The organism is Planktothrix rubescens CCAP 1459/22, from assembly GCA_904830895.1.
Taxonomy (GTDB): domain Bacteria; phylum Cyanobacteriota; class Cyanobacteriia; order Cyanobacteriales; family Microcoleaceae; genus Planktothrix; species Planktothrix agardhii.
Window position 1 is genome coordinate 57,672 of sequence record LR882958.1, and the last position, 57,671, is coordinate 115,342.

At 39.7% G+C, this 57,671-nt stretch carries 57 protein-coding genes, 1 tRNA gene and 4 pseudogenes (1 of these 62 only partly in view); 37 read left to right on the top strand and 25 right to left on the bottom strand.

Annotated elements, in window-relative coordinates; genetic code table 11:
- The first annotated feature begins 121 nt into the window (after positions 1-121).
- The 18 genes from crcB (NMG86_RS00270) (at position 122) to NMG86_RS00355 (ending at position 18,623) form a co-directional block, all read left to right on the top strand.
- On the top strand, positions 122-520 hold the full coding sequence (gene crcB, locus NMG86_RS00270; protein ID WP_026788171.1) for a fluoride efflux transporter CrcB: 399 nt from the start codon (positions 122-124) through the stop codon (positions 518-520).
- Between the two features lie 61 nt (positions 521-581).
- The gene (crcB, locus tag NMG86_RS00275) at positions 582-989 is read left to right on the top strand and encodes a fluoride efflux transporter CrcB (RefSeq protein ID WP_026788172.1); all 408 of its coding nucleotides are present in this window, start codon (positions 582-584) and stop codon (positions 987-989) included.
- A 186-nt stretch (positions 990-1,175) separates the two neighbouring features.
- Entirely contained in the window at positions 1,176-2,123 is a 948-nt protein-coding gene (locus NMG86_RS00280) for a ligand-gated ion channel (RefSeq protein ID WP_026796748.1), read from the top strand.
- Between the two features lie 6 nt (positions 2,124-2,129).
- Positions 2,130-2,588, top strand: coding sequence for a chemotaxis protein CheW (locus NMG86_RS00285; protein ID WP_026788174.1), 459 nt, complete (start codon positions 2,130-2,132; stop codon positions 2,586-2,588).
- 102 nt (positions 2,589-2,690) lie between these two features.
- Positions 2,691-4,289: a methyl-accepting chemotaxis protein gene (locus NMG86_RS00290; protein ID WP_026796749.1), complete on the top strand. Its 1,599-nt coding sequence runs from the start codon at positions 2,691-2,693 to the stop codon at positions 4,287-4,289.
- A gap of 8 nt (positions 4,290-4,297) precedes the next feature.
- Positions 4,298-5,089 carry a CheR family methyltransferase gene (locus NMG86_RS00295; protein ID WP_199918595.1) on the top strand — a complete coding sequence of 264 codons (792 nt, stop codon included), beginning with the start codon at positions 4,298-4,300 and terminating at the stop codon, positions 5,087-5,089.
- 120 nt (positions 5,090-5,209) lie between these two features.
- The gene (locus NMG86_RS00300; protein ID WP_026795392.1) at positions 5,210-6,919 is read left to right on the top strand and encodes a HAMP domain-containing methyl-accepting chemotaxis protein; all 1,710 of its coding nucleotides are present in this window, start codon (positions 5,210-5,212) and stop codon (positions 6,917-6,919) included.
- A 17-nt stretch (positions 6,920-6,936) separates the two neighbouring features.
- The gene (locus NMG86_RS00305; protein ID WP_026788177.1) at positions 6,937-7,677 is read left to right on the top strand and encodes a chemotaxis protein CheW; all 741 of its coding nucleotides are present in this window, start codon (positions 6,937-6,939) and stop codon (positions 7,675-7,677) included.
- Between the two features lie 2 nt (positions 7,678-7,679).
- Positions 7,680-9,926, top strand: coding sequence for a hybrid sensor histidine kinase/response regulator (locus NMG86_RS00310; protein ID WP_026796750.1), 2,247 nt, complete (start codon positions 7,680-7,682; stop codon positions 9,924-9,926).
- Positions 9,927-10,178: 252 nt separating this feature from the next.
- Positions 10,179-11,822 (top strand): IS1634 family transposase, encoded by a 1,644-nt coding sequence (locus NMG86_RS00315; protein ID WP_026796751.1) that lies wholly within the window; start codon positions 10,179-10,181, stop codon positions 11,820-11,822.
- Positions 11,823-12,116: 294 nt separating this feature from the next.
- Positions 12,117-12,491 carry a response regulator gene (locus tag NMG86_RS00320; protein ID WP_337587921.1) on the top strand — a complete coding sequence of 125 codons (375 nt, stop codon included), beginning with the start codon at positions 12,117-12,119 and terminating at the stop codon, positions 12,489-12,491.
- Entirely contained in the window at positions 12,451-12,876 is a 426-nt protein-coding gene (locus tag NMG86_RS00325) for a chemotaxis protein CheB (RefSeq protein WP_337587922.1), read from the top strand. The genes NMG86_RS00320 and NMG86_RS00325 overlap by 41 nt, the downstream gene beginning before the upstream one ends.
- Before the next feature lie 232 nt (positions 12,877-13,108).
- A complete protein-coding gene (locus NMG86_RS00330) occupies positions 13,109-13,453 on the top strand; it encodes a hypothetical protein (protein ID WP_026788180.1) in 345 nt (114 codons plus the stop codon).
- A 126-nt stretch (positions 13,454-13,579) separates the two neighbouring features.
- Positions 13,580-14,938, top strand: a complete 1,359-nt coding sequence (locus NMG86_RS00335) for a hypothetical protein (protein WP_043937848.1) — start codon at positions 13,580-13,582, stop codon at positions 14,936-14,938.
- Positions 14,939-15,005: 67 nt separating this feature from the next.
- Positions 15,006-15,317, top strand: coding sequence for a LysR substrate-binding domain-containing protein (locus NMG86_RS00340; protein WP_026788182.1), 312 nt, complete (start codon positions 15,006-15,008; stop codon positions 15,315-15,317).
- Positions 15,318-15,365: 48 nt separating this feature from the next.
- Entirely contained in the window at positions 15,366-16,295 is a 930-nt protein-coding gene (locus tag NMG86_RS00345) for a bestrophin family protein (protein ID WP_052338592.1), read from the top strand.
- A gap of 102 nt (positions 16,296-16,397) precedes the next feature.
- The gene (locus NMG86_RS00350) at positions 16,398-18,245 is read left to right on the top strand and encodes a pentapeptide repeat-containing protein (RefSeq protein ID WP_026798752.1); all 1,848 of its coding nucleotides are present in this window, start codon (positions 16,398-16,400) and stop codon (positions 18,243-18,245) included.
- A 60-nt stretch (positions 18,246-18,305) separates the two neighbouring features.
- Entirely contained in the window at positions 18,306-18,623 is a 318-nt protein-coding gene (locus NMG86_RS00355; protein WP_026788183.1) for a hypothetical protein, read from the top strand.
- A gap of 285 nt (positions 18,624-18,908) precedes the next feature.
- On the opposite strand, the gene NMG86_RS00360 is transcribed toward NMG86_RS00355, so the two are convergent.
- From NMG86_RS00360 to def, 12 genes and pseudogenes are all read right to left on the bottom strand, one after another.
- Positions 18,909-19,430, bottom strand: a complete 522-nt coding sequence (locus tag NMG86_RS00360) for a phycobiliprotein lyase (RefSeq protein ID WP_026796752.1) — start codon at positions 19,428-19,430, stop codon at positions 18,909-18,911.
- 240 nt (positions 19,431-19,670) lie between these two features.
- Positions 19,671-20,570, bottom strand: coding sequence for a S66 peptidase family protein (locus NMG86_RS00365; protein ID WP_026788185.1), 900 nt, complete (start codon positions 20,568-20,570; stop codon positions 19,671-19,673).
- A gap of 54 nt (positions 20,571-20,624) precedes the next feature.
- Positions 20,625-21,692, bottom strand: coding sequence for a glycosyltransferase family 4 protein (locus NMG86_RS00370; protein WP_026788186.1), 1,068 nt, complete (start codon positions 21,690-21,692; stop codon positions 20,625-20,627).
- A 6-nt stretch (positions 21,693-21,698) separates the two neighbouring features.
- A complete protein-coding gene (locus NMG86_RS00375) occupies positions 21,699-22,346 on the bottom strand; it encodes a glycoside hydrolase family 108 protein (protein ID WP_026796753.1) in 648 nt (215 codons plus the stop codon).
- A gap of 121 nt (positions 22,347-22,467) precedes the next feature.
- The gene (gene hemC, locus NMG86_RS00380; RefSeq protein ID WP_026788188.1) at positions 22,468-23,430 is read right to left on the bottom strand and encodes a hydroxymethylbilane synthase; all 963 of its coding nucleotides are present in this window, start codon (positions 23,428-23,430) and stop codon (positions 22,468-22,470) included.
- Positions 23,431-23,645: 215 nt separating this feature from the next.
- A pseudogene (locus tag NMG86_RS00385) lies at positions 23,646-24,373 on the bottom strand (transposase family protein).
- Between the two features lie 129 nt (positions 24,374-24,502).
- On the bottom strand, positions 24,503-24,640 hold the full coding sequence (locus NMG86_RS00390; RefSeq protein ID WP_158295828.1) for a hypothetical protein: 138 nt from the start codon (positions 24,638-24,640) through the stop codon (positions 24,503-24,505).
- A gap of 57 nt (positions 24,641-24,697) precedes the next feature.
- Positions 24,698-28,585: a WD40 repeat domain-containing protein gene (locus NMG86_RS00395; protein ID WP_026798751.1), complete on the bottom strand. Its 3,888-nt coding sequence runs from the start codon at positions 28,583-28,585 to the stop codon at positions 24,698-24,700.
- 57 nt (positions 28,586-28,642) lie between these two features.
- Positions 28,643-29,647 (bottom strand): CHAT domain-containing protein, encoded by a 1,005-nt coding sequence (locus NMG86_RS00400; RefSeq protein WP_026796754.1) that lies wholly within the window; start codon positions 29,645-29,647, stop codon positions 28,643-28,645.
- Positions 29,648-29,877: 230 nt separating this feature from the next.
- A complete protein-coding gene (locus NMG86_RS00405; protein WP_026796755.1) occupies positions 29,878-30,813 on the bottom strand; it encodes a ribonuclease Z in 936 nt (311 codons plus the stop codon).
- A 98-nt stretch (positions 30,814-30,911) separates the two neighbouring features.
- Positions 30,912-31,115 carry a hypothetical protein gene (locus NMG86_RS00410; protein WP_026788190.1) on the bottom strand — a complete coding sequence of 68 codons (204 nt, stop codon included), beginning with the start codon at positions 31,113-31,115 and terminating at the stop codon, positions 30,912-30,914.
- A gap of 16 nt (positions 31,116-31,131) precedes the next feature.
- Positions 31,132-31,695 carry a peptide deformylase gene (def, locus tag NMG86_RS00415; protein WP_026788191.1) on the bottom strand — a complete coding sequence of 188 codons (564 nt, stop codon included), beginning with the start codon at positions 31,693-31,695 and terminating at the stop codon, positions 31,132-31,134.
- Between the two features lie 303 nt (positions 31,696-31,998).
- Here def and NMG86_RS00420 point away from each other — a divergent pair, with 303 nt between their 5' ends.
- The 3 genes from NMG86_RS00420 to NMG86_RS00430 all read left to right on the top strand — a co-directional run bounded on the left by NMG86_RS00420 (position 31,999) and on the right by NMG86_RS00430 (position 35,599).
- Positions 31,999-32,193, top strand: a complete 195-nt coding sequence (locus NMG86_RS00420) for a heavy-metal-associated domain-containing protein (RefSeq protein ID WP_026788192.1) — start codon at positions 31,999-32,001, stop codon at positions 32,191-32,193.
- Between the two features lie 238 nt (positions 32,194-32,431).
- Positions 32,432-33,583: a restriction endonuclease LlaI gene (locus NMG86_RS00425; protein WP_026788193.1), complete on the top strand. Its 1,152-nt coding sequence runs from the start codon at positions 32,432-32,434 to the stop codon at positions 33,581-33,583.
- A 45-nt stretch (positions 33,584-33,628) separates the two neighbouring features.
- A complete protein-coding gene (locus tag NMG86_RS00430) occupies positions 33,629-35,599 on the top strand; it encodes a hypothetical protein (RefSeq protein WP_026796756.1) in 1,971 nt (656 codons plus the stop codon).
- Between the two features lie 158 nt (positions 35,600-35,757).
- Here NMG86_RS00430 and NMG86_RS00435 read toward each other — a convergent pair.
- Positions 35,758-35,830: transfer RNA gene (locus tag NMG86_RS00435), tRNA-Thr, on the bottom strand.
- A gap of 214 nt (positions 35,831-36,044) precedes the next feature.
- Entirely contained in the window at positions 36,045-36,755 is a 711-nt protein-coding gene (locus NMG86_RS00440; RefSeq protein WP_337587923.1) for a TIGR04283 family arsenosugar biosynthesis glycosyltransferase, read from the bottom strand.
- 166 nt (positions 36,756-36,921) lie between these two features.
- Between NMG86_RS00440 and ilvD the strand changes: the two genes are divergently transcribed.
- Positions 36,922-38,607, top strand: coding sequence for a dihydroxy-acid dehydratase (gene ilvD, locus NMG86_RS00445; RefSeq protein WP_026796758.1), 1,686 nt, complete (start codon positions 36,922-36,924; stop codon positions 38,605-38,607).
- A 98-nt stretch (positions 38,608-38,705) separates the two neighbouring features.
- Here ilvD and NMG86_RS00450 read toward each other — a convergent pair whose 3' ends face one another.
- The 5 genes from NMG86_RS00450 to NMG86_RS00470 form a co-directional block, all read right to left on the bottom strand.
- Complete coding sequence (locus tag NMG86_RS00450) at positions 38,706-39,560, bottom strand: DNA-formamidopyrimidine glycosylase (RefSeq protein WP_026796759.1); 855 nt, start codon at positions 39,558-39,560, stop codon at positions 38,706-38,708.
- 3 nt (positions 39,561-39,563) lie between these two features.
- Positions 39,564-39,797: a photosystem I reaction center subunit IV gene (locus NMG86_RS00455; protein ID WP_026788198.1), complete on the bottom strand. Its 234-nt coding sequence runs from the start codon at positions 39,795-39,797 to the stop codon at positions 39,564-39,566.
- 222 nt (positions 39,798-40,019) lie between these two features.
- Entirely contained in the window at positions 40,020-40,748 is a 729-nt protein-coding gene (locus NMG86_RS00460) for an MORN repeat-containing protein (protein ID WP_026796760.1), read from the bottom strand.
- Between the two features lie 64 nt (positions 40,749-40,812).
- On the bottom strand, positions 40,813-41,919 hold the full coding sequence (locus tag NMG86_RS00465) for a hypothetical protein (protein WP_052338593.1): 1,107 nt from the start codon (positions 41,917-41,919) through the stop codon (positions 40,813-40,815).
- A gap of 103 nt (positions 41,920-42,022) precedes the next feature.
- On the bottom strand, positions 42,023-42,748 hold the full coding sequence (locus NMG86_RS00470) for a C40 family peptidase (protein ID WP_026796761.1): 726 nt from the start codon (positions 42,746-42,748) through the stop codon (positions 42,023-42,025).
- Between the two features lie 89 nt (positions 42,749-42,837).
- Between NMG86_RS00470 and NMG86_RS00475 the strand changes: the two genes are divergently transcribed.
- The 7 genes and pseudogenes from NMG86_RS00475 to NMG86_RS00505 all read left to right on the top strand — a co-directional run bounded on the left by NMG86_RS00475 (position 42,838) and on the right by NMG86_RS00505 (position 46,095).
- A complete protein-coding gene (locus NMG86_RS00475) occupies positions 42,838-43,773 on the top strand; it encodes a serine hydrolase (protein ID WP_026796762.1) in 936 nt (311 codons plus the stop codon).
- A 202-nt stretch (positions 43,774-43,975) separates the two neighbouring features.
- A pseudogene (locus NMG86_RS00480) lies at positions 43,976-44,050 on the top strand (hypothetical protein); the annotation flags it as partial.
- A 13-nt stretch (positions 44,051-44,063) separates the two neighbouring features.
- Positions 44,064-44,312 carry a DUF433 domain-containing protein gene (locus tag NMG86_RS00485; RefSeq protein ID WP_233423087.1) on the top strand — a complete coding sequence of 83 codons (249 nt, stop codon included), beginning with the start codon at positions 44,064-44,066 and terminating at the stop codon, positions 44,310-44,312.
- A gap of 5 nt (positions 44,313-44,317) precedes the next feature.
- The gene (locus tag NMG86_RS00490) at positions 44,318-44,680 is read left to right on the top strand and encodes a DUF5615 family PIN-like protein (protein ID WP_162832336.1); all 363 of its coding nucleotides are present in this window, start codon (positions 44,318-44,320) and stop codon (positions 44,678-44,680) included.
- 96 nt (positions 44,681-44,776) lie between these two features.
- The gene (locus tag NMG86_RS00495; RefSeq protein ID WP_051319707.1) at positions 44,777-45,313 is read left to right on the top strand and encodes an FkbM family methyltransferase; all 537 of its coding nucleotides are present in this window, start codon (positions 44,777-44,779) and stop codon (positions 45,311-45,313) included.
- A 138-nt stretch (positions 45,314-45,451) separates the two neighbouring features.
- A complete protein-coding gene (locus tag NMG86_RS00500; RefSeq protein WP_479687581.1) occupies positions 45,452-45,604 on the top strand; it encodes a helix-turn-helix domain-containing protein in 153 nt (50 codons plus the stop codon).
- 14 nt (positions 45,605-45,618) lie between these two features.
- Positions 45,619-46,095 (top strand): hypothetical protein, encoded by a 477-nt coding sequence (locus NMG86_RS00505; protein WP_026788204.1) that lies wholly within the window; start codon positions 45,619-45,621, stop codon positions 46,093-46,095.
- A 364-nt stretch (positions 46,096-46,459) separates the two neighbouring features.
- Here the strand turns inward: NMG86_RS00505 and NMG86_RS00510 are convergent, their stop codons facing one another.
- The 4 genes and pseudogenes from NMG86_RS00510 to NMG86_RS00525 all read right to left on the bottom strand — a co-directional run bounded on the left by NMG86_RS00510 (position 46,460) and on the right by NMG86_RS00525 (position 49,195).
- On the bottom strand, positions 46,460-47,923 hold the full coding sequence (locus NMG86_RS00510) for an ammonium transporter (protein WP_237747571.1): 1,464 nt from the start codon (positions 47,921-47,923) through the stop codon (positions 46,460-46,462).
- A gap of 87 nt (positions 47,924-48,010) precedes the next feature.
- A pseudogene (locus NMG86_RS00515) lies at positions 48,011-48,085 on the bottom strand (hypothetical protein); the annotation flags it as partial.
- A gap of 199 nt (positions 48,086-48,284) precedes the next feature.
- Positions 48,285-48,806 (bottom strand): HARBI1 family protein, encoded by a 522-nt coding sequence (locus NMG86_RS00520; RefSeq protein WP_499103730.1) that lies wholly within the window; start codon positions 48,804-48,806, stop codon positions 48,285-48,287.
- A gap of 5 nt (positions 48,807-48,811) precedes the next feature.
- Entirely contained in the window at positions 48,812-49,195 is a 384-nt protein-coding gene (locus NMG86_RS00525) for a helix-turn-helix domain-containing protein (protein WP_498600484.1), read from the bottom strand.
- A gap of 69 nt (positions 49,196-49,264) precedes the next feature.
- On the opposite strand from NMG86_RS00525, the pseudogene NMG86_RS00530 reads away from it, so the two are divergent.
- The 3 genes and pseudogenes from NMG86_RS00530 to NMG86_RS00540 all read left to right on the top strand — a co-directional run.
- Positions 49,265-49,606 (top strand): annotated as a pseudogene (locus tag NMG86_RS00530) (HNH endonuclease); the annotation flags it as partial.
- 170 nt (positions 49,607-49,776) lie between these two features.
- Positions 49,777-50,052, top strand: coding sequence for a DUF4351 domain-containing protein (locus NMG86_RS00535; protein ID WP_237157229.1), 276 nt, complete (start codon positions 49,777-49,779; stop codon positions 50,050-50,052).
- A gap of 61 nt (positions 50,053-50,113) precedes the next feature.
- Entirely contained in the window at positions 50,114-50,959 is an 846-nt protein-coding gene (locus NMG86_RS00540; RefSeq protein WP_026796764.1) for a pentapeptide repeat-containing protein, read from the top strand.
- A gap of 109 nt (positions 50,960-51,068) precedes the next feature.
- Here NMG86_RS00540 and NMG86_RS00545 read toward each other — a convergent pair whose 3' ends face one another.
- Positions 51,069-52,091 carry a Gfo/Idh/MocA family protein gene (locus NMG86_RS00545; RefSeq protein ID WP_026796765.1) on the bottom strand — a complete coding sequence of 341 codons (1,023 nt, stop codon included), beginning with the start codon at positions 52,089-52,091 and terminating at the stop codon, positions 51,069-51,071.
- 231 nt (positions 52,092-52,322) lie between these two features.
- Here NMG86_RS00545 and NMG86_RS00550 point away from each other — a divergent pair, with 231 nt between their 5' ends.
- From NMG86_RS00550 to NMG86_RS00570, 5 genes are all read left to right on the top strand, one after another.
- Positions 52,323-52,637 carry a 2Fe-2S iron-sulfur cluster-binding protein gene (locus tag NMG86_RS00550; RefSeq protein ID WP_026796766.1) on the top strand — a complete coding sequence of 105 codons (315 nt, stop codon included), beginning with the start codon at positions 52,323-52,325 and terminating at the stop codon, positions 52,635-52,637.
- 299 nt (positions 52,638-52,936) lie between these two features.
- A complete protein-coding gene (locus NMG86_RS00555; RefSeq protein WP_026796767.1) occupies positions 52,937-53,233 on the top strand; it encodes a ferredoxin in 297 nt (98 codons plus the stop codon).
- Between the two features lie 309 nt (positions 53,234-53,542).
- Positions 53,543-53,776: a hypothetical protein gene (locus NMG86_RS00560; protein ID WP_026788210.1), complete on the top strand. Its 234-nt coding sequence runs from the start codon at positions 53,543-53,545 to the stop codon at positions 53,774-53,776.
- A gap of 57 nt (positions 53,777-53,833) precedes the next feature.
- Positions 53,834-54,244: an Npun_F0494 family protein gene (locus tag NMG86_RS00565; protein WP_026788211.1), complete on the top strand. Its 411-nt coding sequence runs from the start codon at positions 53,834-53,836 to the stop codon at positions 54,242-54,244.
- A 159-nt stretch (positions 54,245-54,403) separates the two neighbouring features.
- Positions 54,404-56,197 carry an N-acetylmuramoyl-L-alanine amidase family protein gene (locus tag NMG86_RS00570; RefSeq protein ID WP_026796768.1) on the top strand — a complete coding sequence of 598 codons (1,794 nt, stop codon included), beginning with the start codon at positions 54,404-54,406 and terminating at the stop codon, positions 56,195-56,197.
- Between the two features lie 100 nt (positions 56,198-56,297).
- Here the strand turns inward: NMG86_RS00570 and NMG86_RS00575 are convergent, their stop codons facing one another.
- A protein-coding gene (locus NMG86_RS00575; RefSeq protein WP_026788213.1) for a RecQ family ATP-dependent DNA helicase crosses the window boundary here: on the bottom strand, positions 56,298-57,671 show its 3' portion. The gene runs 75 nt beyond the window's last position; 1,374 of the gene's 1,449 nt are visible here — the last part of the coding sequence; its start codon lies off the right edge, out of view; it ends in the stop codon at positions 56,298-56,300.

Here is a 57,671-nt window from a genome sequence, read left to right on the forward strand (position 1 = left end):
AAAAATAGAGGATTTTTGGTTCTCTAAAAACAACATTTTGTGCTTTCAGCTACGTTTCTGCCCTAAACCCAAAATATCCCAAAAAACCTAAACTTACTTAGCACAGGGTGAATTTTAACCAATGTCAGATATAACTAATATTTTAGCGATCGCTACCGGGGCAGTCCCTGGTGCATTATCTCGGTATCAAATTACCGAATGGACAAAAGCCAAATTTGGAGCCAAATTTCCCTACGGAACATTTATTATTAATTTAACTGGATGTTTGGCTATGGGTTTCTTCTTCACTATTTCCAAAGGAATTACAGGCTATCCCAAAGAGTTAGATTTACTGATTAGAACTGGATTTTTAGGTTCTTATACCACATTTTCAACATATGGTTTTGATACTCTAACCCTATGGCGGAATAAACAAACCTTTCCCACAGCTTTTTATTGGGCTGGGAGTGCAATTTTAGGACTAGGAGCAGTGATGATAGGCGTGGCGCTCGCCAATGCTGTTGTCCCCCCTTCATCATAAAAAACAGTTGAGATCTAGCTGACAAAAAACCACAAATAATCAATATTTTAGGTAAAACACAATGGAATTTTTGAAAGGACGTTATTCCCTAGCTATAGCAATTGGGGCTATTTTTGGTGCATTGAGTCGTTTCTATTTCACCGAAGCCGCCAAAGCAATTTTTGGCAAAGATTTTGGCTTTTATGGCACATTCTTTATTAACGTGACGGGCTGTTTATTGATTGCTTATATTTTAACTTTAGCGATCGAAAATATTAGACAGATCTCACCTGAATTGCGACTAATGACAACAACCGGTTTCTGCGGAGCCTATACAACCTTTTCTACCTATGGTTTAGAAACCAATGGTTTTTTAGCCAAGGGAGATAACCAAACGATGTTCCTTTATTTTTTCGGAAGTGCCGTAGTCGGTATGATTTGTGTCCAAATCGGTGTTTCCTTGGCAAGAGCAGGTCTTCCAAAAACTTAAATTGTAGCGGTTTGTAGTCAAATGAGGTAGACTTGCAGTGGCTCTAATTCTGATTAGTAAAGGAGTTGATGCTTGAGGGAAAATATTTCTAAACTTCAGCATCTTGCTGTCAGAGCAGTGGTCAATAAATTATATCTAATTAGTTGCATACTGACCGTTAGTTTTAGTTGCTGGATATATCAAATTTTGCCCGTTCGTGCGGAGCCTTTGACCCCTCCAAAAACCTGTCAAATTGGAGTTTATTTGACATCATTGCGAGATTTTAATCCCGCAGAAAACTCATTTTCTGCAAATTTCTGGATCTGGAGCGTCTGTCCTTTTGATAATATGAAACCTTTAGAAACCCTGAAGGTTTTAGATAGCAAGGAAGTTAGCAAAAATTACGACAGGTTTTCCCGCAATGAAAATCTATCAGATCTATTTGGAGCGAGTAAAAATGTCTTCTGGTCTGGACAAGAAATTGGCACAACTCTCTATTACAACTGGGACACCAATAATTATCCCTTTGATCGCCATGTCTTGCAAATCATACTAGAGGAAACCCAGTTAGACGCATCTAGTTTTGTTCATACCCCAGATTTTGCTGGCTCCAGCTATCAGAAAGATATGAATTTGGCGGGTTGGAAAATTACAGATTTTAAGATTTCTCAAGTTAATTTTCCTTATCAAACCAGCTTTGGTAATCCGTCAATCCCAAAAGATAACAATTACCGTTCCCGCATCGTGATTTCAGTTACGATTAATCGCGAGAGCAAAGTTAGCTTTTTTAAACTTTCTTTGGGCGTTTATGCGGCGGTAGCATTGTCAATCATTACATTGCTGCTGGATGAAGATTTTGGGGATCGAATGGGTATTTTTGTCGGGACTTTGTTTGCCGTTTTAGTGAATATGCAAACAGCAACATCCGAGTTAGGAAGTAGCAATTCCGTCACCCTGATTGATTTCATTCATATCATGGCAATTATTTACATTTTCATCACAGCCAGTCTGCTAGTTTATACTCGATTTCTAAGCGAATCAGAACAGGAACAGTTATCACGGGATTTAATGCGGCGCTTTGCTGTTCCGATCCTGTCCGGTTCATTTGTTGTGCTTAATATTGTTGTTATTGCTCACGCAGCAATCGTGGGTTAAATAAAAATGCTAATTCTACTTTTCTACGCTGGAAAAGACCTCTTTGCAATTAGTAGTTCCTATATTGTTGAGGTAATTCCGCGAGTTAGTTTCAGGAAAGTACATCATGTACCCGAATATGTCGCGGGTTTATTTAATTACCGAGGAGTAATTCTCCCCGTCATTGACCTGTGCCAATTAATCCAAGGAACTCCAGGGCGATCGCACCTTAGTACCCGGATTATTATTGTTAAATATCCTAATCAGAAAGGAGATCCACAATATTTAGGTCTGATGGCCGAGCGGGTGACGGAGACTCTAAATATATCAACTACAGACATTAAAGATTCCAGTATTCGGGTTGATGAAGCCCCCTACTTAAGCGGCACAATCATTGATGAAAAACGGATTATTCAATGTCTTCAACTTGAGAAACTTTTCAGTGATGAACAACACGCTTATTTGCTCATGGGTGAAAACACTTAATTAAATGGGCAATAGGCAATAGGCAATAGGCAATAGAAAAAATAACGATTGTCCAGTAAAGCTCAATTTCCAATTCATTCCCAATTCGTAATTCCTAATACCATGTTTAACAATATTACTAGCCGCCTGATCCTGGGTTTTTCCGTTCCGATTCTGTTTCTAATTATCCTAGGCTCGATGCTATTTTCCGGCATCGGAAACTTAGTCCAATTGCAGTTAGACTCAAAGCAAGCAGGTGATCACATCAGCAGTACAGATGCCTATGCTTACGATGTCGCCAGGATTATCGCCAGTATCCGAGGATATGCTCTTTATCCTAAAGATCCTTACTATCGTGGGACTTATGAGAAAGCCCGAGAAAGTATGCTGGCGAACAAAGAGGAATTGGCAAAGATTGCTGATCCGCAGACGCGAGAAGCTATAAATGCCATGATCCAGATTGGTGATGAGTACGATAGCGTTGCAGCAGGTGTTTATACCCTAGTCGATGCCGATAAGATGAATGAAGCCAAACAACAAATTTTAATTCCTCGGATTGCCAAACTCGCTGAAGCCAGCGATCGCGCCCATACAATTCTTGAAGCTAAACTAAATGATAATTTACTCCAAGCCCAGAAAGCCAAGCAGTTTCAGACTTTACTAATCATTTTGGGAACCCTGATCACGATTGTGGCAAGTCTGGCGGCGGCCTTTATGATCACATTGCCCATCCGACGAGATCTACCCAAGGTGGTGAAAGCAGCAGAGCAGATTGCTGAAGGAGATTTACAACAAACCCTTGAAGTCAGCAACGATACTACCGAAATTGGTAAGTTGATGGCCGCGTTTCACTATATGTCCAAAAAACTGAATACACTGATTCTCCAGATGCAAAAGTCAGGAGTGCAGATCAGCACATCCTCAACACAAATTGCCGCCGCCGGGAAAGAATTAGAAGCCACCGTTGTCGAGCAACTCGCTTCCACCAATGAAGTCAGCGCCACCTCCCAGCAGATTGCCGCCACCTCCAAAGAATTGGTCAGAGTCATGGAGCAGGTGACACAGATGGCACAGTCCACAGCCACCTCCGCCGGAGCCAGTCATAATGACCTGAATCGCATGGAAACCGTAATGCGCGAACTTTCGGGAGCCACCACCAGCATTACTAGCAAACTGGGGGTGATGAATGAAAAGGCAAATAACATTAATAGTGTGGTGACTACTATTAATAAAGTTGCTGATCAGACGAACCTGCTTTCGTTGAATGCGGCGATCGAAGCCGAAAAAGCCGGGGAATATGGGGCTGGGTTTGCGGTAGTTGCACGGGAAATTCGCCGACTAGCCGATCAAACCGCCGTCGCCACCTTAGAAATTGCCCAGATGATTAAAGAGATGCAGTCCGCCGTTTCTACGGGTGTGATGGAAATGGATAAATTCAGTAAATCAGTGGTTGATAGCGTTGTCGATGTCAGCAAAATTAGCGAGCGGGTGACTCTGGTAATTGAGCAAGTACAAGGATTGACCCCCCGCTTTGAGCGGGTGAGTCAGAGCATTGAGGAACAATCCCAAGGAGCCCAACAGATTAGTGAAGCCATGGGACAACTCAGTCAAGCATCCCAGCAGACAGTAGACTCTTTACGAGAGACAAACAATGCTGTATATCAGCTTGACGAGGCGGCAAATGGATTACGAAAAGAAATTGCTAAGTTCAAAACCGCATAGGGTTAGATATGGTATTAGATAAAATCGCCAGATTGTTAAGCCAAACTATCGGCTTAGATCCCGATATCGCCAGCCCCAATCAGATTGCCAGATCGGTCGAGACTCGTCGAGTCAAATGTAAATTACCGGATCAGTCGAGCTATTGGGCAAGATTACAAACCTCTGCGACCGAATTAGAGGAATTGATCGAAATTCTGATCGTTCCCGAAACTTGGTTTTTCCGAGATGGTAAACCCTTTGATTACCTCAAAACTTATGTCACCTCAGAATGGCGACCATCGCCAAACCGCAATATTCTGCAAGTGCTAAGTGTGCCATCCTCTACGGGGGAAGAACCTTACTCCATCGCGATCGCCCTATTAGAAGCGGGTCTACATCCCAAACAATTCGAGATTGATGCCATAGATATTAGCCATCGATCGCTTGCCAAAGCAAGGCGGGGAGTCTACACTAAAAATTCCTTTCGGGGCGAGGACTGGAAACCGCGATCGCGCTACTTTCAGCAAACGGATCAGGGTTATGAACTCTCCGAATCTATTCGTAAGTTGGTTAATTTTCAGCAGGGAAATGTCTTAACCGCCCTTGCTCTGACTCAAAAGCAATACAACATTATCTTCTGTCGTAACTTATTAATCTATTTGAAATCCGAAGTTTGCGAACAAGTATTAGCAGCCCTTGATCGCTTGCTGATCCCCGGAGGATTACTGTTTGTTGGAGCATCTGAAACCGGAAAAATTGTCGCAGACCCCTATAAATCCATCCGTCTATCTATCTCGATCCCAATTCCTATCCCGCTTTAGTTCACCTAGCATTGTTGAAAGAAAATCAAGGCGATCCAGTTGGAGCAAATATCATTCAGCAGCGAATTTCAGCCCTGGGATCACGGTTTCAGAACAGAATCTTAGAAGGGGAAACCTAATATGTTCAAAAATCAATCCATGCAGGCTCGCCTGATCGTCGCTTTCATCTTTATGGGGCTTTTGGTGCTGATTGTCGCCTTGGTCGGTCTGAGCGGTAGTTCTCGGTTGAGTAAGCATATCAATACCTTAGCCAAGAATAATGTTCCTAGTATTTCTGGGCTGTGGAAAATTAACGAAGGAAAAACCCAGATTCAATCATCAGAACGGGGTTTGCTGGATATCAATCTCAACAAAGAAGGGCGACAGAATGAAATCGGTCGCATGGATAACGCTTGGAAGCAAATTCAAGAGGGATTTCATCAATACGAAGCGGCTCCTAAGTCGAACGCGGAAGAAGAGAAAGTTTATAAAGACTTTTTGACTCAGTGGGATGTGTGGAAGAAAGCCCATGATCAGTTTTTGAGACTTAATCTGCGGTTCGAGAGTCAGGGAACTGTCAATGTAGTGGACAATTTTACTGGAGGATTTCAGCCCGTAGACTCTGGATTAAAAGCCCTGGAGAACCAAGTTGAGGCAAACCGTCAACCCTCTCAAGCTGTAACGAATCTGCTATTGACATTGTTAAAAATCAATGAGGACTTGGCATCCCAAACCGAAAAAATCTCAGAACAAGATGTTTCTCAAGTCGGATTTTGGGCTTTTGTAGCGATTATTATTGGGCCGGGAACGGCTATTTTATTTGGAATTTTCTTTAGTAATACCATCGCTAAACCCCTTGGGGCAAAGATTGCCGGGGTTGTTGATATTGCTCACCGGATTTCATCGGGAGACTTAACCAGTGAAATTTCTCTAGCGGAACAGGAAGATGAAGTCGGGCAGTTACAGAATGTCTTTTACACCATGAATAAAGATCTGAATGCCCTAGTTAATCGGATTCAACGCTCAGGAAATCAAATCACCAGTTCTACCGACTTAATTACCGCTTCTGGCAAAAACCTAGAAGCAACGGTGGCTGAACAGGTGGCTTCAACTAATGAAGTCTCAGCAACGGCCCATCAAATTGCCGCGACATCCAAGCAGTTGGTGAAAACAATGGAGCAGGTGGCGGTGATGGCTGAACAGACAACCATAGCCGCAGGTAACAGTAAAGACAATCTGCATCACATTGATTCTGTAATGCGCCAGTTGTTAGAAGGGACTCAGGTAATTTCTTCCAAGCTGGAAGTTATGCACCAACGGGCTAACAATATCAGCCAGGTGGTGACAACTATCACGGTTGTAGCCGATCAAACTAACTTACTGTCCCTGAATGCTGCTCTCGAAGCAGAGAGAGCCGGAGAATATGGGGCGGGGTTTGCGGTGGTGGCCAGGGAGATCCGGCGATTAGCAGATCGCACCGCCGTTGCTACTTTAGAAATCGAGCAGATGATTAAGGAGATGCAATTAGCCGTGTCTATTGGTGTCACCGAGATGGATAAGTTTACGAAATCCGTTGTTAACAGCGTCGAAGACGTAGACCGCATTAGTGACCAAGTAGCGGAAGTGATTCAACAAGTTCAGGGATTAACACCCCGCTTTGAGCAGGTGAGTCAGAGCGTTGATGAACAATCTCAGGGAGCGCAGCAAATTAGCGAGGCAATGGAACATCTGAGTCAAGCATCTCAGCAGACGGCCGACTCGTTACGAGAAACCAGTCATGCCTTAGAACAGCTTGACGAAGCAACTCATAGCTTAAAAACAGAGATTTCACGATTTAAAGTAATAGCATAAAAATAAGGAATTAAATCATGGAAAGTTATATTGATACGGTATCTATCATACCAGAAAATTCCGACCCTCCCACTCTCAATGATTGTTGGAATAAAATTGGGGTGATGGGCGATCGCTCCTGTGGCGAACTCAAGACCGTGATCCACTGCCGAAATTGCAAGGTTTACTCGGCGGCGGGACGCAGTTTATTAGAGCGCGAGGCTCCACCCGAATATCTCCAAGAATGGACGGATATTTTATCAGAATCTTCCACACAGCAAACCGAAGTGGGAGAAGGTACGTTAGTGCGGGCAACAGACACCCTTTCGGTGATTATTTTTCGTCTAGGTAACGAGAGACTGGCATTGCCCGTTAACATCCTCCAAGAAGTGACTCCCCTCTACACAATTCATACCGTCCCTCACCGTAGAAACTCGGTGTTTTTGGGATTAATAAATATTCGCGGTGAAACCCTGCTCTGTATTTCGATCAGAGACTTGCTGGGCTTAGAACCCGTCACCGAATCCGTAGATTTATCGAATTCGATCAATCCCCAACGGATGATTGTAGCGGGGAAAAATGAGAACAAGTGGGTTTTTCCTGTGGATGAAGTTCATGGAACCTATCGCTTCCATCTCAATGAATTTAAAGACGCTCCCGTTGTCATTTCCAAGGCATCAGAAGCTTACACCAAAGGAGTTGTGACCTGGCAAGGCAAGAAGATCAACTTTTTGGACTCCGAACTCTTGTTGTACACCCTAAGTCATAAGGTTTTTTAATCATGAGTGATGATTCGATGATCGAGCTATTTCGCCAAGAGGCTCAGACGCAGGTTGCGATCTTGACTCAGGGACTCCTGATCTTGGAAACTAATTCCCAATCGGAGGAAATCTTGCAAGCCCTAATGCGAGTCGCCCATTCCATTAAAGGTGCTGCTCGGATTATTTCTCTGGATGCGGTGATTAACTTGGCTCACTGTATGGAAGATTGTTTTGTAGCCGCACAGAACAAGATTATTACCTTGGGCCCAGAACAAATTGATGTTTTACTCCAAGCCGTTGACTTATTTCAGGCTATCAGTCAGGTTCCTGAAGCCGAGATGCTCTCTTGGCTAACTGAAAACATCGGAGAGTTTGAGGCTTGTTGTGCTGCAATTAGAGCACTGCTACCTCCAGATTTTAACGCTCGTCGATCATCCTTAGTCAACGTTGATCAGAGTTTGGAGATCACTCCAACTCCTCCTCAAGAAAAGGTCGCTTTAGAAGCAATTACCATCCCCAATGATCGGGTTGTGCGGGTGAGCGCCGAGAATTTGAATCGAATTATGGGGCTCGCGGGTGAATCTTTGGTTGAGGCCAATTGGCTGCAACCCTTTGCCGATTCCTTTACGGCCCTCAGATACCGCCAATTAGAGCTTTCCCGACTTCTGGAAACCCTCCATACTGCCTTAGCGAATACGGCGATTAGTCCCGAAAGCCAACAAGTTGTGGATACGGCTCGAGGGAAAGCCCAAGAATGCCGGGAAATTCTCACCGATCGTTTGAGTGAACTGGAACTCTATGCCCGTCGCACCACTAACTTGAGCGATCGCCTTTACCGAGAAGTGATTGCTTCCCATATGCGTCCCTTTGTGGATGGCGTACAGGGACTTCCGCGCATGGTTCGTGACCTCTCCCGACGATTAGATAAACAGGTGAAGTTCCAGATTGTCGGTCAGTCTACTCTGGTTGATCGGGATATTCTCAAAAAACTAGAAGCTCCCCTAACTCATATAATCCGTAATGCTGTTGATCATGGGATTGAATCCCCAGAAGCTCGTGAGGCATCAGGGAAGCCAGTGGAGGGTAATATTCGCCTGGAGGCTTTTCATCGCGGTGGAATGCTGGCGATTAGTGTTTCTGATGATGGTAAAGGGATCGATCCCAATTACATTCGTCAACATATTGTCGATCGCAATTTAGCTTCATCGGAAACGGCGGCGCAACTGACGGAAGCTGAAATCATTGAATTTCTGTTTCTCTCTGGATTTTCGACCACTAACCAAGTGACGGAAATTTCTGGGCGAGGGGTGGGATTAGATATTGCTAAAAGCATGGTGCAAGAGGTGGGTGGCACAATCCGTGCTGTATCCCAATTGGGGAATGGAACCAGTTTTCACTTTCAGCTTCCCCTGACACTATCGGTGGTGAGGACGTTGATTGTCACTATTTCTGATGAGCCCTACGCCTTTCCTTTGGCACGGGTGGATCGAATTGTTAAACTCGACAAGTCGGAGATTTATGTTGTCGAAGGTCGCCAATATTTTACCAAGGATGGTCAAAATATTGGGTTAATCGCCGCCCACGATATTTTAGATTTGCCTGAAACCCTCCCCGATTCCGATGCGCTTTGTGTGGTTGTGATTAGTGACCAATCTAACGCTTATGGTCTTTTTGTAGATGAGTTTCTCGGTGAGCGAGATTTGGTGGTGCGTCCCCTTGACCCCCGTTTGGGTAAGGTTCGGGATATTAGTGCCTCTGCCTTGATGGATGATGGCTCTCCGGTTTTAATTTTGGATGTTTCTGATTTAGTCCGAACCATTGACAATATGCTCAACAGTGGTCAATTAAGACCTGTTGATATTAATAAAGCCAAAGCTAAAGCCAAAAAAGCCGACGACCATAAACGTATTTTAGTTGTGGATGATTCGATTACGGTGCGAGAAATGACCCGGAAATTGTTACAAAATTGGGGCTATAATGTTGATGTTGCCGTGAATGGGATGGATGCTTGGACGGCTATTCGCAGCAATTCTTATGATTTGATTGTTAGCGATATTGATATGCCTCGGATGAATGGGATTGAACTGGTGAAGCAAATTAAAGAACATCCTAAATTTCAGGTTATTCCTGTGATTATTGTTTCCTATCGCGATCGCGAGGATGACCGGATTCAAGGCATGGAAGCCGGGGCAAATTATTACCTAACCAAAAGCAGCTTTCACGATGATACATTAATCAATGCCATCATTGATCTGATTGGAAGATAGGTTACTGAATTCCCCATTCGTAATTCGTAATTCCCCATTCCCTATTTCCTATTCCCTATTCCCTATTACAAATATGAGAATTGCGATCGTCAATGATACGGCTATGGCTGTAGAACCCACATTCCGCAGATATTTAAGCCAATTGAATTGCCAATTAAATTGGAATAAATAAAAGCCCAAATCATTATATGGCAATCATTTGGGCTATTTTCAATGTAGAATAATAATTAGAGTAGCTGAACAAATAAAAATATGAAAAACCCCCTAGAAGCGATAGAAATCGTGAATTTAGACCATTTAGGAATAGTAGCAGGCGTAATAGATGAGATGGAATTAGTAGAAGAAGTGAATAAAAAAGTGGGATTAAGAGGAAAAGAAGCCATAAGCCCAGGACAGGTAATGAAAGCAATGATTTTGAATGGATTAGGGTTTTTGAGCGCGCCGCTGTACCTATTCGAGAACTTTTTCGTAGGGAAAGCAACAGAACATTTAATAGGAGAAGGAGTAATAGCAGAGCAACTAAATGATGACAGAATCGGGAGAGCATTAGATAAATATTATGAAGTAGGAACAACAAATCTATTCACAGCAATAGCCCTAAAAGCCGCCCAAAAATTCCAAGTAGAAAAGGAAAGCGTACACCTAGATAGCAGTTCGATATCAGTAGAGGGAGAATACAAAAGTAAAGAAGAAGAAAATCAGGAAATAGAAGAAGAAATGAAAGCCATAAAAATAGTGCATGGATACTCAAGAGATAAAAGACCAGATCTGAAACAATTTATAATAGATATGGTAGTAAGCGGAGACGGAGATGTGCCATTATATCTAAAAATAGATGACGGAAACGCCGATGATAAAAGCGTATTTGTAGAAAGACTAAAAGAATTTAAAAAGCAATGGACATTTGAAGGAATATGTGTAGCAGACAGTGCATTATACACAGCAGAGAATATAGGAGCAATGGCAGGAATGAAATGGATAACAAGAGTACCATTAAGTATAAAAGAAGCGCAAAATAAGATTGTAGAGATAGAAGAGGAAGAATGGGAGCAGAGTCAAATAAAAGGATATAGAATAGCAACGAAATCAAGTGAGTACGCAAACATAAAACAAAGATGGTTAGTAGTAGAAAGTGAAGCCAGGAAAAAAGCAGCCCTAAAAAAAATATCAGAGCAAGTAGAAAAACAGTTAGAGAACGCCAAAGCATCACTGCGGAAGCTATTGAAACAAGAGTATGCTTGCATAGCGGATGCAGAGATTGGGATAAAAATGTTATCAGATTCGTGGAAATATCACGAAATAAAAGAAATAAAATGCACAGAAAAAGCCAGTAAAAAAAGCCAAAGTAAAACAGAAAAAGGGAATCAAGAAAAGACAATAGTTTATCAAGTAACAGGAGAGATAGAACCTAGAGAATCAGTGATAGAAGCGGAAAAAATCAAAGCCGGAAGATTTATATTAGCGACAAATATATTAGACAAGAAAGAGGTGAGTAATGAAAAGCTATTAGCCGAATACAAAGCGCAGCAAAGTAACGAGAGAGGATTTAGATTTTTAAAAGATCCGTTATTTTTCACAGCAAGTGTATTCGTGAAAAAACCAGAGAGAGTGGAAGCAATAGCGATGATAATGGGATTGTGCTTGTTAGTGTATAACCTAGCTCAAAGAAAATTGAGAAAACAATTAGAAACAGCCCAAGAAGGGGTAAGAAATCAGGTCAAGAAATTAACGAATAAACCGACGATGCGGTGGATATTTCAAATGTTCCAAGCGGTGCATTTAGTCAGGATAAATGGAGAAAACCAAGTGAGTAACTTAACCCAAGAACGTCAAGAAATATTGCAGCATTTAGGGAAAGATTGCTGTCAATACTATTTAATGATTCCTGGGGGATAAAGATTAAAAGAAAGGGGGAAATAGTTGTAAAAAATCTAAGTTATGAGTCAAGATGAGAACTCTTGGCTGAAAAGAATTTGGTGATAAAATACAAATATATTAAAAAAATGGAGTTCTATTTCTATTAAAAAATAGTAATTATTTATGTTTAGTTAAATAGCGGTAAACTAGCTATATAATTTGATAGTAAAGCCTCGGAAGTTCACCGAAAAATTGGAATAGGTTTCTATTTTTTAGAATTAGTGGAAAATTTGACCCCTATCTGCGGAATGTGGGGTAGAAGCTCTTAAGCGAGTGCTTTTAACTGTTCCCAATTATCAAGTTATCTGGATTGCACGCGATGGTAAAGAAGCCGTTGACCGTTGTGCAAAAGATACTCCTGACTTGATTTTAATGGATTTGTTTATGCCGATTATGGACGGTGTGGAAGCGACTCGCCAGATTATGCAGCAGAGTCCCTGTACCATTTTGATCGTGACGGCAAGCGTGGGAAACCATGCCGGAAAAGTGTTTGAGGCGATGGGATATGGGGCGCGTGATGCGGTGGATACTCCGATTTTAGGAACTCAAGGAAGCTCAAATTCTCACCAACCCTTACTCGCCAAAATTGTCACCCTCAGCAAGCTGATTGGCAAATCATCAAACACCTCTGACGGTGCGATTGGCTAATATTGGCGATCGCTTGGAAAAGGGTATTGTCCATATTGCCGGGACTAACGATCATCTTAGTATCCGTTCCGATCTCACATTATATTACACAAAAGAACCTGTTAACTATCCTTATAGACCCTCTGTAGATGTATTTTTTAAGAGTCTTGCCCAACACTGGCATCATAAAGAAATTGCTGTATTACTTACGGGGATGGGACAAGATGGTGCTGATGGACTCAAGGTTTTGCGTGAGACTGGATGGCATACGATCGCTCAGGATGAAAAAAGTTCTATTGTCTATGGTATGCCTAAAGCGGCAGTTCAGTTAAATGCTGCCGTTGAAGTTTTGCCTCCCGAAGCGATCGCTAATACTTTAATTCAGCGAATTAATAATGGTAGTTAGTTAGGCTGAAGTTTATCCGATAATATTCCTCTAGTCAACCTTTTTTTCTGTTCTAAAATTTTCCAATAAGATTCGGTATTTCTACTTAATTTTACCTTTCCAATTGAACCGATATAAAAGTTAAGATTGGGGTCAACTCAAATTAACAATTAGTAAAGATTTAAAGGGCGATTATATGGTATTCTATACAGATAGATTTAATTTTGATATCACCAACAATACTATCTCTATCATGAACAAGAAAAAATTAATTGATGCTGTAGAGAAGCTGTCAAAGGAAGCCCATCGCAGTCCAGAAGAACAGTTTTTTATTAGAATGCTAAAACAGGTTTGGGAAATTGACTGGTCTGTTCCTCCATCTGATGTCTGGCGTAATTTGATCGCACGGAATCAAGACTATTTCTTTGGTTTTATGGAACTCGATGATGGAGATGAAAGAGAAGAAAACTGGTTACTCGCTTCTTTAGACGCGATCGTTGAGTCATTGATTCAGAAAAATGACGATAGTAAATGGAAAACTAAAATTGTAAACACCATTGATGAGTTAAATCAATTGCGTTTAAAGACTCAAAAGTAAATAGCGATAGTAATTTTGATCATGCCGTATGAATAGATTCTTTAAAAGTTTAGAGAATTTTGTAGAACAATGTCTTTCCACTGAATTATTGCAATAATAATAAATACCCAACAACTCAAGAAAATTATGGCGTTAGACTGGCGGCTTAAACCTGGATATTTAAACGCAGGTTGCTCAGATTTTGAATCTGTACACATTTTGCTGGGATATTTCATTGCAAATCGTCATTCAGCAACCCCCTTACCGAATAAATCTCTGCTCACGGAAAATAAAGCCTTTGAATGGGGAAAAGGTAAACCTTTAGAAAAGGTGATTAACTGTCAGTCGGATTTTGAATTTCTGATGCAACATCCTCGGCTTTTTCGGAATGCGATCGCCATTATTGAACCCTGGGAACACGTTGGATATAATCCATTAGGAGAGCACGTTAGAGCATCCCTTAATGTTGCCTATATTGCTCAAACAATTGCGGACTGCGACTCAATTTTGTTTCCTTTGTGGTCGTCAGGATTACTCGATCCTGAAACAATTATTCCGGTGATTTCTTCTGGGTTAGCGGTGGTTGTGGAAGGAGGAGATCCATCAGTCCGAGATGCTTCTAGCTTTGCAGGTGGCAAATCTTCTCTCGCAGATTTACATTTATTTGTGGAAAAGTTACTGTTATCTCGAACACCAACCAGTGCCCCCGCAATTTTTATTTGTTTAGGACATCAATTAGCTGCCCAAGGACACATTAATTTGATTCAAAAGGCGGTGCAACAGGTACTTAATTTAAGCCAATTAGAGAACGATTTATCAGGAAAAACTCTCAAAGCCTTGCAAAATGTTTGTCAAGAAATTGAAAGGATTGGGAATTCTCTTTCTGTTCAGAAAAAGAATGGTAATATCGTGGCTCGAAGTTGGCATGATCCTGAATTTGCTGTGGGGCCAAACGAATTTAAAGAAGTTGGCGATCGCCAGTTACATCATTACGAATCTCCTGATAGCGAAAGTTCAGGAATTCCCCAAGAATTAATTACAGTTCATGAAGTAACGGCTGATGAATTTGAAGGAGTGATTGATACTTCTATCGAATATGAACACGAACTTAATATTGCCATGTTTCACTCAGATGAAGTGAATGAAGAAGCAATTCTATTTGCAAATTGGGCCTATAGATTACTCCATGATACGATTATTTCCCATCGTCATATTCTCGCAGGAAGTCCCCTATCTTGGCTGATGCAAATGCCTTATGCGATAGAAATTCTCTGTTCAACAGCCCATGAAGATGAAATTCTCACCGAATGTTCTGCAACCTGTATCAACTATAAAGATTTTGAAAGTAAGTTGATTCGGCGCTCATTTACCTGTCAATTTCACCCAGAATTATTATCGGATTTAAGGTCTGTGGGTTTTCGTAAACATCCCGAATATTCTGAACTTAAAAAAGATGATGGAGCCCGATTATTTGCTCGATTACTCTATGCTGGGATGCAAGAGTAGGGACGGATTAATTTAAGAAATTCAGGCTATTTCGGAGAAAGTTTTCTAGGTTGTAAGTTTTCGGGAGATGTCGCCGAGTGAGCAAGTTAAAGCGTTGCAAAATGGCGGGATTGATATTGCTTTTATGGGTAATCCACCCGATAAATTAGAAGAAGAATTTATGGTCAATAGTCATGCCTCAATGATTGCTTTGGTTGCCACAGGGCAAGGGGTAGCAATTATGCCGAGTGAGGCAGAAGCACTACCCCATCCCCAAACGGTGTTTGTCAAGCTACACCATCCCCTATACTACGCCCGCTCCACTGCCGTTTGGAGGAAAGAAACACCCGCTCAATCTTTAGATAAATTTCTAAAAATTCTATGGGATTATATTCAATAGTTTTCTATAATTTTAATCCACTTGGCTCCTTAATATCAATCAAACTTTATGATGAAATTAATCAAAAACTCAACTTGGCTAGATTTAGCAATTGATTTAAGAAACTCGGTTATTCTGACTATTTGGCGGCGAGTAATAGCGACGATGATCTTTGCTTTACTGATCACCATTGCCTATCACCAAGGAATTGCCGTCAACCAACCGATTCTCTCCACTTTAATTCCTGGAATCGTCCTGGGACTATTATTAGTTTTTAGGACAAATACAGCTTATGACAGATTTTGGGAAGGTTGTAAACTTTGGTATGACTTGATTAATGCAGGTCGAATTTTGTGCCGGAATATTTGGACAATTGTTCCTGAAAATAGCACTGAAAGCCGGGCAAAAAAAAATACTCATATCAGATTAGTGGGTATATTAATAATGGCGATCAAATTACGTTTGAGAAACGAAAATATTGATGATAATATAGCAGAATTAATGACTCCAGAAGACTATTTGGAACTACAAAAAACTGATAATATTCCCCTGAGAATTATTAATTGGTTTGCCGAATATTTTCGTCATCTTTATTATGAAGATCAGGTAATTCCCTATAGATTTTTTATTGAATTGAATCGTTCTTTAGACCAAATCATAATGCTATTTAGTAGTTGCGAACGAATTTTAAATACCCCACTTCCTAGAGCTTATTCAATTCATCTCAAACATTTATTGTTGTTATATTGTTTTGCTTTACCTTTTCAATTTGTCAAAGAACTAGATTGGTTTACTATTCCGGTTGTGGGAATTATTAGTTTTGCTTTATTAGGAATAGAAGATATTGGTGTGGAAATTGAAAATCCTTTCGGTTATGATCGCAATGACTTACCTTTAGATCAATTTTGCCAACAACTACAAGCTGAAATCGAAACAGAATGGGTTAATTGGGATAATTCTATACCTAAAAACAGTAAGACTATGGAACCAAAGAGTTAACTAATTTAAAGTAATTGCTAAACTGAAACAAAGGTTGTTATTTTCCAAGAGTTTAACAGAAGTGAGTCATCAAATTCAATAAGGATAACCATAATTATGAATATGAAATCATCTTATTCAAATTTACGCATTGAACTCGTTGAAACCAGCTTTGAGAAAATTAAGCCCCGGGCGGTCGAATTTGTCTCTAGCTTTTACCAAAATCTGTTTGAAACTTATCCAGAAACTCAACGTTTATTTGGCAAAACTGATATGGATAAGCAAGGGAAAAAACTGCTTAATTCTCTAATTTTATTAGTCGAAGGTTTACGCACACCTGAATTGTTAGTTCCCATTCTCAAAGATTTAGGCGCTAGACATAAAGGCTATGGTACAGTTGCAGAATATTATCCCCTTGTCGGTGACATTTTATTACAAACTTTTGCCGATTATTTGCAAGCAGATTGGACTCCCGAAGTCGCACAAGCTTGGCTTGAGATTTACACAACAACCTCTCAATTAATGTTAGAAGGTGCAGGGGTAGATATTTCTCAGTTAAGCACACAGCCAGAGATACAAAACCCTCCCTCACCGCCTCAAATATCCGTTTCCTTAGCTAAAGAAACAACCCCGCAATTATCGACAACTGCACAAATAGAACTCGTTGAAACGAGCTTTGAGAAAATCAAGCCACGGGCGGTCAAATTTGTTGCTAGTTTTTATGAAAATCTGTTTGAAACTTATCCAGAAACTCAACATTTGTTTGGCAAAACTGATATGGATAAGCAAGGGAAAAAACTACTTAATTCTCTAATTTTATTAGTAGAAGGTTTACGCACACCCGAAGCGCTGATTCCCGTGTTAAAAGATTTGGGTGCTAGACATAAAGGCTATGGTACAATTACAGAACATTATCCCCTTGTGGGTGAAATTTTACTCAATACTTTCGCCGATTATTTACAAGAAGATTGGACTCCAGATGTCGCACAAGCTTGGCTTGAGATTTATACAAATACCTCTAATTTAATGTTAGAAGGTGCAGGGGTAGATGTTGCTGTAAAATCAGAAAAACCGGAAATCAAAGCTATACCCTTTCCCTCATCAACTGGGGAAACGGTTTTCCCCCAATCTGGAAGAATGGGTAGGGAGAAAACTGCACCACAGCAACGGAATTTAAGTCAAGTCATTAGACTAATATTAAAACCCCTAAAACTAATTCAAAATAGTTTTAAATATATTTTCAAAAAAATTCTGGATTGGTTTTGGGAATCACCTACATGGGTCGTAGCCATTACCATTGCTTTTATGTTGGTGGTTTTAGTTATTTTTACCCCTGATGATTCGGTACTATCGAGAATTTTATCAGACATTGAACCGATTAGTATTATCGTGGCTATCATTCTATATGTCAAAGAAATTCCTGACCGAAAAAAAGAATTTCGATATCAAGCTTGGAGTGTGATTGATGCGGCTCATGGTGTCAAAGTTAGCCCAGCCAGAATTATTGCTTTACAAGATTTGAATGAAGATGGAGTTGCTTTAAATAATTTAGATTTACCCGGAGCGAAATTAGTCAGAATTAATCTTCCTAAAGCTGATTTAAGCGAAGCTAATTTAACTAAATCTGACCTGAATCATGCTGACCTGAATCATGCTAATCTGGGAAATGCTTTACTAGCTCGCGTAAACCTTACGGGCGCTAATTTGAGTCATGCTAACTTTGGTTTTGCGAAACTAAGTTACGCAAATCTGAGTAGTGCTAACCTGAGTCATGCTAACCTAATTTGTGCTGATTTAAGACATACAAATTTGAGTGGAGCAAATCTCAGCAATGCGAATCTGAGTGGTGCAGATATGAAAGGTGCTTATTTAACAGGCGCGAACCTCAGAGGTGCTAATGTCAGTCAATATGACTTGCGTGGAGCCTATTTAAAAGGTGCTATAATGCCTGACGGATCAAAACATCCTTAATCCTAATAATACTTGATAATTTCTTCTAGCATAAATCTGTAAAAAAAGGAATAGAATTTCATGGAATTTAACAAAAATACCCTGGCTCAAACAATGGCTTTTTTACTCTCAATTCCTCCTGAAAGTAATTTGGCTAAGTTACTCAAATTATGCTTAGTGACTCAATATAATGGAGAAAATTTAGGTCAAAATGCTTTGGAAAAAAGCTATGAATTAATTAGCAACCCCACTGATTTACCCTATTGGATACAAGAAGTGATTCAAAGCAATAATAAAATTACACCGGAAGAATGGCAAGCTTTTGGGCAACTGAATTTAACACAGACTCAGGATTTTATTAATACTTTATTGCAAGAATTAGATAATTTAAAATTTTAAATTTGGGTAATATTAGGGTAGCTATTAACTTTATTTTGTGTAGATATGCAAAATAAAAATAATATAGCAGGGAACAGGGAACACCGGAACACCGGAACACCGGAACAGCCCCCCCAAACCCCCCGTGCACGGGGGGCTAGGGGGGGAGGGAACAGGGTGGAGGATGTGTAATTAATTTTGTTTAGGTACTTAGAGCGCTACGCACTAGGAAACAGGGAACAGGATTTAGAAGTATCCTAACTGTAATGCGTAGCGCTATAGATTAAACTTAACCCACCCTTAATATTATTGGACTCCCATGCGAATTTCCGAACAAAAAGAAGCCTGAGTTAGTCCAGTATTGTTTTTAACAATGCTAGTTCTAAGTCGGAGATTTGGCATCAAATACCATAACCTTTCTTCTACATAAAAGTTAGGAGATTCTGTAATTATGGTTAATACTTCATCCTCTCCGAAACTATAGCTTCCCGATAGAGATTGATTCGGGTTAGTACCTTGAGATTGGAGTAATTGACCTGCTTGGGGATGTTCAGGATTAATAATTGGAACTAAAATAGCCGAGCCTTTTTGTTGATTAGAGTTTCCTTCTGTTGTTCCATCCCAGGTCAAGCGAAACCCATCGGAAATTGTGGTCGGGTCAATATGATGCTGTTGACAAAGTTGAATAACTTTAGCATCAGTTTGGGGTAAACTCTCAATAATCAGATTAGACTTACCCGCCTGTAATTGTCCTGATTTTAAATTGTGTAAAGTGCGTTGGGAAAACCATTTTCCAGCACTTAATTCAAAAAATTCAATAATATTCATCTTTGATAAACTAAAAAAGGAAAAGCTGATTTCACTTAGTTTTATTGCATAAAGAAGTTTGATGCAATTGCTTCTTATTGTAGCACAGTCTATTCCAAATTAGAAATAGGGGCGGGTTTAGATAGTTTTGGGGTGAAAATCACAGATAGTCTCGAACCCGCCCCTACGATGATAATTTATATAATGTTTATAACAATTTCTTTGTGTCTTTGTGTCTTTGTGGTTAAATTAGACTTAACTCTAACCCCAACTTAATGTTCCCTTTTCTCCATCAAGATTAACCATCATCCCAACGGGTAAAATAGGATTAGATCCTTGATGACCAAAGGGTAAATTAGAGACAATGGGAATGCCTAAATCCCCTAAGCGATCGCGTAATACTTCTTCTAGGGTAAAACTATTATTATTCCCTTTAGCATGACAATCACTAAATCTTCCTAATCCAATTCCTCTAACTCCTTTAAACCCTCCGACCATGCGCCAATAGGTTAACATTCGATCCAAACGATAGGGTTCTTCGTTAACATCTTCAAAAGCAATAATAGTATTAGTTAAATCCGGTTGATAGGCTGTTCCTAATAAGTTGGTTGCCACAGTTAAGTTAGCTGGAAATAATCGACCTGAAACCGATTTTCCACCCCAACCTTCTCCTTGTAAAGTATCAAAAAATCCGGTTTCTATTCCTTTAAATAAACGTTGAATTGACCAATCTGGCTCAGTAGCTAAGGTGGTAATAACTGGGCCATGAATGCCGATAATTTGGGGGTGATTTGCAAAAGCCCATAATAGTCCGGTAATATCAGAAAATCCGATTAAAAATTTAGGATCGGGGGAAATTTGGGTGATATTTTCCCATTTCCAACCTTCTAATAATCGAGTTGAACCAAACCCGCCCCTAGCGCATAAAATCCCGCGACAATTGGGATCGGTTAAGGCTTCTATTAACTGTTGTCGGCGGTTTTCATCGGTTCCGGCTAAATAGCCTGTAACTTGATCAAAACCCGATGTTAATTCAATATTATAACCATGCGATCGCCAAATTTCAAGCCCAGCCTCAAACCTTTCCCATTCTCTTAATGCTCCACTGGGGGTAATTACTTTTAATTTATCTCCGGGTTTTAATCTTGGAAAATTGTTCATGATTGTTTGTTTGTGATATAAAATAATAATAATAAGAAAGCCCTTCAGGGCTTACTACGGGATGAGTTGAAATAACCATTGTTCCATGCGATCACCTAATCTATCTAAAGAATATTCGGTTTCTGCCTGTTTACGACACACAGAACGGTCAATTTTATCTATATTATTGATAGCATGAACTAACTGATTAATATTATCAGGTTCTACTAACCAACCTGTAATTCCATCTCGAATAATTTCTGTTGGCCCGCCTCGACGATAGGAGATGACTGGAACACCACAGGCTAAGGCTTCAATTGCAACATTTCCAAAGGCTTCTATCCAGCGATGGGTCATTAGTAAAGCCCGACATTGACCTAGTTTTGCTTGCAGTTTTTCTGTTGATAAAAAGCCTAAATATTCCATAGGAGCATCAACATAATTATTCAGAATATTTTCCCAATAAACTGGGTCTTGAATCTTGCCCATAATCATTAAGGGTATACCCGTTTTAGCTGAAGCAGCCACCGCATCTTCTAAACCTTTTTCTGGGGAAATTCTACCCACCCAAGCCAATTGATTTTGGGGTTGACTGCAAAAACAATATTGAGATAATTCAATAGCACTACTTAAACAAAAATAACCCTCTTTTAAGCCAAAGGTTTCCCCTTGACTATGGGTATGAAAAGCAATAGAACCCGGACAGTGTTTGATTGCTTCTTGAACCGCCCGATCCATCACATCCGTTAAAGAAGCCATGCTGACTAAATGGATTAATTTACCTTTAAAAAAAGGTGTTAAAAATAAAGGCAACCAATCATAAGCAAAATTGACAATAATATCATACTGATCCGCTATTTTTATGGTATAATTCCACATATTGGCTAATACGGAATTATTGGGTAAAATTACTGGATCTTGACGACTTTGGGTTTGGGCTAAAGTTTGTAATTCTCCTGGAATTTCTACTATTGAAAATGATTCTAATTTAGAAGTTTTAGGAGCAACAATTGTAATTTTATGACCCCGTTTTCGCAAAATCTTTGCCAGATTTAATACCGTTAATTCCACACCTCCTCCCAACCCAGACCCCAAGGGCCCAACCGGAGTAGATACTAATAATAATTTTAAAGATTTGTTCATATATAGTTATTGTTTTTTGAGTAAATCCACGGCTTCTTGTAATAACTGAATAGCCTGTTCTACTTTACTCAATATTTCCGTTTGATTGACAGGTTTTGCTGTTGGTTTCGGTGTTGTTAATCCGCCTAATTCATTCACATAGCGCAATAAATCCTGATCTCGTCGTAACCATCCCGCCAAGAAAACTTCTTGACTGGGGTTAGCTTTTACCCGTTGATACCGATAGTCAATTCGATTCTGACCATAGCGTTGGGCGGTTTGTAAATTATTGACTTTTTCTAGTGCAGTTTTTGATTTAGCTCCAAAATTTCCATCAACTGTTAACCCGCCAATGGCTTCTTGTAGAAATTCTAAACTACCTTTGACACTAAAATTAACGGCGGTATCAAAATGGGCTACGGCTAAAGGTAAGACCATGGAATCTGCTAAACAGGGTTTCCAAAATTGTTCATAATAGACTGCTTCTACTTCGGTTGAGGTAATTTGTAAAACTGACTTAGAAGCTAATTTTTTACCTTGTAAATAGCTATCATAAGTGGGTTGAGAAATACCATAATTGACTGTACCCGCTAAATCTCTAGGATCGCCAACACCAGCTTCCCATTTTAAGGTAAATTTTAACGCGGTTTTAAAGGCTTCAGGATATTCAGGCATGGTTTTAATTCAGGGTAATGGGGATCACGGATTTAAGAGGATTTCACGGATTTCACGGATTTTAATCTGTGTTAATCTGCGTAATCCTCTTAGAACTATTAACACCTAAACAGGAGAATAATTAACTACGTTGAATTTCAGCAAAAATCTCGTTTAAAATTTCTTGGGCACCTTGATCTTTGAGTTTATGGGCGAGTTGAATACCCAAATCTTCAGCATCAGTGGTATTTCCAATTACGGTATCTTTAATTAACCGTTTACCATCAAGACTTGCCACCATTCCTACTAAAGTGAGTTGGTCGCCCTCAATAAAAGTATTAACTCCAATGGGAACTTGACAACCGCCTTCCAACTCGCGTAAAAATGCCCGTTCAGCATAACATCTTTGGGCGGTGGGAGTGTGTTCAAGGACTTTAATAATATCGAGAATATCGCTATCTCCCTCTCGACATTCTATCCCTAAAGCACCTTGTCCGACGGCGTGGAGAGAAATTTCTGGGGTGATGACTTGATGAATGCGATCGCTCATATCCAAACGAACTAACCCAGCAACAGCCAGAATAATGGCATCATATTCTCCATTATCCAATTTTTGCAAACGAGTATTCAGGTTGCCGCGAATATCTTTGAATTCTAAATGGGGATAATGATATCTAAGTTGGGCTAGGCGCCGCAGGGAAGAAGTACCAATAATAGCACCCGGTGGCAGGGTTTCTAGTTGTTTATCTTTGTGGTTTTCATGAACAACTAAAGCATCTGCGGGATCTTCGCGTTCGCTCACACAGCCTAACATTAATCCTTCGGGAAGTCGAGTTGGTAAATCCTTGAGGGAGTGCACCGCAATATCACTGCTACGGTCAAGCATCCCTAGTTCTAATTCTTTGGTAAATAGTCCCTTATCGCCAATTTTAGCCAGGGCGACATCGAGGATGTTATCGCCTTGGGTGGACATGGTTTGCACTTCAAAGGTGATGTCGGGGAAGTGTTTCTGAAGTTCTCCCTGTACCCAATGGGTTTGGACTAGGGCGAGTTGGCTTTTGCGCGATGCAATGCGGACGGTACGAGTCGGGGCAGATACAGACATACTAAAGCAATAATACAAGCAAATAAAGTCACTTGATCTAGCCTACCGCAAGGAGGGACATCAAGGTTGTTAAGGTGTGTGACGGAGGCGAGTGTTCGGTGTCGGCATTTTTTATGCGGTGATCTTAAATCTAATTTCTATATGCTAGACTTAAAGTTCTTATTGATTAGACCTCTTGCAAAAAAAATCTATGCTATAATAAAAAATTTTCACTTTCAGACTAAGAGTGTCAACTCATAATTATAAATGGCTGACAACAAATTACAACGAAGACCATAACGGCGACGACGATTTCGATAACGACTCGATAAGATCCTGAAAATTTTGAGGCTCCGATTAACGTGTTCAATCACAATTCGTTGATGAGCCAAAGCTTGATTATAGTCTTTTTCTAAGACCGAAAGATTGCCATTTTTGGGTTTCTTTTTGGGTACATAGCTATTCAAGTGATAATCCTTAATCCCTTGATAGCCACTATCTTGTAAACTATCAGTTTGGGGGTGAAAATGAATTTTGCTTTTTTTGAATAAGCTGAAATCGTGGCAATGTCCTTGTCCAAAATCTGTACAAATAATCTGTTTAGTTTCTTGATCAATTACTAACTGAATTTTGAGCGTGTGATGTTTTTTCTTTCCTGAGTAACATTTTTTCTGTTTTTCATTAAAGTTGATTCAATATTAGCAACAATTCGGCAAATAGTTGATTCTGATACTCCCCAATTTGTCCCAATATGAAAATATGTTCTGTATTCTCGCCAATACTCCAAGGCTACTAAAACTTGCTCTTGGAGAGTCAGGCAGGTGTGACGTCCTCTCCTATCTTTAGGATGTTCTAACCTGAACTGCTCTATGGCATTAACCATTGCTTGAAAGGTTTGAATCTTGACACCAAATCTCCGTTTAAATTCAGGAGGTTTCAAATTTAGATAAAATTGAGTGTTCATCGCAGAGTTATTGTCTTAATTCACTTTCAATTTTTACCATTTTATGGAGTTTTTAGCAAAAGTTTGTGAAGAATGGTTAGTCTCTGGGATTTTATGAAATTGAGCAAAACTCACCATAATACCATAAAATTATTTTGCAAGAGTTCTAATATTGGCATCGCGGTTTGTCGTGACCACTGCTATCGGATTTTCGTCACCCGAAATATTAAGATCTCCAGCGCTCTGAAGTTGATTCGATGGGGGTTGATTGTTAGGTTCTGTATTCATAATCAGGTTATTTCTCTAATTCAATCTAGGTTACAAACCAGCGTAGACTATTGAATATTAATTAGAAGGCGTTTTTTTAAACTCAGTATCAATACCATCACAAAGATGTCTGTCACTTTCATCAACATTAGCATCAGGATTGTGCAAATAATTCCCCACCTGATTACAAGCTTTTTCTTTTAATTGATCAAGATCTATATCCCATAATCTTAATCTACCATCATCACTACCAGCAGCAAGGGTTTTATTATCTGGACTAAAGCTAACAGAATAAATCGGCCCTATATAAACATTGATAGTATTCAGTAAGACACCATCCCGACTCCAAATCTTGATAGTATGATCGTTACTACCGGAGGCTATTATTTGACTATCCGAGCTAAAACTTACACTCTCAACTTCTCCTGAATGTCCATAAAGAGTTTTTAGGAGTTTACCCTGATTATTCCAAATTTTAATAGTTTGATCGTGACTAGCAGAGACAATTCTTGTTCCATCTGGGCTAAAATTCACATCTCTTACTAAGTTTTTATGACCCGTAAGAGTCTTTAATAATTTACCCGTCTTGAGGTTCCACAGTTTAATTGTTTTATCAGCACTAGCTGAAGCTAACATCTTACCATCGGGACTAAATCTAACTCTATAAACTGATCCTTCGTGACCTTCAAGGGTGTTTATCAAAGTGCCATCTTTTTTCCAAAGTTTTATTGTTTTGTCAGAACTTGCTGAAGCAATCATTTCACCATTAGGACTAAAAGCTACACCTTGAACATAGTTGCTGTGACTAGATTGATCACTACAAGTTTTCTTTTTAGATTCTATTGAAGGGTCTATTAAAGTTTTGATAAAATTACCCTCAGAGTCCCATAATTTCACAGTACAATCCCAACTCCCAGTAACAATCATTTGACCGTCAGGACTAAAAGCTACTCCTCTAACCTTTTCAGTATGGCTACGCTTCGTGCGCTCGTCACATTTGGGGTCTGGTGATTGACTCAACTTAGGATCTATTAACTCTGTTGTAACCTTGCCATTTATATCCCAGAGTTTAACAATTTTGCACTCACTGGCTGAAGCAATAGTCTGACCTTTACGATTGAAACTGATATCCCAAATAGAATAGTTTCCTCCTCCAAACGCCTGCGGAGTTTCTTTTATGTTCCATAATTTCACGGTATTGTCAGCACTAGCAGAGGCAAGAATTTTGCCATCATAATTGAAATTAACAGCCCAGATCCCATTTCCATGTCCCTTAAAAGTCTCAGTTGTTATAGCAGGTTTATCCCAATACCAAAGAATAACTTGTTTGTCCCAAGTCCCACCTGCAATAATCTGATCCTTGGGGCTAAAACTGATTCCTCTAACAAAATCTCCAGATTGTTTCAGACAACTATATTTAATTCCATTTTGGCTGTCTGTACCTTGCTTATTACACAGATCTTCCAAAGTTTTTTCATTGATGGTAAAATTCAGACCTTTAATCCAATCATTGCTCTTATTTTCTTTTTGTTTACGCCAGAGTTTAATCGTACCATCACGGCCTCCTGTTGTTAACATTGTTCCATCATGGCTAAAATCTAAACTCCAGACTCCTCCTGGGCCATGTCCTTTGAGAGTCCCCAATTCTTCTACAATTTTGAATGTGTCATCTTTACTCCTCCAAAATTTAACCGTGCTATTAAGACCACCCGTGGCAAGGGTTTTATTATCTTTAAAGCTTATACTCCAAACCGAATTTTGTTTAGTCTCAATCGTTTTCAACGGTTCACCATCCAAGTTCCAGAATTTAATATTGCCACCTTTATCCGATGAAGCAATTATTTTCCCATCAGGACTAAACCTCACGACATAAACAGGACTATTATGATCCAATTTCTGAAGCAGAGTTCCATCTTTTTTCCAAAGTTTAACAGTTTTATCAGCACTAGCAGATGCTATTGTCTGACCATCAGGACTGAAAGTTGCACTCCAAACCGTATCGCTATGAGCATTTTTAAAATCTTGGAGTAAGTGACCCTCTTTGCTCCATATTTTTATGGTTTTATCTTTACTTGAAGTCAGAATTTCACCCTCTTTGTTAAAACTAACACTTGTCACCTCACCTTGATGTTTTTCTAAACGATTCAACTCTCGAACATCATAAACACCCTGTCTCAAAGTCATAATAACTTGAATTCGACTATCAATTGTTGACCAAAATGCTTGTTTCAACTTCCGTACAGCTTTTAAACTTTGGATTAAACCATCAAATTGTTGATTAGATTGCAACATCAATTGTGATGATGTACTTATGTCTCTAATCTCAGCATTTTGTTTAGTTATTATCCACCAGCTAGTTAACACAAGAAGAGCAACTGCCATACTTCCGATACCTAATTTACTTAGAAATTCTTGTTTTTTTCGCTGGTCAGTGCTTTGGTTAATAAATTCTCGCTCCTCTAAGCTGAGTTGATCTGAGCGTTTCTGTAACCATTTTTCCGCTTCTAGTAGAGGTGCACCGCGCAACAAAGTTCCTCGATCTTTTTTCATTTCCTGCCATTGACGCATCTCCCCCCGAAGTTTTTCTTGCCAGGTGCGAAATTCTCGATCAGTATTCATCCATTCTCTGAGTTGACCCCAATTCCGAATTAATGCTTCATGGACAACCTCGACGGTTTCCTGTCCTTGAATATTAATCTGTTGTTGGGAATTATCCTGACTAATAATAGTACGATTAGTAACGACTAATCGCGCATCCGCTAATTCTTTAACTAAACTCCAATTAGTTTCGTTTAATTCTGCTCTCGTTGCTACTCGTCGGGTGTCTAATGTTCCCTCACCCGGACGAACTAATTGTACAAAAATTCGTCGAACTTGTTGTTGTTCTTGTTCACTGAGTTTACTATATTTTTCATCGGCATAACGGGTTAATGCTCCCGAAACTTCCCCAATTTCTTCATAAGCATTGTGGGTTAATTGTTTGCGGGTACGTTTTTTCCAAAGTTCCGTTAAAGCAAATTCTAATAAGGGTAAATTTCCCGGTTCTTTATCCACATCATTGAGAATGCGTTCAACGAGTCCCCCTTCAAAATCAACGCCTAATTTTTGGGCGGGTTTCTCAATCACTTCTGTGAGTTCTTCGGTATTCATAGAACGGATTTTAATATCTCCAGTTCGCAAAACATCTGCTAAGGGAGGATAGGATAATACATTTCCTAAAAAATCAGTTCGCATTGTGGTAACTAATACCGTTGAATAGGGCGGTTTATGGGTTGAAGATTCAAAAGCATTTAATAAACTATCCACAAATTGGCGACGGGTTTGTTCATCGTGACAAAGGGTGTAGAGTTCCTCAAATTGATCAGCAATGAGTAAAATTCTATCCTGGGGATGATTGTGTTGAATTTGGGAAAAAACATCGGATAATAGAATCGTATTGTTTTGAAAATGTTCTGTTAATTGACGAGTTTGGGCGATGAGTTCTGTTTGATTAAGATTAGGTGCGTACAAAGGAACTAACGCTTGAGCTAGGGCATTAAATGGGTCTTTACCCGGTCGAAAACGAGTAAATTTCCAATGCCCAATATTCACTAATTTAGGGACTAATCCCGCCAAAACTACGGAAGATTTACCACTTCCCGATGCTCCCAAAAGAGGAATAAAATTCTTGGTTTCCGTTGCTTGAAATAGTTCTTCTATAAAGACGCTTCTCCCAAAGAAATATTCGGCATTTTCCGGCCCAAAATGAAACAATCCTTGATACGGACAAGGTAAATTATCCTCTGTACCTGCCTCAAGAGAGGTGATAACGCTTTCTTCTCGATAATAATAATTATAAATAATAGTACGGGACTGATTAATATTTGCATCGCCCGTTGTCGTGACAAGTGCCATCGGATTTTCGTTACCAGAAATATTGAGATCTCCGGCACTTTGATTTTGATTTAATGGGGGTTGTTCGTTCATTTCTGCACTCAAAATTTGCTTAAAAACTGTTGTTTTAAAATAAATGCACCCTAGAAATCAAATCCAAACTTTTGCTAATATTGCTGCGACTTTTATCACAGGTTCAGCCAGGGTTTCTACTCCTTCTAATCCTTTTTTAAGAGCAACAACTGCTTGATTAATTAAGGTTTTATTCGCCTCTGGTTTTTGCAATTCGCTTTCGATCATTTTGATCGGAACTTCAACCATTGCTTTCTCCATTGGATTTAACGCCTCTGTTTGAGCAATATCTTGTTTCAGTTTGGCTAATGCAGATAACGCTGCTTCTAAATTAGAATTGTTGCTATTGGTGGTTACGGTATAACTTTGGTTGATCTTCTGATCCCGTCCTACAATTCCAAAAGCTACAGGACTATTATTACTACTGATATTAATATCATCCAAAGATATAGAGTTATCAAAAGATTGAGGAGGTTTGATCACGTCCTCAGATTTTGGTTGAGACATTTCAGCTAAATTTGTGCGTCTCGGTCTGAATTTGAGTTGAGGTTTATTGGATTCTGGAATATTTTTTAAATCAATTAAAGTACAACCGGATTCAAAACATTGATCATAGAAAGTTCCGGCTCCTAACGCTCGATAAAATCCCACTGCAAATTTAATCGCAGCTTGATCTCCAATGGCTTGATTCATACCGACAACACAATCAATATGTTGATGAATAGCGTTAGCTTGAATTTCACTATAACAAGCATTCAGAATGACACATTCAATTTGAGTTTGAAACGCTTTAAATAATCGAGCTAAAGCGTCCTCACTCACCAATACACTCCGACCCGAACTATCTTCTAACACTAATCCATCTTTTCCCGCACCATGACCGGAAAAGTGAACAATTGTAGGGTTATAATCATAGAGAGTTTGTTGTAAATCATCCACTTGAACGGCTCCAACTGGAATAATTTCAAATTCGTCTCTATGGTTAGATTGTCTCAGGGTTTTTTGGATCTCGCTAACTTCTTGATTCAGACGTAATTGGCTTGTATCTGATGGATTGGCTAAGAGAATTAATATTTTTTTCATAAATAAATCGAATCCACCTGTTTCAAGGATTTCTCTACGAAAGGTTGTTCCCAATTTGGCTCAAATTTTTAGGAATGTCAAGTTTGTAGTGAGTCTTTCAGGACTCATTCTGATTCCAGTATTGCGTAGTGAGTCCTTCAGGACTCATTCTGATTCCAAAAACTAGAGAAATAAAGAAAGCCCTGAAGGGCTTACTACGGCGGGGAATGAAGACAGCCCTGAAGGGCTTACTACGGGGAGGGACGACGGGGAATTGTATGGGTGAGGAAATCATAAGCCATGTCTGTATTTTGAAAAATAGCTCTAGCTTCTGTTAATAAATCCTCTAAAATAATTGAATTTCCGGGGGCGTAACGGGGGCTAAAATGAGTCATAATTAATTGTTTGACTCCGGCGGCTAGTGCTACCTGTGCCGCCATTGTTGAGGTAGAATGTAATCTTTGAAAAGCCATTTCTGCATCTTGATGGGAGAAGGTAGCTTCATGAACTAATACATCTGCATTTTCCGCTAATTCTACCGCCCCATCACAAAATACCGTATCGGTACAATAGACAAATTTACGACCGACTTGGGCTTCGCCACATAATTCCGTACCCCGAATTACCCGACCATTAAGGGTTACGGTCTGTCCCTGTTTCAGTTTGGCATAAATTGGCCCTGGGGGAATCCCTAATTTTTGGGCTGTTTCTACGTCAAATCGTCCGGGTTTATCCTTTTCTATAATTCGATAACCAAAGGCTGGGACTCGATGTTTTAACGGCCCACAAACCACTTGATATTCCTCATCTTCAAAAATGATTCCGGGCTCAATAGTATGAACTTTAACCGGATAAGAAAAATGGGTTTGGGAATAGCGAACACAACCCTGTAAATATTCGGATAATCCCGATGGCCCATAAATATCAATCCGTTTAGGATTTCCCGCTAACCCACAACTAGCTAATAACCCCATTAACCCAAAAATATGATCGCCGTGTAGATGGGTAACAAAAATTCGACTAATTTGACTAATTTTTAAATCACTGCGGAGGAATTGATGCTGCGTCCCCTCTCCACAATCAAATAGCCAGATTTCAGCCCGTTGCGGTAAACGCAGAGCTATACTGGAAACATTGCGCGATCGCGTGGGAACCCCCGAGCTAGTACCTAAAAATGTAATCTGCATTTACCTATACCTATTGTCAACAATCCTAATTTTGATATCCTCCCCATCCGTTAGCCACGACTCCTATAGTAAGCCCTGAAGGGCTCACTACTAGAGATTTATTCTTGATTCATTTGAGCATCTTTAACGGCGGCAAAAAACAGAAACACACTTAAAGGAATACTCAAGGCTAAAATTACACTGGTGGTTAAACTTCCGAGTTCTGGATTTCCTGAAGATAGTTCAAAAACCGAACCTACAGAGGCGATCGCAGCTATACAAGAACCCAATAATAAAACCATGCTTTTTGGAGTACCGACCATCTTGAATTATCCTATATTATTTAACGGATTTAACAGCTTTGGGTGAAAATTTATGTTTGGCTAATTCTTCATTTAAAGCCAATTTATTCTCCACTCGATCTACAAATAAAACCCCATGCAAATGATCCATTTCATGTTGAATTGCACGACCTAATAATTCCGTCGCTTTCAGGGTGCGCGGTCTGCCATTTTCATCTTTAAAAGACACTTCCACCACGTCCGGGCGAGTTACATCCATATAAACCCCCGGAATACTCAGACATCCCTCTTGAGAGGGTGAAATTTCCGTACTGGATTTAATAATAGTCGGATTAATCAAGACTAAAGGGGGGTTAGCCGCGTTATCGGGTTCGCAGTCAATCACAATTACTTGTTTATTCACGCCGACTTGGGGCGCGGCTAAACCAATACCGTCAGCACTATACATGGTTTGTAACATCTCCCGCACCAGTTGACGAATTTCATCATCAATGCGGGAAACTCGTTTAGCTGGGGTTCTCAAGGCGCGATCGCCTAAATAGTGAATCTCAAAGGGAGGTTTTTCTAACTTTTTCTTTTCAACTAAAACTTGTGAGGTCATAGCAGGGTTACGCTTAACTTCTGAAACAATATTATCCTCCCTCTATCTTAATAGATTTTAACAATTAACACCCATTGATCTGGTGTTGAGGTGTTATAGCGCTACGCACTAGGGAACAGGGAACAGGGAACAGGGAACAGTAAGCCGTGAATGAGTTTCAGAATTTAGAAGTGTCCTAACTTTAATGCGTAGCGCTATAACCAACAACCGATCACTAACGATTATCACGAATTGACTTGACATTTAATATTTTTTATGGTAGAGCAAGTTAATCATTAGAACTCTCGATTACTAGCAAAACCCATGACTGTTGAAATCAAAGTTACTTCCATGGTTTGTCAAGCCTGTGCCAATACTGTTACTAAGGCGATTAAATCTTTGGATGCTGAGGCTGATATTAAAATTAATTTAGAGACAAAGATAGTTAATATTAACGGTACACCTTCTGAAACCGAGATTAAAGAAGCGATCGCCGCCGTCGGTCATACCGTAGAATAGAGAATTTTTGCTCTTGATTTCTAATAAGTAGTAAGCCCTTCAGGGCTTTCTTCCCCAGAATTATTAGCAAAACCTAACACCAATAACAAGAAATTAAATTTATTAGTGTTAGGTTTAGCGCACGCACCTATATTTTGATCAACAGAGATTTGAAGAAATAGCAATCGCTCTCATGCGATATAATAAACCGAATCTACCCTTGATCAAATTAACCTTCACCTGCAAATATTGCCCCCGTATGACCGACAATATTAAACCCATTCAAAAAATTCTGTTTGGCTGTCCAGGGACAGGGAAAAGCTACAAAATTCGGGAAATTGCTGAAGAACAGCTAAACATAACTTTTGATTCAGACACTAAAATTCTTAAAAATACGGTCAAAACGGTATTTCATCCTGAATATACCTATGGTGACTTCATGGGTAAACTGTTACCTCTGACTCAGGGAACTAACGTAATGTATAAGTTTTACCCTGGGCATTTTTTAAAAGTCTTGGGGATGGCTTACCGAGGGTTAATAGAGGGAAATAATGAACATTACTTATTAGTGATTGATGAACTCAACCGAGGGAATGCTGCTGCTATCTTTGGAACGGTTTTTCAATTATTAGATCGAGAAAGTGATCATTGGTCTAGTTATGAAGTTGATGTTTCTGAAATGGAGTTAGTAGGACTGCTAAATTCAATGGGATATAATCCCAAGGTCAAAACCGATGGTTCAATTAAAATTGATGAGAATGGAACGGAGAATCCATTTGATAAATTTTGTAAAGAACTAGAAATTGATTTAAAAAATAAAAGTAACAATAACGGCTTAAGAGTTTTAGAGCTTCTCAAGCAAAACAAAATTAGTATTCCTCAAAATTTATCTATAATAGCAACAATAAATACTTCTGATGAATCAATTTATTATCTTGATAGCGCATTTAAAAGGCGTTGGGATTGGCAATATATTCCAATAGATGTCAATGAAGCAGAATACATAATTGCTATTTTTAAAACCAATTTAACCAAAGGGAAAGAAGTAATATTATTTATACCGAGTTACTTTGATATTGAGATAGAAGAATATATATTTGAAAAATTAAACTGGATTAAACTTATAAATGATATTAATCATATTATTAAAATAAATTCTAAAACAATCAGAAAAATTGAGGATAAACAAATTGGAGTTTGGTTTATAAAACCTGATGAACAGGGAGAAATACCTTTAGAACAAGTAAAATATAAACTAATGTTCTATCTTTGGGATAGTGTTTTTGGTAGAGACAAAAACCCCCTAGAAGAAATTATTTCAAAAGCTGTAAAAAAAGAAATTAAGTTAATTACTTATGATGATTTTGTTCGACATACAGAAGTCTTTTTGATGTATTTGTATGACAACTAAACAGAAAAGCATTATTTTTTGATAATTTATATAAACTCAATAAACATGATTAACTTTAATAATCTTGAACTGGTTGTTAATGAAAAATATTCTTTTGTTGGACTAGAACGGCGTAACTCCCAGATTCGTTTTTGTCTACCGAAAGGATTTCCTAATAAATCGGAAGAACTTCAACGCTTTACGTTTAACACAAAGCGGGATTTATTTTTTCTCCTTTATAAAGTCTTTGACCAATTTAAGAAAATTTGTATAGAAAAAGGGTATTTAGAAGACAATAATGATATGACTACATCTGACCGAGATGGTATGGTCAAAATCCATCAAGGTGCAGATATTAGCGAAGATGACGAGTTAGATGAAAATATTTTTTACTCTAAACTCGATATGATTAGTGGGATATTGAAAGCCCATGATGAACCCAAGATTTTAAGTTTAGTTTATCGACTGGGTAGGTCAGACAGTTTTGATCATAGCCAAATTCATAAATTTTTACATCGTGCTGTTTTTTTACCGAATGGTGCTGCTTATATTGACTCGATGGACTTACCCCGCCAACAGGTTCGCTTTCAGTCAACAGATATTGTGGCGATGTACTGTTATATTTTATGGGAAATCAAACAGCAACTTCAGCAAGAAGTTGGCGTAGAAATTAAAGCTCTAGCAGAACAGTTTAAACAACATTATATTGGGGGAAATTATGGTTTATTTGAAGAACAATATTATAGTCAAGTCATCGATAGTTTAAAAGATGCGTTAGAGTTAATTGATCACAATACTCCATTTAAAGATATTGACTATTGGCAATTTTATGATGCGATAGAGTTATTTCTATATGGCGAGCTTCGTCAAACGGATGAGGGTGAAATCTGGGGAATTAAAAACTTTCATACGGTTTGGGAGTCGATGTGTTTAACCTATATAATAAAATCTTTAGTAAAAAGAGGAAATCTAAATTATCTGCTACATTTAGATAGACGTTATATCTCTAATGATTCGCTTGATGTTTTTAATAATTCTTTAAAAATATTCCGTTTATCTAATGATTTATTTAAAATTAATGGTTCTCAGCTTGTTCCTGATGCAGTATTATTTTCATCCATCTTGAATAAAATAGAAAAAAGGTATTATGAAATTTACCCTTGTCTAGGTTGGAATGATAGTTATTTTTATCGAACTAACTTCTGTTTAATTAATGATTATAATATCAATACAGATATTGTGAATATTGCTTATATTAAACAAGGTAAAGAACATACATTTGATTGGCTACAAAATAAAATAAATGAAATAAAAAATGAAATAAAGATGGATAAAAATCGTCCAGAATATTCAAAAAAGTATTTATCAAAAAAAGGATTAGTAATCGATAAATGCTTACCCCCATATTTCTTTTCATTTTGGAATATAGAAACTAAAAAATTAGATGCCGAGGCAATCTATAAAATGTATTACTTTAAACATTTATTTTATCTTTATCTAGTTAATAATTTAACCGATTTGCAAAATTTAAAATCTCCCGATCTATTTGAAGATAGTTTTATCAAAGAAATAATTAAACTTCAGGAAGAGTTAAAAAACTATTATCTGAATAATCCACGTCATTACTTGATGAATATTATTGAATATTCTCTGTGTAGGAAGAAATCTCATAATGAGATCAACAAGCTGTTAGATTCGTTTCTCAAAGCATTTTTTGATATGGATGAGAATTATCTTGATATTATTGATATAAAATATTATGATATTTATTATTTCTTGGATTCAAAAAATATAGAAGAAATTAAAAATAGAAGTGTTAGAAAGCAGTTTGTTTATGAATATCTGATGCAGAAGGAAGTTAAAAAGTTTCCTAAATACTTAAATCAATTAAAGATTCATAGTAGTTTTTGGTTGCCAGGATATAATCAAAAATCAATATTTGAGGAGGGAGAAACGTTTATGGATGGATATATTCGTCTGATAACGGTTGATTTTGTTAAGTTAGCTGAAAGTTATGTATCTGATAATTTTGGATAAAAGGCTTTTAACACTCCTAAAAGTAGTAAGCCCTTCAGGGCTTTCTTCCCTAGACTTAGCAGCAAAACCTAACACCAATAACAATAAATTAAATTTATTAGTGTTAGGTTTAGAGGATTAAGCCCTAAGTATGGCTGTGCAAGGATTTGAAATCAAAAAGCTGCTTATCGGACTTGAACCGACGGCCTGTTCATTACGAGTGAACCGCTCTACCAACTGAGCTAAAGCAGCAACGAACTTATATTCGCACGATGTCATATTGTAGCAAAACCCGATCTCAATTGTCAACATTCTTTCAGGACAATGGCAAAATCTGATTTTATCGGTGTAGCTGTAGTGCGAGCGTCCTCGCTCGCTAGGTTATATGGATTTAAAAGGATTACGCAGATTAACACAGATTAAAATCCGTGAAATCCGTGAAATCCTCTTAAATCCGTGTTCCCCATTACCTATTCCCCGCCTTCCTCCGATACCATTGAGCTAATTTTGTCGGGGAAATTCCTAAGTAATATCCGATAACAATTAACTGATTAATTAATGTAGTTTTGAATACGCCTAACTTTTGCCACCGTCGTCCCGATGTGATCACAGAACTTGATAAAATCTCAATTTTTCCTAAATGATTTAAACGACGGATTAATTCAAAATCCTCCATAATCGGTTGTTCAGGAAATCCACCTATCTCCCCAAAAGTGGTAGCCTTGATAAAAATAGCTTGATCTCCGTAGGGCATTTGTAAATATTTTGAACGCCAGAATACGGTTTTTTCAATTACCCTTAAACTCAATTGATCACCATTGATTTTTAATTGAAACGCTCCGGCAATTATGTTAGAATTAATAAATGTTTTTCGGATTTCTGTTTCAAATCCTAGGGGTAATTGGGTATCCCCATGCAAGAATAATAAAATCTCCCCCGTTGCTATTTTTGCCCCGGCATTCATTTGTAGCGCCCGTCCTCGATGGGTAAATATCACTTTTACCCCCAAATTTTGAGCTATTTGAACGGTATTATCCTGACTTCCCCCATCAACAATAATAATTTCTATATTTTCTACCCGTTGAATAGTAGAAATTACTAACCCAATATTTTCGGCTTCATTTAAAACCGGAATAATGATTGAAATTTTTACAGATTCAGAACTAAAATTTATCAAGGTATTATTGAGTCAAACCCATCAATTTCCAAAGCCGTTAATAATTTATCACATTTTCTGAGATAATAATAACAATATAAAAAATGGGTTAGATCAGCGAGTAACAACAATACAAAAAACGTCGTTGAACCGTTGGAACACAACCCGCACACAAGAGGAACAATTAATGTCCGATAACCTGAGAAGTCAAGCCATTACCCAAGGAACCCAACGCACCCCCAACCGTGCCATGTTAAGGGCGGTGGGATTTGGAGATCAAGATTTTACCAAACCCATCGTTGGAATTGCCAACGGTTACAGCACCATCACCCCTTGCAATATGGGCATTAACGCCCTAGCATTACGCGCTGAAGCTGCCCTGAAACAAGCGGGGGCGATGCCGCAAATGTTCGGAACAATTACGGTCAGCGATGGCATTTCTATGGGGACTGAAGGGATGAAATATTCCTTGGTTTCAAGAGAGGTAATTGCTGACTCGATTGAAACTGCTTGTAACGCCCAAAGTATGGATGCGGTTTTAGCAATTGGTGGCTGTGATAAAAATATGCCGGGGGCGATGATTGCGATTGCTAGAATGAATATTCCGTCCATTTTTGTGTATGGTGGAACCATTAAACCCGGACATTATAATGGTAAAGATTTAACTGTTGTTAGCGCTTTTGAAGCCGTCGGACAATATAGTGCTGGAAAAATTGACGAGACAGAATTAATTGAAGTGGAACGTCGCGCCTGTCCGGGGGCGGGTTCCTGTGGGGGAATGTTCACAGCAAATACCATGTCTTCTGCGATTGAAGCGATGGGAATGAGTTTAATGTATTCCTCAACCATGGCGGCAGAAGATGCGGAAAAAGCCGAAAGTACAGAACAGTCGGCCTATGTGTTACGAGAAGCAATTAAAAATCAGATTCTTCCCCGTCAAATTATAACCAGAAAAGCCTTTGAAAATGCGATCGCTGTAATTATGGCCGTGGGCGGTTCAACTAATTCGGTTTTACACCTATTAGCTATTGCTAATGCCATCGGAGTTGAACTAACTATTGATGATTTTGAAGCTATTCGGGCTAAGGTTCCGGTGTTATGTGATTTAAAGCCTAGTGGCCGTTATGTTGCCACGGATTTACACAAGGCTGGTGGCATTCCTTTGGTGATGAAAATGTTATTAGAAAAAGGGTTAATTCACGGGGATGCCCTAACAATAACCGGGAAAACTGTTGCTGAACAATTAGCCGATGTTCCCTCCGAACCCAGTCCCGACCAAGATGTAATTCGTCCTTGGAATAATCCTATGTATGCTCAAGGGCATTTAGCGATTTTAAAAGGCAATTTAGCCACGGAAGGTGCGGTTGCTAAAATTACCGGAGTTAAAAATCCAGTTATTACTGGCCCAGGGCGAGTTTTTGAATCGGAAGAAGAATGTTTGGATGCAATTTTAGCCGGAAAAATTAGCGCTGGTGATGTGATTGTGATTCGTTATGAAGGGCCGAAAGGTGGGCCAGGAATGCGGGAAATGTTAGCGCCAACTTCGGCAATTATTGGGGCTGGTTTAGGGGATAAAGTCGGATTAATTACCGATGGTCGTTTCTCAGGAGGAACTTATGGAATGGTTGTTGGTCACGTCGCCCCGGAAGCTGCGGTTGGTGGGAATATTGGTTTAATTCAAGAGGGAGATAGTATTACTATTGACGCCCATCAACGGTTACTGCAAGTGAATATTTCTGAGGAAGAATTAGCCCAACGTCGGCAAAATTGGCAAGCTCCAAAACCCCGTTATACGAAAGGAGTTTTAGCCAAATATGCGAAATTAGTTTCATCGAGTAGTGTTGGTGCTGTCACGGATTTAAACTTAGGTTAAACCCCATTTAATTCTAGGCGTGAAACCCTCTTGGTGAGGCGTTCACGCCTGATAAAATAGGTTTAATTTTTAATCTATATCCCACCAAGATATTGTCCCTAATACTGACATTTTGGGCAAAAATGAGCCGACCGCCCGGCAAGTTTCAAACGTTCAATTGGGGTTCCACAGACTCGACAGGGTTCTCCAGTACGGTTGTAAACCCAAGCTGTGCCGCCATAGTTACCATTCACCCCTTGAACATTCAGGAAGTTACGAATCGTTGTCCCGCCCACTTCAATACTGGTTTTCAACACCTGAATAATATGGTGATGTAGCCTTTCGAGTTGGGGACGAGTTAAGGCACTACAGGGAGTGGTTGGGGAAATTCCGCTTAAAAACAAAGACTCATCCGCATAAATATTCCCAACTCCGGCCACTAAACTTTGATCCAAAAGGGCAGATTTAATTGGGCGTTGACGTTTTTTAAATTGTTCTTGTAAATATTCAACGGAAAATTCTGAAGTGAAAGGTTCTGGGCCTAAATTATTTAATCCGGTAATAATACTAGAAACTTCCTGACCGGGTGGCGCCCACCAAATTTTACCAAAAGTGCGTTGATCAACAAATCTCAATTCTCGATTTTCCGCAAAAAATAAACGAATCCGAGTGTGCTTTTGTAAGGGGTCTTGGGGGCTAACCCATAATAATTGACCTGTCATCCGTAAATGAACCCCTAACCAGCCTCCAGAGGTTCTCTGGCTGTCTAATTTAACCAATTCCGCCAGTAAATATTTTCCTCGGCGATGCCAGGATGCGATCGCCACTCCAGTTAAACCCTGCAAAAATTCATCAATGGAAAAGGGGTAGGCGAGAGTGCGCTGAAGCAACACTTCACCCCCCACAATTGTTTGGTTCAAGGTCACTTGATTTAGACCTTGCCTAACGGTTTCAACTTCCGGTAATTCCGGCACAGGCTATTTTTTAGCGGCGGGTGCGGATTTTTTAGCGGTAGCTTTGGGAGCTTCCACTTCCAACAGTTCGCTCACGGCAAAGTTGTTGGTATTGATACCGGAGTAGTTCACTTTATCAAAGCGAACAATCGCAGCATATTTGATGCCACTGGCGTCTACGGAAGCAACTGTACCTACTTCTTGATACCAGTAGGACTCTTTGCGTAGGACACGAACTTTAGAACCACGTTGAACCATTGGTTTTTCTTCCCCTTTTCAATCAAAAAACGAATAAAGACGTTCAATAAACTCAGGGTACTACTGGATTGGCTGTCTAAGTTAATTTAACTCTTTAAGTTTTATTGCTAACCCAGCCATTATCCCCTGGAAAGACACATATAAGGTGCATTCTTTCTATTCCCCATTACCCATTACCCATTACCCATTACCCATTCGTAATTCGTAATTCCCCATTCCCTCCTATACTTTCTGGCCATCACGGAAACTACCTGGAAAGCGTTTTCCTTTGGCATCAATAATCGTTCCTTGGCCATGGGGAACCCCACCGCGAAATTCACCTTCAAAGCGAGTTCCGTTGGCAAAAGTGCAGGTTCCCTTACCATCAAGTTGTTGATTAAAAAACTGTCCCTGACAGCGAGTGCCATTAATTCGGGTAAACACCCCTTGACCAAAGGGAGATCCGGCAAAGAATTCACCTTCATAGCGATCGCCATTGGAATAGATAAACTGTCCGCGACCACTGGGTTGACTACTAACCGTTCCGCCCCCAACTTCTCGCACCAGTTTAAAAGTTCCAATATAGCGATCGCCATTAGCAAAAATCACCGTCCCCTGGGTAATATTGCCATCTTTAAATATCCCAACGATCCGGTCGTCATTGGAAAAAATGAATACCCCTTGTCCATTCGGTAAACCATTGCGAAACTGTCCTTCATAGCGATCGCGGTTTGCATAAACCATAATCCCTTGACCGTCCGGTTTACCATTAACAAAACTTCCCTTATAGTTATCTCCTCCCTCATAGTTACACTTGACCATTCCCGTCGGTAACTGTCCTTCACAAATCGGAGGACGTTTTCCGTCAGCTTTTTGTGCAAGAGAAGGTAGAGGATGATTAACACCAACAACAACCGCTAAACTCGATAGAGTTAGCATCAAAAAACTCCATTTTCGGATTGAATAAACCATGGTTAATTCCAACTTTTTCTTATGAAAAAAACATACAAATTTCTCCAGATTAGATCTATCCTATTCAACCAGAGTGAACTCCCGAAGATCGCAGACCAATATTATTAACCTTGGGATCAGCCGGTGGAATAGCACCTACAGATTTAGCAATCTCAATCCCATTTTGCTCGAAAATAACAATGGGTTCACCACCAGTATCAAACTTGACTCGTTTAACCAAAACTTGACCATTAGACACACGCTGTCCCACGTTCACATAACGACTGGTCGGTTCTGCGGGAGCCTTAAGAATAATCTTAGTTTGATTTCCCACTTGCAATACCCCGGTCACTTCCATCCCTCGAGCTAAGTCTGTAGATGGAGGCGGAGGAACAAAAGGTTGGGTAGCAACGGGACGGGGTGGCGGGGGATTAGGATCACGCCAGGATTGGGGTGTCGGTATATTGGGAATTGCCGGTAAATCGGGGACTTGGGCAATGGGTAAACTCGGTAAAGTGGGTACGCCTCTTACAGACCTAGTAATTTGAGGTGTGAATGTTGTCACTCCATTCCCCGGTTGGGTTCCAGGGGTTCCAATGGTTCCAGGGGTTCCAATGGTTCCAGGGGTTCTAATGGTTCCAGGAGTTCTAATGGTTCCAGGGGTTCCAATGGCTCCAGGGGTTTTAGGAGGTAGAAGATTGGTGCTAGTAGAGACCCAGCGAATGGGGGCTTCACTTACCGCTAATTTAGGTAATTCAGGCACAGCCCGAGTTGTCTGTTCCGGTACAGTTGGTGCTTTGCCCACTTCAGGAGCAGCTTGGACAATGGATGGAGGTAAAACTGCAAAAGGATCGATACTCACCGCAGAGGGAGCCGTTGTTGTTAACGGTGCAGCAGAAGTTGCCGTCGAAGGTTTACCCAGGAGACGTAACCGTTCTTCTGAATTGGTCGATTGAATCAAACCCGCACCCGCAGCCACGTTTGACTGTTCTTTGACTAACGGATCTTTAAACGGGGGTGTTTGCCCCGGGGTCGGGGTTGCATTGGGATTCGGCGAAGCTACGGCCGATGGAGAAGTTGCAGGAGAAGTAGTTGGACTAGGAGTGGTGGCAGTTTCTTCAGGTTTAGAACCGCATCCCCCTAACCCAACTGCCAAAATACCGATGGAGAATAGAAACCAAAATTGACGCATTGCCAGTCTCCAAAACAAAGTTGATATATATAATAATTTAAGGATACCCAATCTTAATCCCAAGCCATATTAACAGACTCCACCCGTTAAGCAAGACATGACTTTACTTAGGAAGCAGTTGATAACTAGAAATTATTCGTCCTGCCCCCCGTAACCGTTTAAAGTAATACTGAATACAGGTATCTCCTTCTAATGATAACACATCAATCTTTATGCCGTTACGACCCTGTTCGTTACCCGAACTATGAATATATTTTTTGTCTCCGAGATATAATCCAACATGAGTCGCTTTTTCGACAGTTCCAAAAAATATTAAATCCCCAGGGAGAAGAATCGAAAAATCTAATTGTTCTCGATTAAAAGTGATGGGTTTGGCAAAGGCTTCTTGTTGATAGGCGTCTCTGGGAATCCAAATTCCGGCGTCAGCAAAGGCAGCTTGCATTAAACCCGAACAATCATAATTAGGGCTGACCGTCCCGCCCCAAAGATAGTAATTAGGGGTTGCCATTGCGACTTGAGTAAACTGAATAATCTGGGGAATTGCGGCTTGAATTTGAGCCTCTGACCAAATCGGAGCGAGATAGGGCTGAGTGGCAATCTCTAAATGCTTTTGATCCGAATCAAGTAACCAAGCGGTATAATTATCTTCACATAATTGAACTAGAATATTAGGGGAATTATTAGTGTGATTTTTAGATTGGGGAAGTAGACGTAAATGACGAGATACAGCCGCTTGCGTTGCTAAAGTTTGGCAGTCGGCTCCATCATAGAGATCCAAATTCTCTCTACAGCAATACTCAATCGTATCTGATAAGGGTTTGGCAATCATAATTAATTTAATGGATGTTGACGGTTGGGGGTTGACTATTGACTCTTAGCCAAAACTAGCAAACTTGACACTCGACACTGACAATTGAAATGACTTTTTTCCATTCCGATGAACAATTAGAAACTCTAGGCACTGGCATTATAGATGCAACTCGCGCACAATTTCCAGGTTTAGCTGCCAATCAAGTGGCTATGACTTGGTTAGTATATGACCCACCGATTTCTGTTAATACCGGGGGCGCCTTAACCCCGGAGGAATTTGGGAAATATCCCGTGCGGGGATTTAACTATCGGGGAATTGAACAAATTTATCCGGCTAGTATTGTGAAATTATTTTATTTACTGGCCGTTTTTGAGTGGAAAGAAAAGGGAATGTTACGGACAACCACGGAATTAGAAAGAGCTACTAGAGATATGATCATTGATTCTAGTAACGATGCTACCAGTTTAGTAGTTGATGTATTAACTGGAACTACAAGCGGCCCAGAATTACCAACAGGGCCGTTTGAAACCTGGAAAAGTCAGCGCAATTTAGTTAATCGTTATTTACAAACCCTCAACTGGCCGGAATTTGAATCAATTAATGTGAATCAAAAAACTTGGGGTGATGGAGCCTATGGTCGAGAACGAATTTTTGTAGGGGAATTAATGGAAAATCGCAATATGTTAACCACTAATGCCACCGCGAGATTATTGCATAGTATTATTGGTGGGGTGGCGGTTTCTTCGATTGCTTCTGGTCAGATGATGACATTAATTCAACGCAGTCTTGACCCCAAAGATTTAGCGAAAAATCCAGAGAATCAAGTCGCAGGTTTTCTAGGAGGTGGATTACCTAAAACGGCAAAACTCTGGTCAAAAGCCGGACATACTAGCCAAGTTCGCCATGATGCAGCTTATATTGAACTTAATTCGACTCAATCTTATTTATTAGTAGTATTTACGGAGGGAAAAGCCCAAAGTCAAAACGAGGAAATTTTACCTTTTATTTCTCAAAAAGTTGTGGAAGCAATGAAAATACTTTAATTTGATGTGATATTCCTCATAATAAGGCCCTCGGCGATTGAAATCGTGGCTACACAAACGATGTCCGCCTGCGCGGACTTATATGGTATGTGGATAGGAAAAATCCGCCCCCAGAATCTTTAACCCGCGTCGGCGGGTTTTGTTTGTGTAGATGCGGTTTCAACCGCCTTTGATTTGATGTGACTCTCTTTTTCCTAAACGGGGTGATATTTGGTTGACTAATTTTGACCCAACAATGGGAGCAGAAATTAAAAAAATTCGTCCGTTAAACATATAGGATATACTGGTAGATGTACCCTCGTTGCACAAAAATGAACTGGCAAGAATATATTACTATCAACCTCAAGGTTTGTCATGGGAAACCTTGCATTAAAGGAACTCGAATTATGGTATCAGTTATCCTTGATAACTTAGCGGATGGACTGACAGCCGAAGAAATTGTCGCCGAATATCCACCACTTCAATTAGAAGATGTAAAGGCTGCGCTCTCCTATGCTGCGGCACTGACAAGAGAAGAGGAATTATTGCCAATTCGATGAGTACAATGCTGATAAAATTAGATGAAAATATGAGTGTCGCACACGCTGAGTTCTTGCGACAAATGGGTTACGATTGCGATCGCGTCACAGATGAAGGACTATCGGGTGCTGATGACGAGATTGTATGGCAGCAAGCTTGTGCTGAGGGGCGTTTTTTTATCACCCTAGACTTAGACTTTTCAGATGTCCGTCGTTTCCCGCCAGGAACTCATCCGGGTATATTATTGTTACGTTCTCGCAGTCGTAGCCGTCAGTATGTGCTTGATGTACTGTCCCGTGTTGTCAGCGAGCAACCACTAGAAACTTTGCAAGGCTGTTTGGTGGTTGCAGATGAAATGCAGACGAGAATTCGCAGGCCACCAGTTTAAATCTGAGTAGTTAATAATTTTTGAGGAAGAGGCGATCGCACGCTTAGTCAAGAAACGAATATTGCTAAATTGGCAAAAATTAGAAGTAGGAGATTAATGAAGTTAATACCTAACATATCATCCTGTCGCTATGGCTTTATGGTGTACAGCAAGTATGACATTTTTATTGGACGATCGCTAGATATTTACGGAGAGTGGTCAGAAACCGAGATAGATATATTTAAGCAAATACTTCACCCCGGTGCTGTGGTTGTTGAAGCTGGATCAAATATAGGATCGCACACTATTTTTCTTGCTCAAGCTGTTGGACTAGAAGGAACTGTTTTTGCCTTTGAACCACAACGCCTCATCTTCCAGACTCTGTGTGCAAATTTAGTGTTGAATGATCTAACTAATGTTATCACACGCCATGCAGTTCTTGGCAAAGAGACTGGAGTTATAAGAGTACCGTTTATTGAGTATAAAAAGAGTAATAATTTTGGTGGTTTAGAACTTGGTGGTTTAGGAGATGGGGAGCAAGTCGAGGTGCAGACAATTGATAGCCTCCAACTCCCAAAATGCCACCTCATCAAAGCCGATGTTGAGGGAATTGTCTCCAAATTCTTTGGCTTTCTCATAATTATTCGTAACTAATGTTTTTGGTATTTTCAATCCCAAAGACTCGGCAAGTTCTAAATTGGGCAGCTTTTGGCTTGCCTGTTTATTGTTCCAGTAGGGGTTGTATAAAGATATTCTCAAGTTGCTAAAGAATTTTATTGTACGGAACGTCATGTGGGAAATATCGCCTCAAAATTATGGAAAATTATGTCAGAAATTTTAGAGGAAAATGTAAATAAATCTACTTTTAAGTCTGCAATTGAAAGATATCAAATTTCTAAAGTTTCAAATTCAGGTCATTTTAACTACGCACCTATCGCTGTCTGATCATCCTAGATGACGTGCAGCAAATCCTCAACAGCGGCCAACTTGCAGGCAATTATAAACCCGGATATGAAAATTATGGAACCCTATTTAAACTTATCGGCGAAATTCCTCATAATAGCTGCTTAATCCTCAATAGTTGGGAACCCCCTTCAGATATTTTAACATTTACCGATGATAATTTAGCAGTATGTTTATTACAATTAACTGGCTTAGGTGAAGCCGCCACAGAAATTATTAGAGAAAAAGGTTTATTAGATGAAGATCGCTGGCCAGAATTGATTAACCTTTATCAAGGTAATCCCCTCTGGTTAAAATTAGTTGCTCAAACTATTAATAACTTATTTAGCGGTAGAGTATCTCAATATTTGAGTTATGAATCAGCAGTAGAAATCAAGCCCTCGGCGATTGAAATCGCGGCTACACAAACGATGTCCGCCTGCGCGGACAAGGAGGGTATGTGGGTAGGAAAAATCCTTCCCCAGAATCTTTAACCCGCGTCGGCGGGTTTTGTTTGTGTAGCTGCGGTTTCAACCGCCGGATAATTAAAAACTTTGATTTGATCTGACATTCCCTTTATGTAGAAATCAAGCCCTTTGATTTGATCTGACATTCCCTTTATGTAGAAATCAAGCCCTCGGCGATTGAAATCGCGGCTACACAAACGATGTCCGCCTGCGCGGACAAGGAGAGTATGTGGGTAGGAAAAATCCGCTCCCAGAATCTTCAACCCGCGCAGGCGGGTTTTGTTTGTTTAGCTGCGGTTTCAACCGCCGAATAATTAAAAACTCTGTTTCTAACTAAAAATTAGATTTATAGGAGTTTCATTTTAGTAATGAAACCCCTAAATCCCTAAAATTACCTTTCTTTTCCAGAAAAACTTCCAGTTGAAAAACTTAAACCTGAAGCAAAGTCTTCGCCATAAGCTTCTTCTCCATGTTGGTCAATATCCAAACCTTGTTCTTCGACCATCGGTTTAACTCGCAATTCCATTAAGGAACCGAGAATTTTGATAATCACAAAAGTTCCAGCCCCAGCAAAAACGTAGGTAGCAACTACCCCAACAATTTGAGGAATTAATTGCCCTGGATTGCCATACAAAAGTCCATCAAATCCAGCCGGATTGACACTTTTTGTAGCAAAAACTCCGGTTAAAATAGCCCCAACTGTTCCACCCACACCATGAACGGAATAGGTATCTAAAGAATCATCAAATTCTAATTTCACCCGCCAACTGACGGCATAGAAACAGCAAACGGCCGTGATAGAACCGATTAAAATAGCACCAACCGGGGTAACAAATCCTGCTGCGGGAGTAATTCCAACTAACCCAGCCAGGAAACCACTAGCAATCCCAACGGCCGTTGGTTTACCGCGTAAATACCATTCCACAATTGCCCAAGTCAATCCTCCGGCTGATGCTGAAACCATGGTGGCGACAAAAGCAACGGTAGCTAAAGAACCTACACTTAAAGCACTGCCAGCATTAAAGCCAAACCAGCCAAACCATAACATCCCAATTCCTAATAGGACAAAAGGAACATTATGGGGGGCATGGGGAACCACCATAAAACTTTTCCGCGAGCCAATCATCCAAACGATAACTACCGCCGACACCCCAGAACTAATATGGACAACGGTTCCCCCTGCAAAGTCTAAGGAACCAATGGCTTGTAACCAACCCCGACCCCAAACCCAATGGGCTAGGGGAGAGTAAATAAATGTAGACCAAAGTAAGACAAACGAAAAATAGCCCTTAAAGGTGATGCGTTCCACAATCGCCCCAGAAATTAAGGCTGGGGTGATGATGGCAAACATCATCTGATACACCATAAATAACTGGTGGGGGATGGTTCCGGCATAGCCAATGGGGTCAGGAGCCTCGGCTGTGACTTTATTTAAAAATACCCAATCTAATCCGCCAATGAACTGTTCCATGCCTTTGCCAAAACCTTCCGAGATGGGAGTTGAGACATCAAAGGCGAGGCTATATCCCCAGAATACCCAGGTAACGCCGACAATGCCCATTAAGATGAAACTCATCATCATGGTGTTGAGGACGTTTCGAGAGCGGACTAAGCCCCCGTAAAAGAAGGCTAAACCGGGTGTCATAAACAGGACTAAGGCAGCCGAAATCAACATAAAGGCGGTATCTCCGGTATTAATCGGATTTTCTACTGCCGCTTGCGCCCAAGCTGTTCCCGTCATAGGGCCAGCTAACAGAATGAATGTAAGTAATCCAATAATTCCTAATTTTTTCAGCATCGCTACTATTCTTTTCCTATAACCAATATCCAAAGATTGAATCTGTATTTTGCTCATTGATTCCAACAATGATTCTGTATCCTAAAACACAAAAACCCTCGGAGCTTGGTAGCCACTTGTGTGAAAACCGGGTTAAAAGAGACATCAACTAGAAACCGTTTTGAGATTATTTACAAAAGTGCTGATACAGATTTGGGGATTGCAATCAATCAGTAAATGAACATGATCTTCTTACTTTATAAGTCATGACACTAATAGACATCTCCGAAAATCCCCAAATGCCCTCTATCGCTACTTTGTGAACCTGTAGCACTCTTGTGCGAGGTTCTCCCAAAGTAACGGATTCATAGGCTTTTTCAGTTACATTAATAATAATTAATGAATTTTCTCTCTAATATCTAATCATTTCTCACAAGAATTATGGGCAATTCTTAGATGATAATACAATCGCTCCTATTCGCCATCTTATTAGTCCACATACTGTCAAGATTACTGCTTCATAATTTTGCCTCTTTAACCGAAATCTTTCTGAAGCAACTCGATAGATTTTTATCAGTCTTATTAAATGTTCGACTACAATCCTTTGTTTGGCTTTTAACCGATTTTCTTCTCGATGTTCAAGCGATATTTCTTGATTTCTCGGTTTCTTATGTGGTGTATTAATTGCTGTTTCCCCTACATAAGCTTTATCCCCTCTGTATTTTTGATTGTTCCCCAATTCCTCGCTTCTTTCTCTCCACAATTTTAGATCGCTTGTTGCTCCGGTATAACCCACTGCTACATCCACTATTTCTTTCCCATTTGGCATGACAATCACTTGATTTTTAAAGGTATGTGTTTTTTTCTTTCCTGAGTAATATTTTTTCTGCTCTTCATTGTCTGTTGGTCTTTCCCTGGGCTGTTCATAGCTATCTACTACTAACTCAAATTCCAGCAGAATTTTTTCTACCCACTCCCAATCACTCTCGTTTTTTTTACTTGCTCAACTAAACTCGCTGGTAGTAATTCTCTGAAGATTTTTATCCAGTTATGGAAAATATCATTCGCTGTTGATTCACTCACTTCAAACTGTAACCCTAACATTTGAAATGTGGGCATCTGATGCAGATAAATTAGAGTTAGTAATATTTGTTCATCCACAGATAATTTCTGGCGACGACCCCCACCTGCTTTAATCAACCTGATTTTAGTTTTTTCTTGTTCTTGTCGTTTTTCTTGTTCTAATAACTCCGCAGCTTGAATGAGTTCTATCAACTGTTCATATTCCATCCCTAATAGCCTTTTTGCTTGCTGGGGATTCTTGTCCAGATACTCTCTTAAGTTACTCATCTCTTATTGGGGTAAAATCAAATTTTACCATCTTGCTATCCTTCCAAATTTATATTTTGGAGATGTCTATTAATCAAACGCCTAAATCCTGTAATTAGAGGATGGTGTAATTACCATTCCAAAGTCGTTTCCAATTGGAGTACAAGAAAAGGTACATCTTTCGATGTACCCAACAAAGTAGCATTTCTGCTTAAAAAACAGAAAGGCAAGTGTACCTTCTGTGGTCAATATTTCACCCCAGAAGATATTGCAGAAATCGACCATATCATCCCAACGTCATTAGGCGGAAAAGATGAATATAAAAACCTGCAATTATTACATCGCCATTGCCACGATATTAAAACATCAACTGATGGGTCTTATAACTCAAAAGAAGATGGATGCTCTGATGATAACAGTCAACTAGATTAGGAGCCGTGTGCGGTGAAAGTCGCAAGCACGGTTTTGTATGGGAGTTGGGGGCTGTAAAGCCTCCTTCGACCCCTACTTCACAACAAGCCGATCTACTCGCTTGTACTCAAGTTCTTGCGGGTTTGAGGTTTGAAAAAAACTTAATCAGACAACTATTTAGGAAGGAAACTATGCGCGAGTCTGTCATTTACCAAGAAATTCGGGAAGATGGTCTCCTTGAAGGTCTCCAACAAGGAAGACAACAAGGTCTGCAACAAGGAAGACAACGGGAGGCGATGTCATTTGTCACTCGCCAGTTGACGCGACGACTCGGTGCGATCGCTCCTACAATACAAGAACAAATTCAGACCCTATCTGTAGAAGAATTAGAGAATTTAGGGGAAGCACTTCTGGATTTTTCAGAAGCAACGGATTTAGAAAATTGGTTGAATCAACATCAACCTTAATGGGTAGAATAGAGGTTCATCTGTTTAAAACTTAACCTAATACTTTAAGGAACTTTAACCCATGACTGTTGATGAAGCTCTTGCGATCGCAGAAGTTGTCCTCGATGGCGAATGCTTAAACGACGTACAAGAGCTAATATTTAGACAATGTTGGGAAGGGAGATGTTCATATCAAGAAATTGCTAAACTTTCCAAGTATGATGATGAATACATAAAAGCCATTGCTGCTAAACTTTGGAAACAACTCTCAGACGCTTTTGACGAAAAGGTAAAAAAAAATAATTTACAGTCTGTTTTTAAGCGATATTTGCGACAAAATCAAATAAATTTGCATCGAACTCAGGAAATAGAAGTTAATCTTAGTGGCGCAAATCTAACTGGCGCAACATTAAATTTAGCGAGTTTAAGTGGAACAAGACTATTATTTACAAACTTTAGTGAACCTGTCTCATGTCAGCAAGATTTAGAGCAAGTATTATTACCAGACAATAACACTGACTCCCTAGAAAAAATCATACAATCTGAAACAGAAAATAATCACCAAACTCACTCTAACCTAGAAGAAAAAATCTATCTGTGGAATAATTGGCATTTCCACTGCGAAGAACAAATAAAAATAGCTGAAGCACTGGATCGTGCCAATATTCTTTTTTTTCCTAATGCTAAAGTGCGTCTGACAACACCAGAAGGTAGACAAAATCAAGAACCAAACTTTCTAATTTTTAATCAAGGTAAATGGGGGATTCTGGAATTATTATCACAACCTAATATAGCAAAAGTTGAAGGGCGCGATCGCCTTTTTGAAACTCAGGGTATCTGTATTATCCACTATTATGACTGTAATCGGTGCAATCAAGAACCCGATGAGATTGTGCAGGAGTTTATAGATATTTTGAGTCAGGGATAGACCTAAAAATAGCCCAAATTGGGGAGAGTTTTACAACATTAATGATTAAGTAGAGACGTTGGATGCAACGTCTCTACGCATGGTTTAGGGAACTTATGTAGCACCGATTTCAAGATTTCATATCAGAATGAATCTTGACAGTTTCCCCTAATAAACTGGAATGTCGCGCCGCCTCAGCAACTTTTAGGGTATATAAACTAGCTTCTGGCGTAATATAAAGCGGCTTTCCTTCATAGAGAAAATCTAAAACCATCTGGGTATCTTTAACAAATAATCCTCGACGAGAAGCTACCTCAATATTTTGAATAGTATCGTTTTGAATTAGTTGACCCTTTTCGGGAGTAAATATTAACGTTCCTTGTTCACCATAGAGGGTAAAAGTATTATCAGACTGCCAAAAAACTTCCCCTTTTCCATAAACAGACTCTCCGAGGATACCATTACTAAAAGTTAACCGAGCATTACATAAACAGGCTTTATAAAGATCCGGTTCAATATTCCAATATTGGGCTTGACAATTGACACTAGCTACCGTCCCAAATAAATCAGTAAATCTATGCAAACGGGACAAAGCCCCAGTCATGGGAAAACCAAATAAAGACGGCTGATATGTCCATTTAGGGGGGGTCGGATGTTGGGGGTTAATAGTGACATAACGGACATAGAAGACTTGACCAATAGCTGCCAGGGAGTCTTTAATGGCATTATGGAGTCCCCCCAAAAGTTCAAGATGTTCAACATGGAGAAGTTTATTCTTCTCTCGCGCCAGGGTAATTAAAGATTCTGCGTCATCGGGATCTAAACTCAGGGGATATTCAACAACGACGTGCTTACCATGTTCTAAAGCATAACGGGCAATCTTGCCATGATCTCGATTAACCGTAGAAATGATCACCAGATCAATATCTGGCCGTTCGACTAAATCAACCCAGGATGCAGATACCGTCACGTCGAATTCTTGACTAAAGGCAATGGTGGAGGCCGGGGTATTACCTGTAACGGCCACAAGCTGCGATCGCGGATCAGCAATTAAAGCCGCCGCCCGCATTTTTGCCACATATCCAGTACCAACGATGCCCACTTGCAGGGGATGGGAAGCCTTACCAACAGAAAAAAATAAAGATTGAGTCATGATAACAGAGTTAGGGACAAGGGAACTAGATATAAGTAATCAAGATGTAATTAGAAAAATTTATAATAAATCCCATTCTAAATCTAGGTTGACAAGGTTTTACAACTTCCGCTTTTTCTCCTAATATCGAGAGGTGAAAAAAATCTGTGATGCAAGCAAAAGCCCATTAATGCTTTTGGTTTGTATAAGGGATTTTTATATTTTTATCGAAATTAACGAGAGGAACACTACATGGCTACTTATAAAGTCACATTGAAAAATCCCGACGATGGCAGCGAGAAAACCATTGAAGTCGCTGATGATGTCTATATTTTGGATGCCGCGGTAGACGAAGCAGGTATGGATCTGCCCTATTCCTGCCGTGCAGGTTCTTGCTCATCCTGTGCAGCTAAAATTATTTCCGGTACAGTCAACCAAGACGATCAGAATTTCTTAGAGGATGAGCAACTCGAAGCAGGATACGTTTTGACGTGCGCGGCTTACCCCACTTCCGATCTTGAGATCCTGACTCACCAAGAAGAAGAAATGCAAGACATGGAAGCCTAGTCGTTGGCGTGTTTGTTCAAAGTTCAACGGTGATGGGTATTATCGGCGTTGGTCTTTGAATTCATAAAGGATTGACGGGCTGAAGTTGGGTTTTTAGAAATTAAGAGTTTAGTTACTTCAATACCCTGACTTCACCTGTTAATCTGACCCCCAACCCGCCTTAAAATTTACAAAGTTGGCTTTTTTTCGTACTGTCTAAAGAGAAAAAAATTCCACGATGTCAACAAATCCTAATCAAGATTTTGCTTGCTGTCGGGGATTTTTAGAGTTTTTATCAAAATTCGTGAGAGGATCACTACATGGCTACTTACAAAGTCACACTGATAAGTAAAGAAGGCGACGAAAATACGATTGAAGTCCCTGATGATGAGTTCATTTTAGATATAGCAGAAGAATCCAGACTAGAACTACCATCTTCTTGTCGTGCTGGTGCTTGTTCTACCTGTGCAGGTAAAATAGTATCCGGTACGGTTAACCAATCGTCTCAGGCTTTCTTAAATGATAACCAAATTAAAGAAGGATATGTCTTAACCTGTGTAGCTTACCCCACTTCCGATTGTGTAATTGAGACGGATAAAGAGGAAGATTTATATTAATTTGTTCTGGATTTAAAGTTCAACCTTATTGATTCCATCGCCACTAAATCCTTGGGTGATTAGTGGTGGTGGTGATTTTTTTAGAGTTTTTATCAAAAATCGGAGTAAGAAGACCCGCACTAACGCTTCGCTGATTGTGTCGGGAGGATGTCAACTTTTATTCCTGACCTGGAATCCCAACGTTAAGTTCTGCAACAGGAGCTTGGATTATATCGATAATTATGTAACTCTGAATACAGAAATAATTTTATTTTTCAGGTTCAGACCCCTAGAACTTGAATATTAACGGTTGACAAGGGACAAAAAATTATGAAACTTAATCTCAAACAAGCGGATACAAAGGTTCAACCCCAATGGCAACCTATTGTTGGGTATGCCTCGGAATTTAATCCCTCTACCTGGGTACAGATGCGGGAAAAACCCAATCCCTATAGCCATGATCAGGCGTTGCTCTTATGTCAGGTGACTGAGGATGAATGGGTGGCTTGGGTTCCCGACCACGGTGAGATGGTATTATATCGCCATCAATTCTTTCGCTCTTAACTCTTGAGATGGGATACAGTAACAAAAAGAACGTTAAAATTATCCCATACGAGCGTTATGACCGTTTTGGAATCTCCTGGTAAGTCTTCAATTCAATATTCTGAACGCACCTTAAAACGGGCTGAACGGGCGATCCGGTGTTCTCCCTTTCAACTGCTACTGTTCACCACGATCCGGTTTAATAGTGTCAGTCTGACTGGAATTGCCGGGGAGTCTGGAGTCAATTCTACCTATACCCGTATGGCCTTAACCGAACTAGCCGCAGAAAATACCCTATTATGGCTGATTCAGGTGGGGGTGCTGCGTCGAGAAGTTGATGGTCAGGGGATTACTGATAGTTTTCGCCTCACTCCCCTGGGTCGGCAATTAATCGACCAATGGGAAAGTGAAAATCAAGGCATACCCCAGCCTTCTTTGTGCGATCGCTCTATCAACACTCTCAATCGTTGGTTGCGATTTGCCTTTTGAAAAAACAAAAACAGGGGTATGCTTTAAAACAGCACCCTAAAGCCAGATAGAATTAAATCCTATCTGACTTGTGGGGTCAGAAAAATTAGACCCCCCTAAGTGGATTAAAATTTAGGATTGATGGATCAAATGGCAGGAAGAAAGCCCGTGATTAGTAAAATGAAACAAATGCTAGGACTAACGACGCTAATCAGTATGGCTTTGGTATCTTCAACAGTGGCGGAACAACCTTTATATATTGCCTATCCGCCACCAGATCACAAAACAACATCTGATCGTATTTTTTTGATTGGAACAGCAACACCCGATGGAGAAGTCTCAATTAATGGTCAAGTAATTCCCCGAAGCCAAGCTGGTCACTTTGCACCCACATTTCCATTGCAACTTGGGGAAAACAATTTTATTCTACGCTACAAAGATCAAAAAATCAAACTTAATATTACTCGAATTGCGACGGAAGCAAATTCTTTAGATCCGGTCAGCTTTTTCAATGATTCATTGACTCCCTCTGAAAATCTGGCCATCCTTCCGGGGGAGTTAATTTGTTTTAGTGCGATCGCCCCGGAAAAATCAACGGTTTCTGTTGAATTAGCCGGACAAATTCTATCTTTATCTCCCCAGTCTCAGAGATTAGAATTACCCGATAACAAAGCAGTTTTAACCGGAACTAATCAACCCATAAAATCTGATACCTTAAAATATCAAGGATGTGGAAAAATTGCTGAGAATTTGCAATTTTCTGCTTCCCAAAAATCCTTGGATTTAGGTCAACCGAAATATCAATTAACCCTGAATAATCAAACCATTACCCAACTGGCAACGGGAAAAATTTCTGTTCTCTCTCCGACTCAATTTGAAGTAGCTGAAGTCATTGTAGATGAAGGGGTAGCCCGCACTGGCCCCAGTAGCGATCATTCCCGTTTAACTCCTTTACCCAAGGGAACCCGTGCCACGATTATCGGACGACAAGGAGATTATTTACGTCTTGATTATGGGGGGTGGATTAAAGCCAGTGAAACCAAGATTACCACCGAGTCGGTTCCCCCTAATTCCGTAATTAGAAGTGCTAGTTCTCGTCAAGTTGGGGATTGGTTAGAGGTTTCTTTTCCCCTACAAGTACCAGTGCCAATCACTGTTAAACAAGAAGATCAGAGTTTAACCTTAACCCTCCATAACACAACCGCAAAAACCGATACGATTCGGTTTAATGATAATCCTTTAATTTCGCGTATGGATTGGCAACCGATTTTATCTCCCCTCGGAGAATCACAAAATGCGGTGCAATATACATTTCATTTTAAAACCAAACAACAATGGGGTTACAAACTCCGTTATGATGGCACAACTTTAGTTTTATCTCTGAAAAATCCCCCCCAACTCCAATCGAATTTACCCTTATCGGGGTTAAAAATTTTAATTGATCCCGGTCATGGTAGCCCCAATGATTTAGGGTCAAAAGGGCCGACGGGATATCCTGAAAAAGATGTTAATTTAGTGGTTTCTAAACTATTAGAAGCCGAACTAATTAAACGCGGTGCATCGGTATTTATGACCCGCAACGGCGATGAAGATTTGTACCCTCAAGATCGGGTGAAAATGATTAATCAACAGGAACCAGATCTATCAATTTCTATTCATTATAACGCCTTACCCGATAATGGAAATGCCATCAAAACAAAAGGGCTTAGTACCTTTTGGTATAACCCTCAAGCCCACGATTTAGCTGTGTTTTTACATGAATATTTAGTTAACAAACTTGACCGTCCTTCCTATGGCGTATTTTGGAATAATTTAGCCTTAACTCGTCCGACCGTTGCCCCATCTTTGTTATTAGAATTAGGATTTATGATTAATCCCGAAGAATTTGAATGGATTGTTAACCCTCAAGAACAACAAAAACTAGCAATAACCTTAGCGGATGGTATATTAGAATGGGTCAGAAAAACTCAATAGCAAGGAATACAAAATAGGAAAGTGGCGTTGCTGAATTAGGTTATGATTAATCTACGACAGCTACGCCATCGCAGATTAAGATATTGATTATTTATGATAATTAACGAGAAGATTTGCACCGATCGCAATGACCACAGCGTTTAAACTGATTATCTAGGTTGAACCCAAAAGATTGTAATAAAAACTTCCATCGACAATCACGGGTTTTTAAGTATTGATTCATTTGTTGAATGGCTTTACTATTTTGATCTTGATTCAATTTTGCAGGTTTAGATAGAATTTCATAATCAAAGGGATTATGCCAGATTAATCGTCCTTGGGCGTGTAAAATAGAAAGGGCGATCGCACTATTTTTAAATTGTTCAGATAGAGTTTCTATATTTCCCGTTGCTGGAAGTTTTTTAATTAATTGATTTGCAGATTGATATTGTTTTTCTAGGTTTTCGATTAAATATTTTTGTCGTTGTTTATCTTCAGGATAGAAAAACCCCGTAAGTTCGCTAATAATAGTTAAGGCGATCGCAGGTTTCCCATCTCTCCCCGCCCGTCCCACTTCTTGAATATATTCAGACAATAAAAAAGGGGCTTGAAAATGGCATACCCATCTCACATTACTCTTATTAATTCCCATACCAAAGGCACTACTACAAACTACAAATTTAATCTTTTCCTGTAACCAATCTTTTTCGATCTTTCGGCGTTCTTCTGAACTCAACCCCGCATGATAAGCAACAGTTGAATAGTTTTCGGTTTGTAGCCATTGGGCTAATTGTTCACAGTCTTTACGAGTCCTAGCATAAATCAAACCTGTCTGATTTTTTCGCGGTTGAATAAATTGGATTAACTGTTGTTGTCGTCCTCTGGGAGTGCAAACTGTTTTAATATTTAATTCTAAATTAGATCGATAGGGACTCAATAGAAATTGCTGAGGTTTTTGCAGTTGTAAAACCTGTTTAATTGTGTCTTGAGCATCGGGATCGGCGGTGGCGGTAAAAGCTGCGATCGCAATTTTTGTTCCTTTTGGTTTAAGTTTTAATAAGGTCGAACGAATAGCCCCTAAACGTCGATAAGCTGGGCGAAAAGTATCCCCCCATTGTACTAAACAATGAGCTTCATCTAAGATTAAACCATTAATTTTAACTGTGGGTTGAGAAATTACACTCCAGACGGGAGAACTTAATAGAGTTTCGGGGGAAAGATAGAGAAGTCTTAATTGATTTTGTTGAACCAAACTTAAAGTTTTTCGTCGTTGTTGGGGCATTAATTGACTATGAATTAAAGCGGCGGGAAGTTGCAATTCTTGAAGTTCTTGCACCTGATTTTCCATTAATGCCACTAAAGGAGATATAATTAAAGTTAATCCAGTTTGTAATAGTGCTGGAAGCTGAAAACAGATGGATTTTCCGCCTCCGGTTGGCATAACAATTAAGGCATCTTTTTTATCTAATAAGCTCTTAATAATTTCTCCTTGGGG

Excerpts from the sequence above, each read along its gene's own strand:
- crcB (WP_026788171.1), top strand. The coding sequence starts at position 122 with ATGTCAGATATAACTAATATTTTAGCGATCGCTACCGGGGCAGTCCCT.
- crcB (WP_026788172.1), top strand. The coding sequence starts at position 582 with ATGGAATTTTTGAAAGGACGTTATTCCCTAGCTATAGCAATTGGGGCT.
- NMG86_RS00285 (WP_026788174.1), top strand. The coding sequence starts at position 2,130 with ATGCTAATTCTACTTTTCTACGCTGGAAAAGACCTCTTTGCAATTAGT.
- NMG86_RS00290 (WP_026796749.1), top strand. The coding sequence starts at position 2,691 with ATGTTTAACAATATTACTAGCCGCCTGATCCTGGGTTTTTCCGTTCCG.
- NMG86_RS00295 (WP_199918595.1), top strand. The coding sequence starts at position 4,298 with ATGGTATTAGATAAAATCGCCAGATTGTTAAGCCAAACTATCGGCTTA.
- NMG86_RS00300 (WP_026795392.1), top strand. The coding sequence starts at position 5,210 with ATGTTCAAAAATCAATCCATGCAGGCTCGCCTGATCGTCGCTTTCATC.
- NMG86_RS00305 (WP_026788177.1), top strand. The coding sequence starts at position 6,937 with ATGGAAAGTTATATTGATACGGTATCTATCATACCAGAAAATTCCGAC.
- NMG86_RS00310 (WP_026796750.1), top strand. The coding sequence starts at position 7,680 with ATGAGTGATGATTCGATGATCGAGCTATTTCGCCAAGAGGCTCAGACG.
- NMG86_RS00315 (WP_026796751.1), top strand. The coding sequence starts at position 10,179 with ATGAAAAACCCCCTAGAAGCGATAGAAATCGTGAATTTAGACCATTTA.
- NMG86_RS00330 (WP_026788180.1), top strand. The coding sequence starts at position 13,109 with ATGAACAAGAAAAAATTAATTGATGCTGTAGAGAAGCTGTCAAAGGAA.
- NMG86_RS00335 (WP_043937848.1), top strand. The coding sequence starts at position 13,580 with ATGGCGTTAGACTGGCGGCTTAAACCTGGATATTTAAACGCAGGTTGC.
- NMG86_RS00340 (WP_026788182.1), top strand. The coding sequence starts at position 15,006 with ATGTCGCCGAGTGAGCAAGTTAAAGCGTTGCAAAATGGCGGGATTGAT.
- NMG86_RS00345 (WP_052338592.1), top strand. The coding sequence starts at position 15,366 with ATGATGAAATTAATCAAAAACTCAACTTGGCTAGATTTAGCAATTGAT.
- NMG86_RS00350 (WP_026798752.1), top strand. The coding sequence starts at position 16,398 with ATGAAATCATCTTATTCAAATTTACGCATTGAACTCGTTGAAACCAGC.
- NMG86_RS00355 (WP_026788183.1), top strand. The coding sequence starts at position 18,306 with ATGGAATTTAACAAAAATACCCTGGCTCAAACAATGGCTTTTTTACTC.
- NMG86_RS00360 (WP_026796752.1), bottom strand. The coding sequence starts at position 19,430 with ATGAATATTATTGAATTTTTTGAATTAAGTGCTGGAAAATGGTTTTCC.
- NMG86_RS00365 (WP_026788185.1), bottom strand. The coding sequence starts at position 20,570 with ATGAACAATTTTCCAAGATTAAAACCCGGAGATAAATTAAAAGTAATT.
- NMG86_RS00370 (WP_026788186.1), bottom strand. The coding sequence starts at position 21,692 with ATGAACAAATCTTTAAAATTATTATTAGTATCTACTCCGGTTGGGCCC.
- NMG86_RS00375 (WP_026796753.1), bottom strand. The coding sequence starts at position 22,346 with ATGCCTGAATATCCTGAAGCCTTTAAAACCGCGTTAAAATTTACCTTA.
- hemC (WP_026788188.1), bottom strand. The coding sequence starts at position 23,430 with ATGTCTGTATCTGCCCCGACTCGTACCGTCCGCATTGCATCGCGCAAA.
- NMG86_RS00390 (WP_158295828.1), bottom strand. The coding sequence starts at position 24,640 with ATGAATACAGAACCTAACAATCAACCCCCATCGAATCAACTTCAGAGC.
- NMG86_RS00395 (WP_026798751.1), bottom strand. The coding sequence starts at position 28,585 with ATGAACGAACAACCCCCATTAAATCAAAATCAAAGTGCCGGAGATCTC.
- NMG86_RS00400 (WP_026796754.1), bottom strand. The coding sequence starts at position 29,647 with ATGAAAAAAATATTAATTCTCTTAGCCAATCCATCAGATACAAGCCAA.
- NMG86_RS00405 (WP_026796755.1), bottom strand. The coding sequence starts at position 30,813 with ATGCAGATTACATTTTTAGGTACTAGCTCGGGGGTTCCCACGCGATCG.
- NMG86_RS00410 (WP_026788190.1), bottom strand. The coding sequence starts at position 31,115 with ATGGTCGGTACTCCAAAAAGCATGGTTTTATTATTGGGTTCTTGTATA.
- def (WP_026788191.1), bottom strand. The coding sequence starts at position 31,695 with ATGACCTCACAAGTTTTAGTTGAAAAGAAAAAGTTAGAAAAACCTCCC.
- NMG86_RS00420 (WP_026788192.1), top strand. The coding sequence starts at position 31,999 with ATGACTGTTGAAATCAAAGTTACTTCCATGGTTTGTCAAGCCTGTGCC.
- NMG86_RS00425 (WP_026788193.1), top strand. The coding sequence starts at position 32,432 with ATGACCGACAATATTAAACCCATTCAAAAAATTCTGTTTGGCTGTCCA.
- NMG86_RS00430 (WP_026796756.1), top strand. The coding sequence starts at position 33,629 with ATGATTAACTTTAATAATCTTGAACTGGTTGTTAATGAAAAATATTCT.
- ilvD (WP_026796758.1), top strand. The coding sequence starts at position 36,922 with ATGTCCGATAACCTGAGAAGTCAAGCCATTACCCAAGGAACCCAACGC.
- NMG86_RS00455 (WP_026788198.1), bottom strand. The coding sequence starts at position 39,797 with ATGGTTCAACGTGGTTCTAAAGTTCGTGTCCTACGCAAAGAGTCCTAC.
- NMG86_RS00460 (WP_026796760.1), bottom strand. The coding sequence starts at position 40,748 with ATGGTTTATTCAATCCGAAAATGGAGTTTTTTGATGCTAACTCTATCG.
- NMG86_RS00465 (WP_052338593.1), bottom strand. The coding sequence starts at position 41,919 with ATGCGTCAATTTTGGTTTCTATTCTCCATCGGTATTTTGGCAGTTGGG.
- NMG86_RS00470 (WP_026796761.1), bottom strand. The coding sequence starts at position 42,748 with ATGATTGCCAAACCCTTATCAGATACGATTGAGTATTGCTGTAGAGAG.
- NMG86_RS00475 (WP_026796762.1), top strand. The coding sequence starts at position 42,838 with ATGACTTTTTTCCATTCCGATGAACAATTAGAAACTCTAGGCACTGGC.
- NMG86_RS00485 (WP_233423087.1), top strand. The coding sequence starts at position 44,064 with ATGTACCCTCGTTGCACAAAAATGAACTGGCAAGAATATATTACTATC.
- NMG86_RS00490 (WP_162832336.1), top strand. The coding sequence starts at position 44,318 with ATGCTGATAAAATTAGATGAAAATATGAGTGTCGCACACGCTGAGTTC.
- NMG86_RS00495 (WP_051319707.1), top strand. The coding sequence starts at position 44,777 with ATGAAGTTAATACCTAACATATCATCCTGTCGCTATGGCTTTATGGTG.
- NMG86_RS00510 (WP_237747571.1), bottom strand. The coding sequence starts at position 47,923 with ATGAGCAAAATACAGATTCAATCTTTGGATATTGGTTATAGGAAAAGA.
- NMG86_RS00525 (WP_498600484.1), bottom strand. The coding sequence starts at position 49,195 with ATGAGTAACTTAAGAGAGTATCTGGACAAGAATCCCCAGCAAGCAAAA.
- NMG86_RS00535 (WP_237157229.1), top strand. The coding sequence starts at position 49,777 with ATGCGCGAGTCTGTCATTTACCAAGAAATTCGGGAAGATGGTCTCCTT.
- NMG86_RS00540 (WP_026796764.1), top strand. The coding sequence starts at position 50,114 with ATGACTGTTGATGAAGCTCTTGCGATCGCAGAAGTTGTCCTCGATGGC.
- NMG86_RS00545 (WP_026796765.1), bottom strand. The coding sequence starts at position 52,091 with ATGACTCAATCTTTATTTTTTTCTGTTGGTAAGGCTTCCCATCCCCTG.
- NMG86_RS00550 (WP_026796766.1), top strand. The coding sequence starts at position 52,323 with ATGGCTACTTATAAAGTCACATTGAAAAATCCCGACGATGGCAGCGAG.
- NMG86_RS00555 (WP_026796767.1), top strand. The coding sequence starts at position 52,937 with ATGGCTACTTACAAAGTCACACTGATAAGTAAAGAAGGCGACGAAAAT.
- NMG86_RS00560 (WP_026788210.1), top strand. The coding sequence starts at position 53,543 with ATGAAACTTAATCTCAAACAAGCGGATACAAAGGTTCAACCCCAATGG.
- NMG86_RS00565 (WP_026788211.1), top strand. The coding sequence starts at position 53,834 with ATGACCGTTTTGGAATCTCCTGGTAAGTCTTCAATTCAATATTCTGAA.
- NMG86_RS00570 (WP_026796768.1), top strand. The coding sequence starts at position 54,404 with ATGAAACAAATGCTAGGACTAACGACGCTAATCAGTATGGCTTTGGTA.